Genomic DNA, 55650 nt, shown 5'->3' with positions numbered 1-55650 from the left:
ATGCGCGGCGGCCGCAGCGGCTACGACGCGCTGATCGACTTCGATGCGGTCCTGCGCGATCCGTCCACCCCGGAGAACCTGCCCGAGGACATCACCCGCGATCACCTGCACCCCAACGACGAGGGCTACCGGCGCATGGCTGCCGGCATCGACCTGGGCCTGCTCGGGTGCAAGGCACGATGAGCGCGCAGCAGTTCGCGGTGGCGGCATCGACCGGCCAGCGCTGGGATGCCCTGGCACTGGGCGAGGTGATGCTGCGCTTCGATCCGGGCGAAGGCCGCGTGCGCAACGCGCGCCAGTTCAGCGTGTGGGAAGGCGGCGGCGAGTACAACGTGGCGCGCGGCCTGTGCAGCACCTTCGGCCATCGCAGTGCGGTCCTGACCGCGTTGCCGCGCAACGAGCTGGGCGAACTGGCCCGGCAGTTGATCCAGGCCGGTGGCGTGGATGCCAGCCAGATCCTCTGGCGCGATTACGACGGCATCGGCCGCAACACGCGCATGGGGCTCAACTTCACCGAACGCGGCTTCGGCGTGCGCGCGCCGCTGGGGGTATCCGACCGCGCGGGTTCGGCTGCCGCGCAGCTGCAGCCGCACGAGATCGACTGGGAGACGATGTTCGGTCGCGATGGCGCACGTTGGCTGCATACCGGCGGCATCTTCGCGGCCCTCTCCGAACACAGCGCGCAGACCGCGATCACCGCCGTGCGGGCCGCGCGCCGGCACGGGGTAGCAGTGTCCTACGACCTCAACTACCGCGCCAGCCTGTGGGAAAGCCATCCCGATCCGGACGCGGCGCGCCATGCCAACTGCGCGATCGCCGCCGAGTGCGACCTGCTGGTGGGCGACGAGTATTCCTTTGCCGCGTGCCTGGGCATGGACCTGGACGACCTGGGCAAGCGGACCACACCGATGGACGTGGGCCCGGCCGATGCCGCCGCGCTGCGGGCGCTGACGCGCTTCCCGAATCTGCAGGCGGTGGCGTTCACCCTGCGCGATGCCGCCACGGCCGCGCGCCACGGCTGGGCCGGTGCGCTGCGCACCCGCGAGCGGCTGTTCCTCTCGCGCACGCGCGAGGTGGACCTGTTGGACCGGGTGGGCGGCGGCGATGCATTCGTGGCCGGCGTGGTCCACGCCCTGCTCAGCGGCAAGGGCGAACAGGCCGCCGTGGACCTGGGCGCGGCGCATGGCGCACTGGCCATGTCCACGCCGGGTGACACCGCGTGCGCCAGCCTGCAGGAAGTGGAGGCGGTGGCCCGCGGCGACGGCGCGGCGGCGCGGCGCTGAGCCGCGCCGGGTTCATCAGGCCGTTGGCCGCACCGGCAACGCCTGCATCGCCACGCTCACGGCGGCCAGCAGGCGCGCGCGGCTGGCGCCATCGCGTGCCTGGGTGGAAATGCCGTGCAGTACGGTGGCGTAGTAGTCACCCAGCGCCTGTACGTCGCTGCCGTCGGGCAGTTCGCCGGCGCTGGCCGCCTGCCGCAGGCGCGTGATGATCTGCGCGGTGCGCTGGCGGCGGTGCTCGGCCAGCCAGTCCATCACCGCCTCGTTCTCGGGTGCCGTGCTGGTGGCCGCCGACACCACCAGGCAGCCCTGCGCGCGGCCGCGCCGCGTGTAGGTCAGCACGGCATCGTGCAGCATGCGCTCGATCGCCGGGCGCACCGCCTGCTCGCGCAGTGCCCGGTCGGCAAAGCCGCCATCGCCCGCTTCGTAAAGCGCCACCGCCTCGCGGAACAACTGCTCCTTGCTGCCGAAGGCCGCATAGATACGCGCCGAGGCGATGCCCAGCGCCTCCACCAGCGCCGACATCGAGGTGCCCTCATACCCGCGCTCCCAGAACAGCAGCATCGCCTGCTTGAGGGCGTGGTCCTTGTCGAATTCGCGGGGGCGGCCGGCCATGAGCATCACTACGGATTGAAGCGGTGCGGCGATTCTATCCAAACCGGGCGTTGACCGGAACGAATCTGCGGCCTATTCTTTGTCGCTCGACAAATAATAAGGCAACACCTTCATGCGTACCCTTAAAGGCCCCAGCCTGCATCTGGCCCAGTTCAGCGCCGATCAGGCTCCCTTCAATGACCTGCCTTCCATCGCCGCGTGGGCCGCCGGCCAGGGCTTCAAGGCCCTGCAGATTCCGGCGTGGGACGAACGTCTGTTCGATGTGGAACAGGCCGCGCACAGCCAGCAGTACTGCGACGACCTGATCGCGATGCTGGCCAGCCACGGGCTGGTGATCAGCGAACTCACCACCCACATCTTCGGCCAGCTGATGGCGGTGCACCCTGCCTATGACGCGCTCTGCGACAGCTTCGCGCCGGCCGCCCTGCACGGCGACCCGGCCGCACGCACCGCGTGGGCGGTGGAACGGCTCAAACTGGCCGCGAAAGCCTCGCAGCGGCTGGGCCTGGACCGGATGGGCACCTTCTCCGGCGCCTTCGCCTGGCCGTACCTGTTCCCGTTCCCGCAGCGGCCGGAAGGGCTCATCGATGCCGCGTTCGAGGAACTGGCGCGGCGCTGGTTGCCGATCCTGGATGTCTGCGACGCGCACGGCATCGACCTCTGCTACGAGATCCATCCCAGCGAAGACCTGCACGACGGCACCAGCTTCGAGCGCTTCCATGCCGCCGTGGGCATGCACCGTCGCTGCCGTATCCTGTTCGATCCCAGCCACTTCGTCCTGCAGCAGCTGGACTACCTGAGCTTCCTGGACATCTACCGCGATTTCATCGGCATGGTCCACATCAAGGATGCCGAATTCAATCCGAGCGGGCGCCAGGGCATCTACGGCGGCTACAGCGGCTGGACCGAACGCGCCGGACGTTTCCGCTCCCTCGGCGACGGCCAGGTGGACTTCAAGGGCATCTTCTCCAAGCTGGCCCAGTACGACTACGACGGCTGGGCCACGCTGGAATGGGAGTGCTGCCTGAAAAACCAGGAGGACGGCGCGCGCGAGGGCGTGGCGTTCATCAATGCACACATCATCAAGGTCACCGATCGCATCTTCGACGACTTCGCCGGTGCCCCGGTCAGCCGTGCGCAGATCCACGGCATGCTGGGGATCCACTGATGAAGACCGTACACGACCATTCCACCTCCGCCGCGCTGGACGGCGTGGTGCACCGCCATGTCCGCATCGAGGGGCGCAGCGTGCACTGCGCGATCCTCGGCCAGGGGCGGCCGGTGCTGCTGATCCCCGGCTGGCCGCAGACCTGGTATGCCTGGCGGCACATCATGCAGGCGCTCGCCGCACAAGGGTTCCAGGCGATTGCCGTGGACCCGCCTGGCACCGGCGATTCGGACACGCCGGCGCACGGCTACGACACCGGCGCCACCGCCGCCACCCTGCACGTGCTGATGCAGCAGCTTGGCCACGCGCGCTACCAGGTGGTGGGCCACGATGTCGGCATGTGGGTGGCCTATGCGCTGGCCAGCGACCAGCCCGACGCCGTGCAGCGGCTGGCGATCACCGAAGCGGTGATTCCCGGCCTGGCCGAGGCGCCGCCGGTGTTCGTGGCACCGGAAGACAACATCTTCCTGTGGCACTTCATGTTCAACCAGGTACGCGACCTGCCCGAGGCGCTGATCGCCGGCCGCGAGCGTGCGTACCTGACCTTCATGTTCGACCGCTGGGCGCATCGCCGCGAAGCGGTGGCCTGCGAGGTGTACATCCGCGCGTACTCGGCACCGGGCGGGCTCAGCGGTGGCTTCGGCTACTACCGTGCCATTCCCGAAACGATCCGCCAGAACCGTCAACGTGCGCTCACCCCGCTGGCGATGCCGGTCCTGGCGATCGGGGCCGAACACGCCACCGCCGACATGCCGATGGACACCATGCGCGCCCATGCCAGGGACCTGCGCGGGGCGATGATTGCCGACTGCGGCCACTTCGTCATGGAAGAAGCGCCCGAGGCCTTCCTGGCCCAGCTGCTGCCGTTCCTGCTGCCGGCGTGCCAGGCATGAGCCTGGACCCGGATATCGCGCGCTTCCTGGCTGCACTGCCACCGCCGTCGGCAGTGGCCGAGGCATCGCTGCTGGACCTCCGCGCGGCCAGCGAGACGGCACTGCCGGCACTGCAGGGCCCACTCGAGGACGTCGCGGCAGTCCGCGACGTCCTCGTGGCCGCCACCGATGGCCACGCCATCGGCGTACGGGTGTACTGGCCCGCCGGACACAGGCCTGGCCACGCGCGGCCAGGCCTGGTGTTCGCGCATGGCGGTGGCTGGTTCCAGGGCTCGCTGGCGGTGTACGACAACCCGTGCCGTGCCTTGGCCAATGCGAGCGGCTGCGTGGTGATCGCGATGGCCTACCGGTTGGCACCGGAGCACCCCTTCCCGGTGCCGCTGGAAGACGTGTATGCGGTGCTGGACTGGAGCCACCGCACCGCCGCCGCCCTAGATGTCGATCCTTCCCGCCTGCTGGTCGGCGGTGACAGCGCCGGCGGCAACCTCGCCGCCGGCGTGGCGCTGCTGGCGCGCGACCGCGGCGGCCCGCCCATCCATCACCAGCTGCTGCTGTACCCGGCACTGGATACGGCGGTGGACACCGACAGCCACCGCCGCTACGGCGAAGGCCACTTTCTCACCACCGCACTGATGCAGCGCTGCTGGGAGGCCTATGTGGGCGCCCACAGCCTGGCCAGCCCGTACGCGGTGCCTGCACGCGCGCAGGACCTGACCGGGCTGCCCGCCGCCAGCATCCTGGTCTGCGACCACGACCCGCTGCGCGATGAGGGCGAGCACTACGCGCGCCGCCTGCAGCTGGCCGGGGTACCGGTACGGTGCGAGCGGTTGCCGGGCATGGTGCATGCGTGCCTGCACCTGCTGGGCGCCGCACCGGCATCGCGCATCCTGCTGGACCGCAGTGCGGCCCTGCTGGCCGAGGTGATGTAGGCGGTCCTGCGGCGTGCGCACAGGCGTGGTGGTAGCGCCTACGAAAAAGGCCCGGCAGTGCCGGGCCTTTTCTGCCACACCGGTACGGCGCGTGGCGATGCCGTCAGACAGCGCTTACCAGCTGAAGCGCGGGCCGACCGACCATTCCTTGTCACCGTGGCGATCCATCTTGATATCGCCGTTGATGCCCCAGTTCTGGTTCAGCTTCACCTGGCCACCCAGGCGGCCGTAGAACTGGCCATCCGGATTGATGCCGTGCTTCTTGCTGTAGTCCTCGTAGCCCGCCATTGCGTAGACTTCGGCGTGCTGGCCGAACGCGGTACGGATACCGGCTTCAGCGCTGTAGCCGTTGAAGTCCAGGCCTTCCTTCGGGTCGAACTTGTTGTAGGCCACGCGGCCCACGAAGTCGGTGCTGTTGCCGATTTCCTGGTTGTAGCCCACGCCCACGCGCCACTGATCAACCTTGAAGTTGCCGATGTCGGTCTTCTGCTGGTTGTACTCGCCAAAGGCGTGGAAGTTCGGCAGGAACCCGTAGGAACCCTTCACGCCCCAACCGTCGGCCTTGCCGCCGTCGGCGTCGGTCTTGACGTAATCGCCTTCAGCGTAGTTGTAGGACAGGCCTTCGGCAGCGGACGCGGCGAACGGCAGGGCGGCGGCGAGCGCCAGAGCAATCAGGGAAGTCTTCATGGGGGTACACCTCTGTTCTTGCAGCGGCGCACTGCGTGCCGCCTTGGAAATGTAAATTCTCCGTTATTCGCCCGAACCCGCCCTGAAAGCGGCCGCTGCGCGAACCGTGAATTTTCTGCGGCGGTTCAGGCGCGCTCTGGCATACGCGCGCCTGCGCAGGTGCGTTGCTGGCGCCCTAGAACTGGGTGAAGCCGCTGCCACCTCCACCACCTCACCGCCGATGCCGCGCTTCCCATACACGCATAGAGCGCCATAACCGAATGGATAGTCGCCAAGCACGAACCCCTCCGGAAATCCGTTCTCGTCCACCTGAAGGAGGAACTCGCAGCCATCGCGAATCAAGGCGCGTACGTAGTAATCCTCTTCCTGGATCAGTCGGCGCCCACTGCCAACCTTCACGAACCATGCCCCGTCGATGTCACCGCCCCCGGTTGCGGGAAGTCGGACCCCGCGAGGCACACGAAGAACCGTGCACCGGGACGTGCCTGCCCGGACTTCACCAGCGCATCCGGCGAACATCCGCCTACCCTGGAACTGCCCGCACCCCCGGGAACAAGATCAAAGTATCTGTCGCTTCCCATCATCGGCTCCTGCCGGACTGAGAAGTGCACAGGATAGCGGGCAAGGCGCCGCGCAAGACCCTATCGGTACACGTGCACCAACGTGATCATGAACTCGAGGAAGGACGGAGAGAAAAAGTGAAACACACCTTCATCATGATCAAACCTGACGACAGGGTACTCCCCCTCCTTCAACCCTCCCCTTGTATCAAAATAGAACGCTTCATCTGACCCCGGAATAAAAACTGGGAGAAGACCAAGCGGAGGAAATCCATTTTCCACGGCAAGGCGGGTGTTGTACACCAGATCATCATCGGCGATATCCCGGTCCTCTATGGGCGCAAGTGTGAACACCTGCGTGTCGCCAACACTCAGATTCCCGTACCTGAGCAGCCACGCCTTATACGTATCGGGCAACGGGATGCCGAGCTCACGCTCCGCATCCTCAATCAGGGCGTGGGGCACGCCCTGCCCTGGGAACACGTTCAACCGGGCAGACTTGGCTACCACGTCATCAATGACATCGAACATTGCCACGCTCCCGAACATCAATGGACACGCCACGCGTCAGAACGCAGCACGCACCTTCCTCAATACGCAACGCAACTATGTTGCGAACTGGCATCACTTCACCGCAATCCTGACAGGGATTTTCCCTGCGACAAACCACGCACTCGTGTGGCTGGTCAGATACGCACCATCGCTACCGCTGTAGTTCATGGCATCAAGCCATCGACACGACACTCCATGAGCTCTCCCGATCAAGCCGTCCAATGTTGTCCGGAATCATAGACACGTCACCAGCCGAAAACTTGATCTTCTTCGCCACCTCAGCCGCTGGCATCCAGCGCTAGACGTCGATGCCCGGCAAAAATCACCCATGAATTTAAACAATCACAAGCCTTCAAACGTAGGAAGCAGAGGAGCGTATCCAGGCCCCATCACATCCTTGATGGATCCACTACAAAGCTTCTCAAGCAGTTGGTCCAGTGACTTTGCCGCATACCGAAGACCCGCCATTCGAGCGCCAACACAGTAGATCGGATACTCGTCCGCGCGTTTCTCATTGAGATCCCAAACAAAGTACTCACCGTTCTCGCTGGCTGCAAAGGGATACAGGCGAGCGGCGATTTCATTATCTCCGTCCGGCTCGAACTCGAAGTAGTCATCGGCGACAGCATCATTTATGAACCCTTTGGCGCGTGCGCCCTGAACTAGAATTGAATCTTGGTGTTCGGGCACGCCCGAATAGATGATGGCCAAGCCGCCAAAGCGGCCATAACCGAGCGTCGCTGCAAATTCGCAGTAGGATCCCGGGAGCCTGAAACCTTCCACGCGAATTAGGTCAAGTGAGCTTCTAGCAGCCACTGAACTTGAAGGATCAATTGTTTGAGTATTCTTTCGTCCATCTCAGACCCCAAATCCTGCAGCTTTGCTTGACGTGTCGAGACCCATTCGTAGCAGTCGCATCCACAAGAACATTTTCCCAAGCATCTATGACGTACATAGTTACTGACCTTGGAACTAGTTCATCACCCTAGCAATCAGTGATCACTTCCATCAGCACGGCATTTCCTTTGTTCATGTGTCGACGCACAACGCCCTTTTCCTGGTGAGGTCGCCGGTAGCGCCGTCGAAGTGGCGGGTTCCTTAGAGCCTCTTCATGCGCACTCCAAAGCAAGAAGGAATATGCAAACGAACTCAATCGTCCACTTCTGCAGCCTCCTCCAACCACTGCTTGAAGATTTGCGAGTCAGTGTCGTTCAGCCGCGCCACGCGGTCTACGTTGGAAGGCACTGGAGGCATGATCTCCACTGCGACAAGTAGCTTGCTGCGACGCTGCCCTGTGCCGAATGTACCCTCTTCATCCAACTGGCGTGCGGCCTGCTCTACAGCAGCCATGCGGAACTCAATCTCCCTTTCCCACTCATCGATACTGAGGTCTTGTAGGTTCGGCCTGGCGAGGAAGGGCGCGCGAAGCTCTTCAGTGTGTTCGCTTCCAAAGTCAACGTATGGAGAATCTGCATACGACCATTTCAGTTCCGCAGCTACTTCCGGGCCTTCGCCGCTTTCGTCCACTGCCCTTGCAAGTGCCTCTTCAGACCACGCCGAAAGAAATGGCGCGTGGCCTTCCTCCGTCATGACGAAGGTGCAGTAGTAGAAGTTCTCACCACTTCTAAACAAGTGGAGTAACGCAGGCCGAAATGCCTTGACGACCAAGTTCACCAAAATATTGACATCTTCCATTCTCAAATCTCCGCGAGTCGTCTTGCTAACCTCGGCACGAAGCCGTGAACTCTCTACCAATTTGCCGCAACTCTCTTCGGAGGGCACTCCTCGTCGCACGATGACCATATCCAGCTGCAGACATCCTGTCGACGACCGCAGTCAGTCGCGCCTTCACATCCATGTGGAATTTCCTCGTGTGCATTTTATTGTGCGGCCGCGGATGATCCACTGGAACACCATTAGCGGCATCATTGATCTCAATGTCATATGCCGAAAGGATATCTCTCGAGTCTGCGGCTGCAGCCCAGTGTCCCTTGGATCCTGTTGACGCAACGATGTGACCTGCGGCTTGCCCAGGAGCGACCGCTCTCCCTTCTCGGTTCATGTTTCGGCGAAGGATGTCGGCGTTTTCCCCGGTCGTTCGGCCGCCAGTCAGACCCAAAGGATCTGTCCAATTTATGTAATTGAGTCCGTAAGCGTAAAGATTTGTTCCTCCACTGAGCCCAATCGGATCGGCCGAACAGAACTGACTCGACTCCCGGTCAAAGTAGCGCGCAAGGTTGTAAACCAATCCGGTTTCCACATCGTGATACTGACCGAGCGAACGAACGCAGCTCAGTTCGTCATCGCAACCGTCATCACGCGTGTCTTCAGACGGAGCAACCCAAGCTACCCTGCCTTGAGCTGTAAAAATTCGATTGGGGCACCCATTGGGATCACACTGGTACAGGAAAAATCTATTGCTCGCTCCGTTTAGCGTCTCCGTAGATGCATGGACCGCGTCTAGTAGTCGCCCATCTGATTCGGTATGCACCAACTCATCGGGTGCCGTGCCGCTTTCGGACAATGGACGAGCCGGATTACGGTGCATCGTAGGAGTCTGGTGCCCAAGAGGCTTAACCGCATCTTTGGGGTTCGATGCCACCGTTCTATCGGGTCCAAGACCAGTAGCCCCCAGCCTGGTACCCCAAGCACTCTCGGGCTGCAAACTGGCTTGCCCAGCTCTTTCGACAGGCAAGCCAATCGCCGCGTCTTGATTCGCAAGCGAGAGGTTGCCAAGCGTACCCAATCCGTTTGCGCTGTAGTCCGCTGAGCGTAGTCTTCCAGGCGGAGAGCTGTCACGTTCTGGACGCTGACCGGAGCCGTCGGCTGTCGTTACGACGCTAGAAAGCGAAACAGACGGGGACTGCGCGTCACGCCCAACAGTGTCAACTCGATAGTAAGGTTCTGACTCCAGTTCACTACCAGTGCCGGCAGATGAATCACCTCGCCTCTCCAGCATCGCCAACGGCACAAAGCTTCGCGGGTAGTACACATACTCCCGCACCCCCTCATGCAACTTCTCCAACCGTCGTTGCCGCCGCTTCACTTCGATCAGGCTGGCCACGTTGTCCACCCACACCGGTGCAGCGTCCTCGGCGTCGTTGGCCTGCTTCACCTCGCCCAGCAGTGCATCGCCGTCCCAGAAGAACCACGTGGTCTCCGTCGGGTTGCGCTTGAACACACGGCGGCCCAGCGGGTCGTAGCCGTAGTACGTGCTCTTGCCGTCCCGCCGGCTCTCGGCCAAACGATGGTTGGCATCCCAGATCAGCTCCAGGTCGCTCGCATCCCCGCCCCCCGGGCTGCCCTTGCGTACCATGTCGCCGGCGCGGTCGAACACGTAGTGCACGCCCTGGTAGGTGCCCTCGCGCGTCCACAGCACCTCGGCCTGGTCATCGCCGCCAGCCACCTTGCGCATACGCACTTCGCGGATGTCGGTGCGCAGGCGATCGCCGGCCGGGTCGTTGTAGTACGGGTGCAGCACGCCCTTCGGATCGGTATGCGCGAGCAGTCGCCCTATGGCGTCGTAGCGGTACTCGTCCACGCCTTGCGCACTGTCCTGGCGGCGGGTGAGGTTGCCGGTGCGATCGTAGTCGTAGCGGGTGTCGAACAGCGGGGCGGCGTCACGCAGTACGGTCTGCGCGGTGAGCAGGTTGCGCGCGTCGTAGTCGAAGCGTCGCTCAAGGTGCGGGCTCAGCTGCTCGCGCGTGGTGCGTCCCAGCGCGTCGCGCTCGAGGGTGATCGGCACTTCGTCGTTGATGCCGATCTCGCTGACCTGGTCGCACAGATCGTAGGCGAACGCGATGGCATTGCCGGCGCTGGTCTGTCGCTGGGTGCGGTTGCCGGCCTCGTCGTAGGCGTAGCCGACACGGAAGCCATCCTGGATCTCCTCCAGCAACTGGCCCAGCGGGTCGAAGCGGCGGGTGACGTGGCGGTGCGCGTTGCGCAGGTCGACAAGCTGGCCGCGCGCGTCGTACTGGAAGGTTTCCTTGACCTGGCGACCCGGCTGGCGGATGTCCGGCAGGGTCTTGGCGGTGATGCGCCCGAGCTTGTCGGTGGCGAAGACGATGCGTTGGCCAAGCGGGTCCACGGTGGTGGTGAGGCGTCCAGCGGCATCGTAGCTGTAATGGCGCGACTGGCCCCAGTAGTCGATTTCCTCGACGATCCGGCCGAGCGGATCGCGGTTGAGCAGGTAGTGCTCGCCGCGCTGGTTGACCACGCCGATCAGCTGCTCTTCGGTGTCGTAGCGGTACTCGACCACGTGCCCATCGGCCTGCACGCGCTTGCCGATCTGGCCGATGCCCACGTACTGCAGGCGGGTGCGCGCGCCCGCTTCGTCCAGGTAGGTGATGAGCTGGTCTTCGGCGTCGTACTCACAGCGCACGCCGCTGCTGTCGGGCGCCTGCACGCCCAGCAGGCGGCCCTTGGCGTCGTACTCGTAGGCCGTGGTCCGGCCAAGCGGGTCGGTCTGGTACAGCAGACGCCCCAGCGGGTCGTGCTGGTACCGGCTTTGGTGGCCAAGCGGGTCCAGCACACTGGTCACCAGGCCGTGGCGGTCGTAGCCGACGGCGGTGACGGCGCCGCGGGGGCTGGTCTGGGCCTGCAGCAGGCCGTAGGCATCGTACGTGTAGCGGGTGGCGGCCTGCAGTGGGTCGGTCTGCTCGATGAGCAGGCCGCGGGTGTCGTAGTGCTGCTGCCAGGTGTTGCCCTCCGGATCGGTGACGGCGAGCAGCTGGTCCTGGTCATCGAACTGCTGCTGCAGTGTGGTTCCATCCGCCCGCACCAGCACCACCAGGTTCCCGCGTTCGTCGTACTCGAAGCCGGTGCGCAGTCCCTCCGGGTCGGTCACCGCCACGGTGCGGCCAACATCGTCGTACTCGAAGATGGTCACCCCATCCAGCGGGTCGATCTCGCACAGCGGCAGACGGTTTTCATCGAACTTGACCAGCGACACGTTGCCCAGCGAGTCGGTGATGCGGGTTTCGCGCAGAAGCGCGTCGTAGTCGAAGTGGTAGTCGTACAGACCGCCGTCGCCCCAGGAGTGCACCACGCGCCACTGTGCGTCGAACGCGTAGTAGAAGGACAGGCCGACGCGGTCGGTGTGGCGCACCATGTGGTGCTGGGTGTAGCCGAAGGTACGCGGGGCGCCGAGCGGGTCCACGGCGGCGATCAGGTCGCCGTCGGTGTAGCGGTAGCTCGCAAGCGGGTGGTTCAGGCCGGTGGCGGGATCGTGCAGCTGCAGGTCGTCGATCCGTCCCTGGCGCGCGGTGACGGCGATGTAGCGGCCCTGCTGGTCGTCCACGCCGCGTTCGACGATGCGCACCAGATGGCCGTCGCGGCGCTCGAAGCGCCAGAAGTTGCCGCAGCTGTCTTCGATGCGCTCGATCGGCAGGTGCTGCTCCTGCGGCAGCTGGGCCACGCCGGGCGCGGCAGCGCCGTCGAAGCGGTAGTGCAGGCCGCCCTTGAACCGCACGATCCACTGGCCCTGCTGCCGCCACAGGCGCGCGCCATCGACGAAGTCCAGGACCGCCACGTCGGCGCCGTCGCGGCGCGGCAGCTCGGGGAAGAAGGCCACCTGGTCCGGGCCGGACAGCCAGGCGCTGCCATCCGGGGCCAGTGCCAGCGCGATGTCGGCCGGGGTCTGCCAGCCGAAGCCGCAGGCGCCTTGGCGCTGTGCGTGGCGCGAGGCGTACACGCGGCGCCAGGCCAGCGGCAGGCGGCCGGGGATGCTGAAGTCTTCGTGGGTGACCGAGACGCTGCCGTCGCGGATGTCCACCGGCTCGGCGCGCAGCACCTTGCACTTGAGCGTGCCCGAGGGCAGGTGCCCCCAACGGGCACGGCGCCATTGCGCGAAGGCATCCATCTTCTTGCGGAAGAAATCGCTTTTGCGCAGCTTGCCGAGGCCGGCAAAAGCGGCGCGGAAGGCCAGCGCGGTCCACGATACGGTGGGCGGGCCACCGATCTTGACGCTGGTGGGAATGGCCACGTTCAAGCCGGTGGGCAGCGACATCGCGCGCAGCGGCTTTTTCGGCTTCTTGACCCGGAACGGGTTGATCATGCCGGCCAGGTTGCAGTCCAGCACGGGCATGGCCAGGCGCGAGAACGGCTCGCCATCGGCCGACACGGTGCGGCTGCCCATGAAGATCTCCTCGCCGTCGAACTGCGGGCCCATCGGCGCGGCCAGCGGCGGGCCCCACACGCCCAGCGGGATGTGGATGTCCAGGCCACCGGTCCCGGCGGTGCCGCGGTGAACGCCGTTGACCTTGACCGTGGAGCCGATGAAGGGGATGTAGTCGAACGGGTCCAGCACCAGGCCGATGTGCGGGGTGGGCAGCGGGCACGGCGGCACCGCGTACATATGGATGTCGATGCCCAGCTGCGGATCGAAATGTTTGGCGGCGATGCTCATGGCGGCCCTCCGTGGCCTTTACAGCGCGCGCAGCAGCGCGCGCAGGAACGCCTTGACCTCGTCGCGGTACTCCACGCCGAGCCAGACCACGATGGCCATGCCCAGCAGCACAGCGACGGTCATCAGCAGGGTCTTGTTGGCATTCATGCGGCGACAACTCCGTTGGGTGCCGCAGCGGAAGCCACGGTGGGAGCATGCTGGGGATCCAGCAGCGGGGCGGGATCGGGCAGAGGCTGCATGGCCGGCGGTTCGCTCCATACCGGGATGTCGTGGTCCAGCGGGTGCTGGATCGCCGGCAGACCGTTCCAGCCCGGGTCGAGGAAGTCGCGGCCGACCGCGACGATGCGGCGGAAGAACTCGTCGCCGCCCTGGATCAGGCGCTCGCGCTCACGCTGCACGCGGTGGAAGGTCTGCTCCAGCGCGCTGTGCAGCTGGGCCTGGATGACGTCCAGCGGCGGTCGCGCCGGCTGCGTGCCGAGGCGGGCGGCGGCATCCTCGGCCTGCCCGTGCAGCGCGGTGGTCTGTTCCAGGTAGGTGCGCGCGGTGTCCTGCAGCCGCTCGCAGCGGCGTGGGTCCTGCAGCTGCAGCAGGTCCCACAGGGCCTGCGGCAGGGTGGTGGCGTGGCGGTCCTGCGGCGAGAGCGGCGTGGCAATGCGGATGGCCTCCAGCAGCTGGGTGCGGGCTTCCTCGCGCTTGCCCTGCTGGAGCAGGCAGTAGCCGGCCATGCGCTGGCCTTCAAGCTGGAACATGGGGTGCGGAATGCTGGCCGCGGCCGTGGCGGCCTGCAGGTAGCCCTGCGTGGCCTGGCCCGGATTGTTGGCGGCGAGCCAGCAGCCGGCTTCGCCGAACCAGCTCTGCATCACCAGCTCCGGTGCGGCCGCGTGGCCCTGGCTGCGCGCGGTCTGGGCGGCGCTGCGTGCCTGGCGGTACGCGTTGATCGCCTGCCCGTGGTCGCCGCCTTTGAGCCAGGCTCCAGCCACCATCATCTGCACGACCGCCTGCTGGTCCTGCCAGCCGTGGCGGTGGGCCAGCCCCAGCGCGCGCTCGGCACGGGCGGCCACCTGCTGCGGGCTGCCGCGCTCGAGCAGCAGCATCAGGTCGGCAAGCAGTTGGCGGTACAGCACCTCCGGGCCGGTGCCGGCGGACTGGGCTGCGGTGTCGCGGGCGATGGCGAACAGGTCCACCGGTGCCTCGATGCGCGCCGCCACGTGGGCATGGCGTTCCAGCAGGGGCTGCCAGCGCGGGTCTTCGTCGGTGTCCAGCAGCACCAGCCGCAGGCACTCGCCCGGCGCGGCGGCCAAGGCGGCGTCGATCCAGCGCGCGAGACCATCGCCGGGCACGCAGCGCTCCGGGTCGATCACCACGGCCAGCAGGCGCAGATGGCGTTGATGATGGGTGGCGAAGCTGTCCAGGACCTGCACCACGCCGTGCGCACTGTCCGGGTGCGCGTCGTGCGGGCCGCGCCAGCCCAGCGCGACACCCTGCGCGCGCAGTTCGTCCTGGCTGCCGAGGTAGCGTTCAAGCAGGCTCTGCTTCACCTCGCGGCTGTAGGCGAAGCCGGTTTCAAACGCGGTATCCAGGCGCAGGAAATAGTCCGGCGTGTCGCGGCCTTCGTCGTGGCGCTGGGTCTCGAAGAACGCGGCGAGCAGGCGGCTGGCGTTGGCCGGCACGCGCCACACCAGCAGGCGCCGAGTCGGATCGGCGCTGGCGTTGAGCCAGGCCTCGCCCAGGCGTTGGATGGCGCGCAGCATGGGAGTGTCGTGCATGGAAGTCCCTCCGTTGGACCGGTCAGCAGTTGAGCTTGATCTCGCTGCCGTTGACCGACACGCCGCCGCTGTTGATGACCACCTCCGAGCCGCCGGCGGAGATCCGGATCTCACCGTCGGTGACCTCGATGAAGGCACCGCCCACCGCTGCGGTCAGCTTGCTGGCCGAGCCGAGGGTCATGTCGCCGTTGGACAGCTGGCTGTGGGTACCGGTGACTTCATGATCGAAGGTGCCGTCCACTCCCACGGTGCGTGCGCCGATGTTGGTGTCCTCCACCGCGCCCTGCACACCGCGCTTGTCCAGGCCGGTGATGGTGGTCTCGCGCCCGGCCGCGTACTCCTGGGTGACCTTGCCGAGCACCTGGCGCAGCGAGGTGGCGGTGACGGTCTCCTTCCAGGTGCCGGTGCGCTGGCTGGTGTAGTTGCCGGTGAGGGTGGTACCGAAGTCGCCGGTGATGGTCTCGGTATAGCCGGCGGCGGCAATCGTCTTGGTCTGCCCGGCCTGGTAGGCCTCGGTGACTGCGCCGGTCACGTTGGTGGTGCGCGTGCCGGTCACGCCGAGGGTGTCGGTGCCGGTCACGGTGATGCCGCGGTTGGCGCCGACGCTGATGTCCTGGTTGGCGCCCACGCTCATGCTGTGGTTGACCGCCACGGCGGTGGACTTGTTGTTCTGGATGCTGGCGTTCTGGTCGTTGAGCACGGTGGTGACCATGTCGCGCTGCGCGCGCATGTTCAGCAGCTCGCCACCGGCGCTGTCGTGCATGGTGATCTCGTTCCAGCCGGCGCCCTTGACCGTCTTGGACTTGAGGCCGCTCACTTCCAGCCCGAACGGCGGCATGTTCTCTTCGTTGTAGACGCGGCCGGTGATGATCGGCCGGTCCGGGTCGCCGTCGAGAAAGTCCACCACCACCTCCTGGCCCACGCGCGGCGGCGACACGCCGCCCATGTCGGCACCTGCCCAGGGGCTGGCGCTGCGGATCCAGCAGGAGCTGTTCTCCGCGCCGTTGTCGCGGCGGTCTTCCTTGCGGTCCCAGTGGAACTGCACCTTTACCCTCCCGTAGGCATCGGCATGCAGCTCTTCGCCGGGCGGGCCGACCACGGTGGCGGTCTGCGGGCCCGGCATGCGCGGCCACGGAGTCTGGCGCAGCGGGCGGTACGGAATCCGGCGGCGGAGCACCTCGGCCTCGACCGCGTGGCTGGGCGCTTCGGCGCTGCCGAAATCGCTGGCGAAGTTGTTGCGTCCCTCACGCTGCAGGCGCACCACGAAGAACTGGCGGTCCTCGGCGCCACGGCCGATGAAGTCCGGCTGCTGCTCCAGGGAGAAGCAGCCACCGGCCTGCAGGCCGGCCACGTTGCCGGCGCACTCGAACAGCTTGGTCGGCCAGGCGGCCTCTTCGTTGCGCACGGCCGCCAGCGCCTCGCCGATGCGGCTGTCGGCAAAACGCGCGGCACCGTCGTAGCGGTACTGGGTGAATTCGGGCAGCGCGCCGCGGGGTGCCTCGTTGCCGCGCACCACCCGCAGCGGCGTGCTGGGCTGCTTGAAATCAAAACTGCTCAGCGACTGCGCCCCCGGGCCCACGCGGCGGCGCGCGCCCCAGCGATGCAGCCCGGTCTGCAGCTGCACGCCCTGGTCGGCACGGAAGTACACCGGCGCCGGTTCGCCCAGCGCCACGCTCAGGGTGGAGTCGTCGCTGAGCACCAGGCTGTGGCCGTCGGCATCGTGGCGGACGCTGTAGTAGATGCCGGCGTCTTCAAGCAGGCGCGAGACGAAAGCGAAGTCCGATTCGTTGTACTGCACGCAGTACGCGAGCCTGGTCAGCCGCCCGGCATCGAGATCCAGATCGAAACGCGCCAGGTCCGGGTAGTCGGCGAACACCGCCTCCACGATCTGCAGTGCGGTCATGTCCTGGAAGATCCTGCAGTTGCTGGTGTAGTCCAGGAAGGCGAACCAGGGCGCGATCTCGGCGCGGTAGCAGGTGAACTGCGCTTCGCGGCCGACGCTGGCAAACTCGCGTACATAGCCATGCACGCTCTGGCCGTCGAACTCATCACCCAACTGCAGGCGCAGTGGCTGGCCCACCAGTTGCTTGAGCTCGAGGCGCGGCTCGGTGGAGAGCAGCTCGATCTGGTAGGCGAACGGCTGGGAGACCTGTTCGCTGCCCTGGAAGCGTTTGACCAGGAACGTCTGCGGGTCCAGCACGGTGTCCACACGGATCAGGCGGTGGTCCTGCTGCAACCGCGTCAGGGCATGGAGGGGCGCGAGTGATTCGGCATGCATCGGGCGTTCCTTCGTCCCATGATCGTCGAGACCCCGACTGTGCCATCGCACCATGACAGGTGCCAACTTTCTGACGCGAAGATGCGATTCATCCGATAAATGGCTTCAGCTTTGTGGAAGAAAATGCGGTTTTCATCACATTCTCCACGCGCCAATGGGCGCAGCGTGTCGACTTTCTGTGCCGTGGTTCGTCATATCACCGAGGCGCCCATTTCCGGTGCGCCCCTTCCGGAGGTGTTCCATGTCTTACATCGATGGTTTCGTCATTGCCGTCCCCACCGCAAACAAGGAAGCGTTCCTGGCCCATGCCCGCATGGGCGATGCGATCTGCATCGAGCATGGCGCCACCCGCGTGGTGGAGTGCTGGGGCGACGACGTGCCCCACGGCAAGCAGACCGACTTCTATCGCGCGGTGGAGGCCAAGGCCGATGAGACGGTGCTGTTCTCGTGGATCGAGTGGCCGGACAAGGCCACCCGCGATGCGGGCATGCAGAAGATGATGGAAGACCCGCGCATGGACCCGGCACACAATCCGATGCCGTTCGACGGCAAGCGGATGATCTACGGCGGTTTCGTGCCGGTGGTGGAACTGGGCAAGTAGGCGGCCCGGCGCAGGGCGTCGGGATCAGCGTGGGGGGTCGGGCGCGTCGTCGAGGGCCTGCCCGCCGCCCATGCCACCCATGCCGCCACCACCGCCTTTCGCACCGCCCTTGTCGGCCCCGTCGGCCTTGCCTTTGGCAGCGGCCGACGGACGCGCCGGTCCCTGCCGCGGGATCGCGACGCTGGCGGGAATCGGCGCCAGGTCGAGCGCACCACGGATGAAATCGCGCAGCGACACGACCAGTGCCGCCGTCGGCACTGCGCGCCCCTGCGCCAGTTCGGTGGCCGCGTGCGCGGCCAGGCGCACCTGTTCGTCGGTGCCGAGCAGAATGATGTCCGACAGTGCGGCCTCGACGGCATCGCGGATTCGCCGGGCGCGGTCGCTGCCGGCGGTAGCCACGGCGTCGGCCAGACGCAGCGCCGCATCGTCGGGGTGGTCCTCGTGCGGGGCATGGCGCAGGTCGCGCAGGTGGCGTGGGTCCACGTCCAGCGCGCCGGTAAAGGAGCCGCCCAAGGTCTTGTAGGCCGCGATCAGGGTGCGCAGACGTTCGTTGATCTGTCGGTTTTCGCGCTCGCGGCGCTGTTGCAGGGTCTGCATCACCAGCAGGCGGATACCCACGCCAATCAGAGTGATGACCGCCAGCCCGATCAGGGTGGACAGCATGGCCTGCCAGGAACTGAAGTCGAGACCGCGCATGAACACTCCCTCGCTTGGGAGCCTCACCGTAGCAGGCGCCAGGTGAGTGCGGCATCGGCGGCGGGCGGCTGCCTGGCCGCCGCCATGCCGCTCCCGCCCTCGGGCGGGAACGGCACGCAGGTCTTACTTGCGCGCGCGCTTGGCCGGGGCCTTGCGGGCCACGGTCTTGGCAGCGCCGGCACGCTTGGCCGGGGCGGCCTTGCGGGCAGCGGTCTTCTTGGTCACGGCCTTCTTGGCGGTGGCGACCTTCTTGCCGACAACCTTCTTGGCGGCGGCGGTCTTCCTGCCGACAACCTTCTTGGCAGCGACGGTCTTCTTGCCGACGACCTTCTTGGCAGCCGCGGTCTTCTTGCCGACAACCTTCTTGGCAGCCGCGGTCTTCTTGCCGACAACCTTCTTGGCGGCCGCGGTCTTCCTGCCGACAACCTTCTTGGCAGCCGTGGTCTTCTTGCCGACAACCTTCTTGGCAGCCGTGGTCTTCTTGGCGACGGCCTTCTTGGCGGTGGCGACCTTCCTGGTCACGGCCTTCTTGGCGGCGACAGTCTTCTTGCCAGCCACCTTCTTGGCGGTCGCGGACTTCTTGGCGACAGCCTTCTTGGCGGTGGCGACCTTCTTGGTCACGGTCTTCTTGGCAGCGGCGGCCTTCTTGGTCACAGCCTTCTTGGCGGTGGTGGCCTTCTTGCCGGCAGCCTTGGTGGTCTTGGTCACGGCCTTTTCAGCGGCGACCTTCTTCTTGGCGACCTGCTTCTTCAGCGCGGCGGCCTCGGCCTTGGCGTTGCTCTTGGCGGTTTCCAGCTTCTTCTTGGCGGAGGCCAGGGTCTTGCCGACCGACTTGGCCGCCTTGTCGGCCTTCTTGGCGACGGTCTTCTCGGCCTTCTTGACGGCCTTCTTGACCTTGGCGACCTGGGTGGTCGCGGCCTTGCGGGCGCGCTTGACGGTCTTCTTCACCGACGCCACAGCATCTTCAGCGGTGGTGGCGATGGTCTCGCCCACTTTGCCGGCCACTTCTTTCACTTCTTCGACGCCCTGCGACAGGGTCGCGGTCACACCATTACCGTTGCTCATGATTGCCTCCTAAGGGGCCTGGTCAGTTAAATCGCTGGCGATGCTATACCGGCGCGGTCCATCGTGGAACGGTCTTGTCGCAGCCCGTGAGCCGCATCTGTGCTTGGCGCGCGGCCGACGCGGCAGCCCCTGCACCAGGTGGTGCACGGCAAACTGCTTGAAAACAGCTTCCGTGCTTGTGTCGACCGGTGCGGCAACCGTCGTTCCGTCGTCTGTCGAACGGGGTGGAGGCGGCGTGCATTTCCGCGTCGCGCATGATCGGTTCGTTGCCCCTTGCCTCCACAACTGCGCCGATTGCGAACACGAAACCGACCACGATGGGCGTGTCGGCAACCGGCGGCGGAGCCTCGGGAGGGTGGGGTGGAAGCATGCCGAGCGCGATCGACCGGCCGCCGATGCGACGGCGACGACACGGCCTCCGCGCGGGCCATCGCCACGGGGGGAGACGGGCTGTTGAAGGCAGCCTCCCCCGCTCCAGAACAGATCAACCGGCGTCGGGTGCGCGTTTTTTCATGGCGCGTTTAGCCGCGAGCGGACACACTCATTCAGCTTGCACTACCGTATAGCCGCCTTCCCGCCCTGCACCCTCGTTACGGAACCGCCGGACCATGCGACCGATCCCGACCCTGCTGACCCTTGCCCTCGCCGCCGCATTCGGTGGATTCGTCGCCACCGCCATCACCGCGCAGCTGGACAACCGCGCTGCCGCATCGCCTGCATCGCTGGCCATTCCGGCCACCGCCGCCCTGCCCGCAGCGGTAGCCGGCCAGCCGGTGCCCTCGCTGGCGCCGATGCTGGAGCGGGCGATGCCGGCGGTGGTGAGCGTCAACACCAAGCAGGTGGTCCGGGTGCGCAACCCGTACTTCAACGATCCGTTCTTCCGCCGCCTGTTCCCGGAAGTGCCGCAGGAACGCATCAACGAATCGCTCGGTTCGGGCGTGATCATCGATGCCGCCGAAGGCCTGGTGCTGACCAATCACCACGTCATCGACAACGCCGACGACGTGCAGGTCACCCTCGCCGACGGGCGCACGGTCAAAGCCGAGTTCATCGGTTCGGACCGGGATACCGACGTGGCACTGATCCGCATTCCGGCCGACAAGCTCACCGCCCTGCCGCTGGGCAACAGCGACCAGCTGCGCGTAGGCGACTTCGTGGTGGCCATCGGCAACCCGTTTGGCTTCAGCCAGACCGTCACTTCCGGCATCGTCTCGGCGGTGGGCCGCAGCGGCATTCGCGGGCTGGGCTACCAGAACTTCATCCAGACCGACGCATCGATCAACCCGGGCAACTCCGGCGGCGCGCTGGTCAACCTGCAGGGCCAGCTGGTGGGCATCAACACCGCCAGCTTCAACCCGCAGGGCAGCATGGCCGGCAACATCGGCCTGGGCCTGGCCATTCCCTCCAACCTGGCGCGCGACGTGGTGGACCAGTTGGTCAAGCACGGCGTAGTGGTGCGCGGCACCCTCGGCATCGAGGCACAGAACCTGACCCCGCAGATCGCCCAGGGCCTGGGCTTGACCGAAGTCCGCGGCGCGCTGGTGACCCGCGTGCTGGCCGGGTCCGGTGCGGCTGCCGCCGGCCTCAAGCCGGGCGATGTGGTGGTCGCCGCCAACGGCCAGCGCGTGGACAGCGCGCAGGCGCTGCACAACGTGGAAGGCCTGCAGCCGGTGGGCAGCACGCTCACGCTGGATCTGCGCCGCGACGGCAAAGCCCTGCAGCTCAAGGTGGCGCTGAAGGAACAGGCGCGCGCGGTCACGGGCGACACCCTCGACCCGCGGCTGGGCGGTGCCACCTTCGTCGACCTTCCCGAAACGCTGCGCCAGGCCGGCGTCAGCGGCGTGCTGGTCAGCGAGGTGAAGCGCGGCAGCCGCGCCGCCGCCTCCGGCCTGCAGCAGGGCGATGTGGTCACCGAGGCCACGGTGGGCGAGTTTGCCGACCTGGCCAGCTGGCGCGCCAACTTCCAGAACCGACCGCAGCAGCTGGTGCTGCGCATCGTGCGCGGCAACGTGCGCGGCGAGCTGGTGATGCGCTGAACGGGTCAGGATGCCGTAACGCCCCTTACACCCGCGCGGTGCTATTACCTTGTGTTCCTCGCCGTCCGGTTTCGTCCGCGGTCACCATCCCCCATCGCATACAGGAGATACACGATGAGCCCCACCAATACCGAGAACCTGAAGGAACACCTGGGTGAAGCCGGTTCGCACCTGAAGTCGGCGGCCACCGCCGCAGGCGGCGCGATCAAGGGCGCCACCGGTGCCGCCACCGACGAACTGCGCATCGGCAAGGCCAACGTCAAGGCCGAGCTGTCCGACACCGCGCTGTCGGGCCTGGCCGCCGCCGAGTTCGGCGGTGCCGCGGCCAAGGAGCAGGTCGATGCGCTGATGGACAAGGGCAAGGACCTGGTCGACAGCGCGGCCGAACTGATCCGTGAGCGTCCGCTGGCCTCCTTCGGCGTGGCCTTCGCGGCCGGCTGGATCATCGCCAAGCTGGCCCGCAGCGGCGGCGACAAGTAAGCGTCGGCGTGAGCGATCAAGCCCACACGGCCGCCAACGGTGGTGCGGATTCCCCGCCACCGGATGGCGGCGACACCGCACCCCGGCTCGATGAGAGCATCCGCCAGGTCGGCCAGGCCGGGCGCGCCACCGTGGACTCGGCCAAGCACACGCTGCGCTCGCTGCGGCGCTTGGCATCGGCCGATTTCGCCCTGGCGCGCAGTGCGTTCGGGCGGGCGTTGGCATGGAGCGGCGTGGCGATCGTGTTCGGTGCGTCGGCGTGGTTGCTGCTGGCCGGCACGCTGATCGCGCTGATGCAGCATTGGGGCCTGTCCTGGTTCCAGTCGCTGCTGATCACCTCGATCCTCAGCCTGGCCGTTACCGGCTATGCGATCTGGCGCGTGTCGTTCTTCTTCCGCCACACCGGCATGCATGCCACCCGCCGCCAGCTGTCGCGGCTGGGCCTGTACGACGAACCCACCGACGACGATCCCGATGCCCATGTGGGCAGGGCGGAGGGCACACCATGAATTTCGAAGCCCTGCGCCGCCGCGTCAAGCGCGCCGAACAGGTGGTGTCGATCCGGGTCGATGAGACCCAGTGCAACTGGTTCACCCTGAGCCAGGTCTGGCGCGCCGGGTGGACACCGTTGCGCATCATCACCGTGGGCCTCGCCGGCGGTTTCCTGGCCGGCAAGCTGGAGCCGGGCACCGCGAAGTTCCACGGCGCCCGGTGGCTGCAGATGATCGGCTCGGTGTCCAATCTGATGGCCAGCGCACAGGCGGCCTTCGCCTCGATGCAGGCCAGCGAAGCGGCCGATACCGCCGAGCAGGCAGCCGACAAGGTCGACGAGGCCGCCGACGACGTGGCCGCGCCTGCCGCCGCCACGCGCCCCACGTCGCCTCCACCGGCGCCACCGCGCCCGGCAGCCGCACCGTCCCAGCAACCGCAGCCCGCAGAAGCGGCCACGGATCTGTCCGAACGTTGAACCCGGCACGCCCTGCCGCACCGTGCGGCGGGGCCTCGCCTGGTCTGCACGGCCACAACACGCCGCGCGCACCCGCCCTGCCCAATAATGACGCTCCCTTCCTGCCTGCGACCTGCATGAGCGTCCCTGCCCCCCCTTCGCCCGATGCAGTCGCCGCGCTGCCACCGCCCCGTCCACGCGCCCCGATGTCGCTGGTGGTGCTGGCCACGCTGGCCGTCGGTTTCACCTTGTGGGCGGCGCAGGAGGTGATCCTGCCGGTGCTCCTGGCCATGTTCTTCGCGCTGGTCGGCAACCCGATCCTGCGCCTGCTGCAGAGGATCTGGATCCCGCGCTTTCTTGGCGCGGTCCTGGTGTTGGGGGTGGGCCTGAGCGGTGCGGCCGCGTTGGGCGTGCAGCTGGTGGGGCCGGCGATGGAATGGGCCGAGGAAGCCCCGCAACAGCTGCGCAAGGTGGCTCGACAGGTGCAGAACCTGACCAAGCCGGTGCAGCAGGCCAACCAGGCGGCGGAGAACTTCGCGCGCGTGGCCGGCGGTGAAGGCAACCGCCGCGTGCAGGTGGTGCGTACCCAGCTCGACGATCCCTACAAGGTACTGACCCTGGCGCCACGCCTGGCGGCCTCGGTGCTGGCGGTAGTGCTGCTGACACTGTTCTTCATGATCTACGGGCAAAGCCTGCAGAAGCACGCCATCGCCCTGTTTCCCAGCCGTCAGCAGCAACGGTTCACCACCGACATCCTGCGCTCGATCGAACGTGAGGTTTCGCGCTATGTGCTGACCATCACCGTGATCAATACGCTGGTCGGCCTGGTGTTCTCCGGCGTTCTGCTGCTGCTCGGGATCAGTCTGCAGGAAGCCCTGCTGTGGGGCACGGTGGCGGCGCTGCTCAACTTCGCGCCCTACGTGGGCCCGTTGATCGGCGTGGCACTGATGCTGCTGATGGGCTTTGTGGAGTTCAGCGATCCGTTCCAGGCGCTGCTGCCGGCGGCCGCCTATCTGGCCCTGCACACGGTCGAGGGCCAGGTGGTCACGCCGATCGTGCTGGGCCGGCGCATGGCGATTTCGCCGCTGATCCTGATCCTCGCGCTGATGGTGTTCGGCTGGCTCTGGGGCATGGTCGGATTGCTGTTGGCAGTACCGCTGCTGGTGTGCATCAAGCTGGTGCTGGCGCGGCTGGACGGCATGCAGGGCTGGGCGCGGCTGCTGGAATGAGCGTGTCATGCCACTGGCCACTCCCCCTGGACGCGGGTCGGCGTGACCTCAGCGTGCAGCCGGACGATGGCCACGCATCCGTTACCCGCGCCTGCCACCTGCGCTGAACGGCCGTTGCCCGCGCCTGCCCGGGTGCGCCATGAAAGCCCGCGCGGGCAGGCGTAGAATGGCGGGGTGAAATTCCCTGTCCTTGCCATCACCCTCGACCTCGACGATACGCTGTGGCCGTTCGCCCCGATCGGCGCCCGCATCGACCAGGTCCTGTACGACTGGATGCGTGAACACAGCCCCGCCACCGCCGCGATGTATCCGGTAGCGGCCATGCGGGAGCTGCGCGAGCGTTCTTTCCATGACAACCCACAGCTGCACCATGACCTGAGCGCGCTGCGCCGGCTGACCCTGCGCGAAGCGCTGGAGAACAGCGGTGCCGACCTTGCTCTGCTGGAGCCGGCCTATGAGGCCTTCTACGCCGCGCGCAACCAGGTGGAGTTCTACCCGGATGCCCTGGACGCGCTGGCCCGGATTGCCGCCAAGGTGCCGGTGGCCGCGCTCAGCAACGGCAATGCCGACCTGCAGCGCATCGGCCTGGCCCACCACTTCAGTTTCCAGCTCGGTTCACGCGAACATGGCGCGGCCAAGCCCGCGGCCAGCATCTTCCATGCCGCCTGCGACCGCCTGGGTGTGCCGCCGGCCCATGTGCTGCACGTGGGCGACCATGTGGACATGGACGTGGTCGGCGCGATGCAGGCCGGCCTGCGTGGCTGCTGGATCAACCGCGTCGAACACACCTGGAACCACCCTTCGCTGCAGCCCGACCTGCAGTTCGACACCCTGACCGGGCTGGCCGACTGGCTGGATGCAGACGCATCCGTCCCACACGCCTGACCCCGCCGCGAACGGAGCCCTCTTCCGCATGACCCCGATCAACGCTTTCACCCCCGATACCGCCCAGGCGCTGCCGCTGCATGTGATGAACCGCGAGCAGTTCGCCGCGTGGCGGGGGCAGCAGTCCCCGGCGCTGGTCGCCTGGCTCGACGCGCAGCACTTCAACGGCAGTGGCGGCAGCGTGGTGCTGCTGCCCGGCGAGCACGGTCTCGCCGGCGCGATCATCGGCGTCGGCGACGCGGGCGATGCCTACGCCTACGCGCACGCCCCCTTCGCCCTGCCCGAAGGCAGCGTGTGGCAACTGGCCGACGCGCTGCCGGCGGAGATCGAAACCCTGCTGCACCTTGGCTGGGGCCTGGGCAGTTACCGCTTCGCGCGCTACCGCACGCCGAACCGCGCACCGGCGCAGCTGGCCGCCACGCCCTCGGCCGAGGTGCGCGATGTGATCGCCGCCAGCCTGCGCGTGCGCGACTGGGTCAACACCCCCACCGAAGACATGGGCCCGCAGCAGCTGGAAGACGCCGCGCGCGAACTGGCCAGCGCACACGGTGCGCAGATCGAGGTGATCGCCGGCGATGCGCTGCTGGAGCAGAATTTCCCGTCCATCCACGCGGTCGGCCGCGCCTCGCACCGCGCGCCGCGCCTGATCGTGCTGCGCTGGGGCAACGCGGGCCAGCCGCACGTGGCGCTGGTCGGCAAGGGCGTGTGCTTCGACACTGGCGGGCTGGACATCAAGCCGGCCGACGGCATGCGCAACATGAAGAAGGACATGGGCGGCGCCGCGCACGCGCTGGGCCTGGCCGGGCTGATCATGGCGCAGGCATTGCCGGTGCAGCTGACCCTGCTGATCCCGGCGGTGGAAAACGCGATCGGCCCGGACGCGTTCCGCCCCGGCGAAGTGATCGCCACCCGCAAGGGGCTGAGCATCGAGATCGACAACACCGACGCCGAAGGCCGGGTGATCCTGGCCGATGCGCTGACCTACGCCAGCGAACAGCAGCCGGAGATCGTGCTCGATTTCGCCACCCTCACCGGTGCGGCACGCATCGCGCTGGGCCCGGACCTGCCGGCGCTCTTCAGCAACGATGACACCCTGGCCCAGCAATGGCTGCAGGCCGGTGAAAGCACCCGCGATCCGGTCTGGCGCATGCCGTTGTGGCGCCCGTACCTGCGCTACCTGCACAGCAACATCGCCGACCTGGCCAACGCCGGCTCGCGCATGGCCGGCTCGGTCACCGCCGCGCTGTACCTGGAGCGGTTCATCGCGGACGGGCAGAAATGGGCGCATCTGGATGTCTACGCCTGGAACGACGGCGAGCGCCCGGGCCGCCCGGCCGGTGGCGAAGCACTGGCGCTGCGCTCGGCATGGGCCATGCTCAAGGCCCGCTACGCGTAACCCGCGTAGAGCCGGGTTCTACCCGGCGGCCATTCGATGGGCATCGCGGGCGCTGATGCAAGCCGCGTAGAGCCGGGTTCCACCCGGCTGCCTTTCGTTGGGTATCGCGAGCACTGACGCAAGCCGCGTAGAGCCGGGTTCTACCCGGCTGCCTTTCGTTGGGTATCGCGGGGGCTGACGCAAGCCGCGTAGAGCCGGGTTCTACCCGGCTGCCTTTCGTTGGGTATCGCGAGCGCTGACGCAAGCCGGGTAGAACCCGGCTCTACGGGGTTGCCTTTCGTTGGGTATCACGGAGGCTGACGCAAGCCGCGTAGAGCCGGGTTCTACCCGGCTGCCTTTCGTTGGGTATCACGGGGGCTGACGCAAGCCGGGTAGAACCCGGCTCTACGGGGTTGCCTTTCGTTGGGTATCGCGGGGGCTGACGCAAGCCGGGTAGAACCCGGCTCTACGGGGTTGCCTTTCGTTGGGCATCGCGCGGACTGACGCAAGCCGGGTAGAACCCGGCTCTACGGGGCTGCCTTTCGTTGGGCATCGCGCGGACTGACGCAAGCCGGGTAGAACCCGGCTCTACGGGGCTGCCTTTCGTTGGATATCACGGGAGCTGACGCAAGCCGGGTAGAACCCGGCTCTACGGGGTTGCCGTTGGTTCGGCTTTATCTGGCTTGGCTATCTGCCGACGGATTCTTGTCGAAAATGTGAATATCGGCCGCGCGGCGGTTCTGACACCATGCAGGGGTCGCCACCCACACGTATCGTGAAGGCAGGAACCCGGACATGTCGCTATTCGGCTATACCCGCGCCGGCCAGGAGCCAGGCGCCCCCCGCCCGCCTTCGCCGCTGCTGTGGCTGGCACTGATCGCCCTGATCGCCGGTGTGCTGGTACTGGCGTTCGCCTGGCTGGCCGGCTGGATCGGGCGTGATCGCGCCACCGCGCAGGTCTTCACCGACAGCATCGAAGCCACCGGCCCACCGCATCCCGGCTTCCGCCGTGCGCATACCAAGGGCGTGTGCGTCAGCGGCAGTTTCCAGGGCACGCCGGAGGGTGCCGCGCTGAGTTCGGCACGGGTCTTCCGCCAGTCCCAGGTGCCGGTGCTGGGCCGCCTGTCGATCGGGGGCGGTGACCCGCATGGCGCCGACGCCAACGCGCGCGTGCGCAGCATGGCATTGCAGCTGGTCAGCGACGATGGTCAGGAATGGCGCACGGCAATGAACAGCTTCCCGTTCTTCGCCGTGCCAACCGCCGCCGCCTTCCTTGAACAGACCCGCGCGGGCATTCCCGATCCGGCCACCGGCAAACCTGACCCGGCGAAGATGGCCGCGGTGCTGGAAAAGTACCCGACGGCGCGCGCGTTCCAGCAGTGGGCCAAGACTGCCCCGTGGTCCAACAGCTGGGCCAATACCGACTACAACGGCGTCAACAGCTTCCGCTTCACCGCCGCCGATGGCAGCCACCGTTACGTGCGCTGGAGCATGCGCCCGCAGGCTCCGTTCGTGGCGATGACCGCCGAACAGCGCGCGCAGGCCGGTCTGGACTATCTGGCTGAGGAGTTCGGGCAGCGGCTGGCGCAGGGTCCGGTACGCTGGGACATGTGGGTGACAATCGCCGAGGACGGCGACCCGATCGATGATTCCTCGCAGGTGTGGCCCGCGCAGCGTCGCCAGGTGAAGGTGGGCACGCTCAGCCTGGTGGCGATGCAGCCGCAGGCCGAGGGCGCCTGCCGCGACCTCAATTACGATCCGTTGATCCTGCCCAGCGGCATTGCCGGATCGGACGACCCGATCCTGGCCGCACGGTCGGCGGTGTACTCGCAGTCCTTCAACCGCCGCGAGCGCGAAATCGCCAACGGCAAGGGTGCTGCCGCCACCGGCAGGGAGCGTGGGCAATGAAGCACGGCAACGGACACTTCAATCTCACCGCCCGCGTCCTGCACTGGCTGATGGCGGCGATGATCCTGACCATGCTGTTCGTCGGGGTGACGATGGTGGCCTCGCTGCAGTGGCGGCCGGCACTGATCGATCTGCACCGCCCGCTTGGCATCGCGATCCTCCTGCTGGCGGTGGTGCGCCTGGTCAACCGCCTGCGCCACCGTCCGCCACCGCTGCCGGCAGACCTGCCGGCGTGGCAGGCGGCCGCCGCCCATGCCTCGCACTGGGTGCTGTACGCGCTGATGCTGGCCATGCCGCTGATCGGCTGGGCGATGCTGTCGGCCGGCGGCTACCCGATCGTGATGTGGTCCGGGGTCCACCTGCCGGCAATCGTGCCGCACGACCCGGCGCTGTACGCCGCGCTGCGCAACGCGCACAGCCTGCTTGCGTACGTATTGTTCGCCACAGTGGTGGCGCATCTGTCAGCCGCGTTGTTCCACTTGTGGGTGCGCCGCGACGGCGTGTTCCAGGCAATGTCGAAGGGCCGGTAGTGCCGGCCGGGTGCCGGTCGGCCCTGCCTACAGCCAGCCTTTCTGGCGTGCCAGCCGATAGGCCTCGATGCGGTTGGCCACGCCCAGCTTGCCGATGCACTCGGAGAGGTAGTTGCGCACGGTACCGTGCGACAGCCCCAGCTGCGTGGCGATCTCGCTGGCCGAGCGGCCGTCGCCGGACAGGCGCAGCACCTGGCGCTCGCGGTCGTTGAGCGGGTCGGCCTGCGACCACGCATCCAGGGCCAGCTGCGGGTCGATCGCGCGGCCGCCGCGCTGGACCTGGCGCAGTGCATCGGCCAGGTGGTCGGCAGGTGCATCCTTGAGCAGGTAGCCGTACACACCGGCATCCAGCGCGCGGCGCAGGAAGCCCGAGCGGGCGAAGGTAGTGACGATCACCACCTTGACCGGCAGCGCATGGCGGGCGATGCGCTGGGCCAGTTCCAGGCCGGACAGGCCCGGCATCTCGATGTCGGTGACCAGCACGTCCGGGGTGAACCGCTGCACCATCCGCCACGCTTCCTCGCCATCAGCCGCGCTGCCCAGCACCTCGATGTCGGCTTCCAGCCCGAGCAGCGCCGACAGCGCGCCCCGCACCATCGCCTGGTCTTCGGCCAGTACGATGCGGATCATGGCGCACCTCCCGCCGACAGCGGCGTCGGCCCGGCAGGCGTGGCCGGCAGCGCGGCGACGGCGGTGGTGGCCGCCGGCAGCGCGATCCGGACCGAGAGGCAAGTCCCCTCACCGCGTACCGACTGCAGGTGCAGCGTGCCACGCAGCGCCGCCACGCGTTCGCGCATGCCACTGAGGCCGTTGCCATCGGACTGCACGCCGCCGCGGCCATCGTCTCTGATCTGCATCAGCAAGCTGCGGCCGTCCTCCTCGAAGTGCACCCAGGCCTGATGCGCCTGCGCATGCCGGGCGATGTTGGTGGCCGCCTCGCGCAGCACCAGCGACAGCGCGCGCTCGATTTCCACCGGCATCGGCGGCGGCGGTGTGTAGTGCAGGTGCACGTGCTGGCACTCCAGCAGCAGCCGTGCCGAGGCGAGCTCGGCGGCCAGGTCACTGGCACGGATGCCGGTGACCGCGCTGCGCACTTCGGCCAATGCCTGGCGGGCAATCGCCTCGGCTTCGGCGACCTCGCGGCGCGATGCGTCCGGATCGCGGTCGAACAGCTTGCGCGAGAGTTCCAGCTTCAGGGTAATCAACGACAGCGTGTGGCCAAGCAGGTCGTGCAGATCGCGACCGATCCGCTCGCGCTCGGCGGTGGCGGCCAGCCGCCGCACTTCCTCCTGCGACAGCTGCAGGGCCGCGTCACGTTCCTTGTTGAGGCTCTCGACGTTGATGATGATGCCGATGATCAACGCCATCGACGGAATCCACACCACCAGTTGCCATTGATACCCCACCCACAGCGCAATGCCGACGAACAGCGCGTTGAGTGCCAGCAGCTGCAGCAGATAGCGCCACAGGCCGCCGTCCCGGCAGGTGCGCAACATCACGCAACCAAAGATGAAATAACTGATGCCGGACGGGTACCACGGCAGCAGCGCCAGCCCCATCGTCACCATCGCCAGCGCATAGCGCGGGCCGTGGTGGCGCGGAGCGAGCAGCAACCGGCCGTACAACGCCAGGAACACCGGATAGGTCAGCAGCGTCAGCCAGAACCACCGCCAGGAGTAGCCGCTGCCGAAGATCGGGGTGAAGAACACCCAGCCGGTCCACAGCAGATGCACCGCGTCGGCCCAGGCCGGTTTGCCGCGGCGCAGGTTGTCGGCCACCGACGAGTCCGGCGCAGGCCGCAGCAGCGTAGCGATCCAGCGCGATGTCACGGGCGGTTCCAGGAGACGAGGGTCAGGCGCGATCATGCCATTTCAGCCCATGCGCCGCAGGCGGCGCCGTGCCAGAGCCAGGGCCACGGCGGTCACGCCCAGCAGCACCCCGACGTGCACCCATGCGCTGCCCTGCGCCGGCTGGCCCACCGCCGGCAGCGCCAGCTGCGCCAGGTGCCAGGTCGGCCACAGTGGCGCCAGGGCGCTGAACAGCGGCGGCAGCATCGACAGCGGCAGCCATAGCCCGGACAGCAACGCCAGCGGCAGGTAGACCAGATTGACCACCGCCGGCGCTGCGCCGGCACCGACATGGCTGCCGATCAGCAGGCCAATCGCCCCCAGGGGCAACGCCGCGAGCCCGGCCACTGCCAACAGATGCAGCGTTGCCACGGGCGTCACCACCACACCGGCAGCGCTCGCCACCGCAATCAGAAGGGCCGCCACCACGATCGCAAACAGTACCGTCATCAACAGCCGCGCCAGCAGCGGTGCAAGAGGCGGCATCGGCAGCGCACGCTTGAGCGTGAGCAGGCCGCCTTCGCGGTCCAGCGCCAGCTGCACGCCGAAGCCGAACAGCGCCGGCGCCATCGCACCGAACACGCAGTAGGTGGCCAGCAGATACACCGGTGCGTGGCCGCGACCGAGCAGGACCCCGAACAGCGAATAGAACAGCACCGGGAACAGCAGCGACGGCAGGACGAAGCCCGGATAGCGCCAGGCACGGCGCAGCTCGCACAGGATTTCGGCCCGGTAGATCGGCCACGCGGGAGGGAGGTGGGAGGTGGTGGATGTGGCGTGGACGTCGGTGTTCATGCGGCCTCCCGGGTCAGTTCGACGAAGGCGTCGGCCAGGCCGCCGCCATGCACGTCCAGCTCCTGCAGCTGCGGGTCTTCGGCGAGCAGCCGCGCGACCACCGGCTCGGCCGGCTCGGCCAGCAGGTGCAACCGCAGGCCATCGCGCCGCACCTCGCGTACGCCCGGCCACTGCCGCACTGCCGCCTCGTCGAGCGCGCTGCGGCAGCGGATACGGCGCGGCGCACGCTGCGGGCGGAACTGCGCCAGCGGGCCATCGGCCAGCACCCGACCCTGCTCGATGACCACCACGCGCTGCGCCAGCGCCTCGGCTTCCTCCAGGTAATGGGTGGTCAGCAGCACCCCGCAGCCCTCGCCGGCCAGCTGCCGGATCGCCTGCCACAGGGCCTGCCGGGCCTGGATGTCCAGGCCGGTGGTGGGTTCATCGAGAAACAGCAGGCGCGGCCGCCCGCAGATGGCGATGGCGAACTGCACCCGCCGTTGCTGCCCGCCGGACAGCCGGCCGTAGCGGCGCGATGCCAGGTCGGTTAGGCCGGCCAGCGCCAGACACTCGTCCAGCGGACGGGGATCGGCGTAACAGACGCGCGCCAGGTCGATCAGCTCGGCCACCTGCAGCACCGGCGGCAGCGCGGTGCTCTGCAGCATCACGCCGATGCCCGCGCGGCTGGCGCGGTCCTGTGGATCGCCCCCGAGCAGCTCGGCACTGCCGGCATCCAGGCGGCGCAGACCCAGCAGGACGGAAATCGCCGTGCTCTTGCCTGCCCCGTTGCGGCCCAGCAGCGCGAGGATCTCGCCGCGCTGCAGGGAGAATCCCACGCCCTGCAGCGCGGCCACGGCACCATAGTGAACCTGCGCCTGGTGCAGCCGGGCCAGGGGAGACGCAACGGGATCGGACATGGGACACGCTCCGGGACGGGATGGGATGGGATGGGAACAGCCTCCGCTGTCGCCTTTGCCCCGGACAGTGGCCGTCGTCAGCGCATGCGGGTGACAGCTGTCACTGCCGCTGCGCCAGTCGTACGCGCATGCTGTGCACCACCCGGCGCCCCTGCCGGATTGCCCGAGGACCGCCGTTCCGGTCACACTCGGCCCGATTCCCCGTCCAGGCTCACGATGAACGCATCTGCTGAACTGCTCAAGGAACTCCGCATCGACCGCAAGACCCCGCCGCCGCCCTCGTCCGGGCGCGGCCGCTGGATCGTGCTGGCAGTGGTGGCGGTGCTGCTGCTCGGCGTGATCGGCTGGTTTGTCGCCGGCCGCGAGCGCCCGATCGAGGTGACCACCGCGCCGGTGGTGGCGATGGGCCAGGGCGGCGGCAGCAGCACCGTGCTGGATGCCAGCGGCTACGTGGTGGCCCGGCGCATGGCCACGGTCTCGGCCAAGATCACCGGCAAGGTCCGCGAAGTGATGATCGAAGAAGGCATGCGCGTGGAGGAAGGCCAGGTCATGGCGACGCTGGATCCGATCGACGCCAACGCCCAGCGCAGCCTGTCGGCGTCGCAGCTGGAGGCCGCGCGCAGCCAGCTGGCCGGGCTGCAGGCCCAGGTGGCCCAGGCCGAGGCCGAGGCCGGACGCCTGCAGTCACTGGTCGGCCAGCAACTGGTGTCGCGCTCGCAATACGACCTGGCCATCGCCCAGCGCGAGAGCCTGCGCGCACAGCTGCGCACCGCCCAGCGCAACACCAGCGTGGCCAGCGACGCGTTGGCCATCGCCGACCTGGGTGTGGACAACAATATCGTGCGCGCGCCGTTCTCCGGCGTGGTCACTGCCAAGTCCGCGCAACCCGGCGAGATCGTGTCGCCGCTGTCGGCCGGCGGCGGGTTCACCCGCACCGGCATCGGCACCATCGTGGACATGGACTCCCTGGAGATCGAGGTCGAGGTCGGTGAGGCCTTCATCGGCCGCGTGCAGCCGAAGATGCCGGTCGAAGCCACCCTCAATGCGTACCCGGACTGGAAGATTCCCGGCGAGGTGATCGCGATCATTCCCACCGCCGATCGTGGCAAGGCGACCGTCAAGGTGCGCGTGGCGCTGAAGACCAAGGACCCGCGCATCGTGCCGGAGATGGGCGTGCGGGTGAGCTTCCTGGAAGCGGCCAAGCCCCGGTCGGCCGCGCCCAAGGGCGTGCGTGCGCCGGCCTCGGCGCTGGTCGAGCGCGGCGAGCAGACCGTGGCCTTCGTGGTGGGCGACGACCAGCGCGTGCAGCAGCGTACGGTCACCCTCGGCACGGTGTTGAACAACGACCGCCAGGTCACCGCCGGCCTGCGCGCGGGTGAGGTGGTGGTCACCGACCCGCCACCCGCGCTGCGCGACGGCAGCGCGGTCGTGGAAAAGCAATGACGGCCTGAGGCCCGCGGCAGGCGCCTGTCCTGCCGCTCGCCCGCCGATGCGTGTACGCGGCCCCGGCGTGGTTCCGGTGGCGGCGCGATGTGCGATTCCCGCGTGTCGCCCCGGCGCGCGCCTGTCCTCTTTTCACCGATCTCCGGAGAACCGTCCATGTCCACCCTGGTTTCGCTCCGCAACATCACCAAGACCTACCAGCGCGGCCCCGAGAAGGTGCAGGTGCTGCACGGCATCCACCTGGACATCCAGCGCGGCGATTTCGTCGCCCTGATGGGCCCGTCCGGTTCGGGCAAGACCACACTGCTGAACCTGATCGGGGGGCTGGACACGCCCAGCGGCGGCGAGATCGAAATCGAGGGCGAGCGCATCGACCAGATGAGTGGCGGCCAGCTGTCGACGTGGCGCAGCCACCATGTCGGCTTCGTGTTCCAGTTCTACAACCTGATGCCGATGCTGACCGCACAGAAGAACGTGGAACTGCCGCTGCTGCTGACCCACCTCGGTGCGGCCCAGCGCAGGCGCAATGCCGAGATCGCGCTGACCCTGGTCGGCCTTGCCGATCGCCGCAGCCACCGGCCCAACGAACTCTCCGGTGGCCAGCAGCAGCGCGTGGCGATCGCCCGGGCCATCGTCTCCGATCCCACCTTCCTGATCTGCGACGAGCCCACCGGCGACCTGGACCGGCAGTCGGCCGAGGAGATCCTGCACCTGCTGCAGCAGCTCAACCGCGAGCATGGCAAGACCATCATCATGGTCACCCACGATCCCAAGGCCGCCGAGTACGCCACCCACACCGTGCACCTGGACAAGGGCGAACTGGCCGACGCGCCAGCGGCCCACTGACGGAGGATGCCGCGATGAAATACCTCTCGCTGGTGTGGGCCCAGCTGTTCCGCAGCAAGACCCGCACCCTGCTGACGCTGCTGTCGGTCGTGGCCGCTTTCCTGCTGTTCGGCATGCTCGACTCGGTACGCGTGGCGTTCACCTCCGGCGGCAGCGTCGAAGGCGTCAACCGCCTGGTGGTGACCTCGCGCCTGTCGATCACCCAATCGCTGCCGATCCGGCTGGACCCGCAGATCCGGCAGGTCGACGGCGTGCGCGACGTGACCTCGGCCATGTGGTTCGGCGGCATCTACCGGGACCCGAAGAACTTCTTCGCCAATTTCTCGGTGGCGCCCAACTACTTCGACGTCTACCGGGAACTGCAGTTGCCGCCGGCCCAGCTCAAGGCCTTCCAGGACACCCGCACCGGCGCGGTGGTGGGTGAGAGCCTGGCCAAGGAGTTCGGCTGGAAGATCGGCGACACCATTCCGCTGCAGGCCACGATCTTCCCGCGGGGGGGCAGCAACGACTGGCCGCTGCAGCTGGTCGGCATCTACCGCTCCAAGGACCGGGCGCTGGCGGCCAACGAGGAACGCCAGTTGATGATGAACTGGAAATACTTCGACGAATCCAACGACTACATCAAGAACCAGGTGAGCTGGTACACGGTGACGCTGGACAACCCCGACCACGCCTCACGGGTGGCACAGGCCATCGACGCGATCTCGGCCAACTCCGACCACGAAACCAAGTCGCAGACCGAATCGGCATTCCAGCAGGCCTTCGTCAAGCAGTTTGCCGACATCGGCATGATCGTCACCTCGATCATGGGCGCGGTGTTCTTCACCCTGCTGCTGCTCACCGGCAACACGATGGCGCAGGCGGTGCGCGAGCGCATCCCCGAACTGGCCACGCTCAAGACCCTGGGCTTCCAGGATGCGACCGTGCTGGTGCTGGTGATGGTCGAGGCGGTCCTGCTGATCGGACTGGGCGGTGCGATCGGGATGGGACTGGCCGCCCTCGTGCTGCCGATCCTCGCACCGATGACGATGGGCCTGCTGCCACCGCAGGTACCGCTGCAGACCTGGCTCATGGGCATCGGCCTGATCCTGGTCATCGGCGTGGTGGTGGGCCTGCTGCCGGCGCTGCGCGCCAAGCGGCTGAAGATCGTCGACGCATTGGCCGGGCGCTGAGCCCAGGAGAACGACATGAAGAAGCATTGGATGGGAAACGCACTGTCGATTCTGCTGCTGGGCGTGGGCCTGGCGGTCTGGGTCGCGCTGCCGTGGTTCGGCGTGCTTGTCGTCGCCGTGGCGATCGCGCTGTGGCTGGCGGTCACCCGCAGCGGGCGGCTGGCCCTGGCGGCCACCCGCATCGGCATCGCCAGCCTGCCGCAGCGGTGGGGCGCCTCCTCGGTGATCGTGGTCGGCATCGCCGGCGTGGTCGGCGTGCTGGTGGCCATGCTGGCGATGGGCGAAGGTTTCCAGGCCACGCTCAACAGCACCGGCGATGACAGCACCGCCATCGTGCTGCGAGGCGGCTCGCAGGCCGAGACCAACTCGGTCATCACCCGCGACCAGGTGCCGTTGCTGTCCACGCTGCCGGGCGTGGCCAAGGACGCGCAGGGACGCGCGCTGATCTCGCCGGAGCTGTCGCAGGTGGTCAACGTAGCCTCCCGGGCCGACGGCACCGACGTGAACGCGCAGTTCCGTGGTGTCGGCGAGATGGCGTGGGCGGTACACGACAAGATGAAGATCATCGAAGGTCGCCGTTTCAACACCGGTCTGCGCGAGATCGTGGTCGGCAAGGGCGCACAGGCGCAGTTCCAGGGGCTGGAGATTGGCAGGACGCTGACGCTGGGCAACCAGGCCTGGACGGTGGTGGGCGTGTTCGCCTCCGGCGACGCGCACGAGTCGGAACTGTGGACCGACGCGGAGACCCTGGCCGCGACCTACCAGCGCAGCGCCTGGCAGTCGATCAGCGTACGCACCGAGGGCAAGGCCGGTTTCGAGCAGTTCAAGGCGGCGGTCGCCGGCGACCCCCGCCTCAAGCTCGATGTTGAAACCACCCGCGCTTACTACGCCAAGCAGGGCGGTGGCCTCAGCACGTTGATCAGCGTGCTCGGCACCGTGATCGGCGCGATCATGGCGATCGGCGCGGTGTTCGGCGCGCTCAACACCATGTATGCCGCCGTGGCTACCCGGGCCCGCGAGATCGCCACGATGCGCGCGATCGGCTTCCGCGGCCTGCCGGTGGTCACCGCCGTGATGCTGGAGACCATGCTGCTCGCCCTGCTCGGCGGTCTGCTGGGCGGCGCGGTGGCCTGGGCGATCTTCAACGGCTACAGCGTGTCCACTATCGGCAGCAACTTCAGCCAGGTGGTGTTCCAGTTCAAGGTCTCGCCGGAGCTGCTGTGGAGCGGTTTGAAGTGGGCGCTCGGCATCGGCCTGGTCGGTGGACTGTTCCCGGCACTGCGTGCCGCACGCCTGCCGATCACCACCGCCCTGCGCGACGGTTGACGCACTGGCAATGAACACGCGTGCGCAGGCGCGCGCACGGGATAGCAATGAGGGAACCGCATGCGCAAGCGTGCGGTTCTTTTTTTTTGGCGTGTGTTCATTGCGCGTTTAGTTGCGCCGCACAGTGCGCGATACCGCTTGTTTTTCGAGGTGCGGCGCAGTGTCGCAGGCATTCAAGATGCGCACGCCGTCGCCGCTATGGATGCGTCCACGTGTCGTGGCGGCGTGCGTGCGCATGCGCGATGCGTGCAGATGAAAAAGGTTTCGTCTGAATGCGCGCATTTGTCAGCGCGTGTTCATTTAAGGCCTTTTTCATGCTTTCAGATGAAAGTAAAAATTTTGAAAAGTCATTAGAATCCCGCCCCCCACGTCGTGGTGTTGTCCCCACGCCGCCCCCAGGGCGAACGATTTTTTTGAGAAAGAGAACGCACGGATGTATTTGAAGACCAATCCGCTGCGCAACGCGATCGCCATCGCGCTTGTCGCCAGCTGCAGTGCCCCCGCCTTCGCACAGAATGCCGCGGACGGCACCACCAACCTCGACCGCATTGAAATCACCGGTTCGCGCATCCGCCAGGCCAGCGTCGAAACCGCGCAGCCGGTCGTGGCGCTGAACCGCGCCGAGATCGAGAAGAAGGGCTACGTCAACGTTGCCGACATCCTGCAGGACGTCACCGCCGCCGGTTCGCCGAGCATGAGCCGTGCGTCTTCGCTGACCTCCTCGCGCGACTTCGGCGGCATGTACGTCAGCCTGCGCAACCTGGGGCCGGAACGCAGCCTGGTGCTGATCGATGGCCGCCGCATGGGCGTCAGCGCCGGCGGTTACTCCGACCTGGCCTCCATCCCGTCCTCGATCGTGGACCGTGTTGAAGTGCTGACCGACGGCGCCTCGGCGCTGTACGGCTCGGATGCCATCGCCGGTGTGGTCAACATCATCACCCGCAGGAACTTCGACGGCGCTGAAGTCAATGCCTACGTCGGCCAGTACGGCCAGGGCGACGGTCAGAAGACCTCCTACAGCGCGACCTTCGGCAAGACCTTCGATCGCGGCTGGTTCACCGTGGGCGGCGAGTACACCGACGAAGATCCGGTGCTGGGCAGCGCGCGTGAGTTCACTGCCTACCCGAACGGCCCGGCACACCCGACCGACGGCCTGAGCGGCATCACCGAGTGGGGCTACGCCACCGTCGGCGGCACCAACATCAGCGTCGGCCCGGGCGGCGATCCGTCGCAGCCGGGCAACTTCAAGCCGGTCGACAAGGCCAACGACAGCAACGCCAAGAGCAACATGAGCCTGCTCACCGGCCTGCAGCGCAAGTCGGTGTTTGCCAACGGCGGTTTCTCCATCACCGACAACCTGCGCCTCGTCGCCGATGCGCTGTACAGCGAGCGTGAGTCGACCAAGCAGCTGGCCGGCTACCCGTACTCGGTCTCGGCCGCACAGGCCCGCAACGGCACCCGTGCCGCCCTGTCCAAGGACAGCGCGTTCAACCATTGGGGCCAGGACGTGCTGTTCGCGCACCGCACCGAGGAAATGCCGCGCGGCACCGAGAACAACCTGACCACCAAGCGTGCCAGCCTGGGTCTGGAAGGCAGCTTCGAAACCGGTTCGCGTTACTGGGACTGGAACGTCAGCTACATGTACAACCGCAATGAAGGCGAGCGCATCGGCACGGGCAGCATGTACCAGCCGAACGTGAACCTGGCCGTCGGCCCGTCGTTCATCGACAGCCAGGGCGTGGCGCACTGCGGCACCGTCGGCAATGTGATCGCCGGCTGCACCCCGTGGAACCCGTTGGCGCCGATGGGCTCCAACAGCGCCGGTTCGCTGAGCCGCCAGGAAGTGCAGGATTTCCTGTTCACCCGTTTCGTCGACAAGATGCAGAGCACCACCAAGGTGGCCAGCGCGAACATCTCCGGTTCGCTGTTCTCGCTGCCGGCCGGTGACATCATGGGTGCGATGGGCGTCGAGCACCGCAGCGAAGAGGCCAGCTACACCCCGGACCAGATGGTGCAGAACGGCCGGATTGCCGGTACCAGTGGCAAGCCGACCCGCGGCGACTACTCGCTCAACGAGGTGTACCTGGAGTTCCAGGTGCCGCTGCTGGCCGACATGGCCTTTGCCCGCGAACTGTCGCTGGACCTGGCCGGTCGCTACTCGGACTACAACAACTTCGGTGCCACCACCAACAGCAAGTTCGGCCTGAAGTGGAAGCCGATCGACAGCCTGCTGGTACGCGCCACCTACGGCACCGGGTTCCGCGCGCCGACCGTGGATGACCTCTACGGCGGCACCGTCACCACGCGCGATTCGTTCACCGATCCGTGCGACACGCTGTTCGGTGCGGCCGCCAAGAGCCCCGACGTCGCTGCGCGCTGCGCGGTCAACGTGCCGGCGAACTTCCGCCAGCAGAGCGCCGACGGCAGCAATGCGATGGTGCCGGGCCAGCAGGCGACCACCGATTTCAACTCGGGTTCCAACCCGGCGCTGAAGCCGGAAACCGCCAAGACCTGGACCGTTGGCGTTGTGTACAGCCCGGAATTCGTCTCCGGCCTGGACCTGAGCCTGGACTGGTGGAAGATCCGCATCAACGACGTGATCGTGGGTGAGTCGGCAACGGACATCCTCAACCAGTGCTACATCCAGGGCAACCAGTCCGCATGCGGCCGCTTCACCCGCTCCACCTCTGGCAAGAACATCGGCCAGGTGACCGCACTGGACCGCACTCTGAACAACGCCGGTTTCCAGGAAACCGCCGGCTATGACCTCAGCGTGCGCTACCGCCTGCCGGAACTGGCGATCGGCAAGTTCGCGATCTCCTGGAACACCACCTATGTGGATTACCTGGAGCGCAAGAGCGACAACATCGACACCACGCCGGTCGAGCAGTTCACCGGCTGGGGCGGCAACTTCCGCGTCCGTTCCAACCTCAACGTGGACTGGACCTACGGCAACCTGGGCATCGGCTGGACCGCGCGCTACTACTCCAGCATGAAGGAGAAGTGCTCGTACGACCTGACCGGCGGCCCCGAATGCAACCTGCCGGACTTCAACTCGGTCTATACCGACGCGCAGCCGAGCAACAAGGTGGGCTCCAACACCTTCCACGACCTGCAGGTGCGTTACGTGCTGCCGTGGAACGGCACCGTGTCGATGGGCGTGAACAATGTGTTCAACCACCAGGGTCCGATCATGTACAGCCAGCCGAACAGCAGCTTCACCTACTACGGTGGCTTCGACATCGGCCGCTTCATGTACATGAAGTACCAGCAGCGTTTCTGATCCAGCGTTTCTGATCCACGGCTTACTCTCTCCAAGCCGTTGATGGAAGTAAGGCGGCGCCTTCGGGCGCCGTCTTTTTTTTGCGCATCGCCTGGTAGAGCCGACCGTTGGTCGGCTGGCCGCGCGCGGCGCGGCAATGGTCGTTGCCGGCATTGCGCCGACGGCAGCCGGGTAGAACCCGGCTCTACGGGGGTGCGGCGCGGCATTCTGGCGTCAGGCGGCCCTGCGTGACCGCCACACGCTGTCGCCGATGAACAGCGCCAGCCCCGTCCAGATCGCGGCGAAGCCGATCGCCTTGGCGGTGTCGAACGGTTCGCGGAAGAAAAACACGCCCAGCAGCAGGCCCAGGCTCGGTGCGATGTACTGCAGGATGCCGACCAGCGACAACGGAATGCGTTTGACTCCGTAGGCGAAACCGATCAGCGGCAGGGCCGTGACCGCGCCGCCCAGGATCAGCAGCGCATCGTTCTGCCAGCCCCATCCCCCGAAGAAGCCGCCGCCGTGCCCGTTCTCGCTCCACAGCGCGAAGCCGATGGCCGGCAGGAACAGGTACAGGCTTTCCACGCCCAGGCCCGCCACCGGGTCGACCGAGATCAGCTTGCGCAGCAGGCCGTACAGCCCGAACGAACAGGCCAGCCCCAGCGCGATCCACGGCGGCGTTCCCGCGTCGAGGGTCAGCCAGGCCACGCCCAGCCCGGCGCAGCCCACTGCCAGCCACTGAAGCCGGCGCAGGCGCTCCTTGAGCACCACCACGCCCAGCAGCACGCTGACCAGGGGATTGATGAAGTAGCCGAGACTGGTTTCGATCACATGCCCGGCGTTGATCGCCCAGATGTACAGGCCCCAGTTGAACGCGATCGCCAGGCTGCTCAGCGCCAGTGTCGGCAATGCCCGCTTCTGCGCGGCGATCGCCTTCCACCAGCCGGTGCCCCCGCTCAGCAGCAGCCAGGCCACCACCAGCACCGTGCTCCAGATGATGCGGTGGGCGATGATCTGCTGCGACGGCACCGCCTTGAGCAGGTGCCAGTAGACCGGTACCAGCCCCCACAGGGTGAAGGTGAACGCGGTGATTGCCAGCCCGCGACGTTGTTCCTGCAGGCTGTGCTGCGGCGACAGGCTCATTTCGCACGCGTCCGGGCGAGGGTCAGCACCACCACGCCGGCCAGGATCACCGCCATCGCCAGCAGGTCGTGGCTGCCGAAATGCTCATTGCCGATGATCACGCCCAGGATCACCGCGATCACCGGATTGACGTAGGCATAGCTGGCCACCAGGGCCGGGCGCACGTTGTGCAGCAGCCACACGTACGCGGTGAACGCCACGATCGAGCCGAACACGCACAGGTAGGCCACCGCCGCCAGACCACTGAGGGAGGGCCAGATGGTGGGACGCTCACCGGTTGCCAGGCCCAGCGCCACCAGCATCACGCCACCGCAGAGCATCTGCCCGGCGGCGGTCATGAACGGGCTGGGCAGGTCCAGCCCGCGCGCCCAGATCGATCCGAATGCCCAGCCGATCGGGGCAACCAGCAGCAGGATCAGTCCCTGCGGCGAGGCGGTCAGGCTGCTGCCCGCGTTGAGCCAGACCACGCCGAGAAAGCCGATCGCGATGCCCAGCCATTCGCCGCGGCTGGCATGCTGGCCGCGCATGGCGGCGAACAGCGCCATCCACAACGGCACCGATGCCACCGCAGTGGCGGCCAGACCCGAGGACACCGTGCGCTCGGCGAGCACCACCATGCCGTTGCCCAGCACCAGCATGGTCAGCCCCATGATCCCGAGATTGCGCCACTGCCGCCGGGTCGGTGCCGGCATGCCGCGCCAGCGCAGCACCGCGTACATCAGCGAGCCGGCGATGATGAAGCGCGCGCCGGACACCGTCGTCAGCGGCAGCGCGCCGCCCTCCAGCGCCAGCCGGATACCAAGATAGGTGGACCCCCAGACCACGTAAACCAGCAACAAGGCGAGTACGACAAGGCCGCTCCGGGGAGCAGCCGCTGCAGGTTCAGGTGAAGACATGGCACACCACCATCCGGGGGAGTGGGAATTCTAGGGCACCGCGCTGCCGGCAATCACCCCGGGAAACGGCATGCTGTATCCGTTGCAGGGCATCTGCCGCTGCCGCGCGGGCACCTGTCGTTGACGTGCGATAAGGTAACAAGGAGCTGCCGCCCGGTCAGTTCGACCGTTTTCCAGCCAGGACCCCTACCCTGCATGAGCACGACCATCCCTCCAGCGATTCCGCACGCCGCCTCCCGCGCCGCCCTGCGCCGCTCCATTTCCAACACCCTGAAAGGCTCGGCCGGCAATCTGGTCGAGTGGTATGACGTCTACGTCTACTCGGTGTTCGCGGTGTACTTCGAATCGCAGTTCTTCTCGGCCGCCGACAAGAACTCCACGCTCTACGTCTGGGCGATCTTCGCCGCCACCTTCCTGATGCGCCCGATCGGGGCGTGGTACTTCGGCCGCTTCGCCGACCGCTACGGCCGCCGCCTGGCGCTGACCGTCTCGGTGACGGTCATGGCCGCCTGTTCGTTCCTGATCGCCATCACCCCCACCGCGTCGCAGATCGGCATCTGGGCGGCGGTGATCCTGCTGTTCGCACGCCTGCTGCAGGGCTTTGCCACCGGCGGCGAGTACGGCACCAGCGCCACCTACATGTCCGAAGCGGCCATCCCGGGCCGGCGCGGCTTCCTGTCCTCGTTCCACTACGTCACCCTGGTCGGCGGCCATGTGCTGGCACAGCTCACGCTGCTGGCCATGCTCATGTTCTGGGACAAGCCGCAGATCTCCGAATGGGGCTGGCGCATCGCCTTCGGCATCGGCGGGATCGCTGCGATCGTGGTGTTCTGGCTGCGCCGCACGATGGACGAGTCACTGGGCGAGGACTCCATCGAGGCGGCCAGGACGGGCAAGGCCAAGGCCTCCGGCTCGATGTACGAGTTGTTCGTGCACCAGTGGCGTCCGCTGCTGCTGTGCTTCCTGATCACCGCCGGCGGCACCGTGGCGTTCTACACCTACTCGGTCAACGGGCCGAAGATGATCCAGAGCGCCTTCGCCGGCGACGACGTGATGACCGGCACCCTGATCAACCTCGGCGTGCTGACCTTCCTGATGGTGCTGCAGCCGATCGGCGGCTGGCTGTCGGACATCGTCGGACGCAAGAGCCTGCTGGTGTTCTTCGGCGTCGGCGGCGTGCTGTACACCTGGTACCTGATCACCGAACTGCCCAACCAGCACGACCCGCTGATGGCCTTCCTGGTGCTGGCGATCGGCTTTGTCATCCTTACCGGCTATACCTCGATCAACGCCGTGGTGAAGGCCGAACTGTTCCCCACCCACGTGCGTGCGCTGGGCGTGGGCTTCGGCTACGCGGTGGCCAACTCGCTGTTCGGCGGCACTGCCCCGCTGCTGTACCAGGGCGCGCTGAAGACCGGCCATGTCACCTCGTTCGCGATCTATGTCACCGCCGTGATCGCGGTGTCGCTGGTGGTCTATGTGTTCTTCCTGAAGAACAAGGGCCCGAACTGGCTGGATGGCACCCGCACGCACCCGTAAGCGCGGCGACGCGACACGACAGGCATCGGGCGGTGCGGCGGCGGACGCGCCGCAGCGCCCTCGGGCGCTGCGGCTGTCGCAGGGGCGGGTCGGGGCGGCGGGAGTGGCAGCGCGGTTCCGGCGCCGGCGCTGAGGGTCAGCGGCGCGCCGACTCACTCTGCTCGCGCACCGCGCGGAACTCCGACCCCTCTTCCCAGTGCGGCCAGCGCCGGCTGTTGGCCAGTTCCGCGCCCAGGTCGTAGACCAGCAGGGTGTCGGCGGCATGGCCGCTGGCGTCCCAGCTCGGGGTCCAGGCGTCGCAGGCCTGGTGGTAGCAGGCGGCGAAGTACGCATCGCGCAGCGCGCGGCCCTTCTCCACCCCGCCGTCGGTCATGTCCAGCCCCGGGCCGATGGTGATGGCGGGCACGCCCAGACGCGCGAACGCGAAATGGTCCGCGCGGTAGAAGAAGCCGGCTTCCAGATTCGGATCCGGCGAATAAGTGCGGCCACGGGCCTTGGCCACGCGCGCCAGGTCGCCTTCCAGCGACACCCGGCCCTTGCCCCACGACGCGATGTCGCGGGTCGGGCCATCCGGGCTGAACATCTCGATGTTGAGCACGGCGGCGGTCTTGTCCAGCGGCGCCAGCGGGTGCGCCGCGTAGTAGCTGGCCCCGAGCAGGCCCTTCTCTTCGGCGGTCAGCGCCACGAAGTACAGCGTGCGCTGCGGCTGCGGGCCGGCGGCGAACACCCGGCCCAGCTCCAGCACGGTGGCCACGCCGGTGGCGTTGTCGATCGCGCCACGGCGGATGCGGTCGCCCTTCGCGTCCGGCTGGCCGATGCCGAACGCATCCCAGTGTGCGGAGAAGATCACCGCCTCATCGGCGTGCGCACCACCGGGCAGCTTGGCCACCACGTTGCGGGTGATCACCTGCTCACGCTTGAGCTTGAAGTTCACCGACAGGCGCGCGTCGCCGAGTGCGACCGGGGTGAACGCCGGCGTCATCGCCCGGCGCTTCTCGGCTTCGAAATCCAGTCCGGCATCGCGGAACAGCTGCTCGGCCAGCGCGCGCTGCATCCAGCCGCGGACCGGCACGTGCTGGGCCAGCGCCTGCTCGGGGGTGCGCTCGATGTCGAACAGCGGCGAGGTACCGGAGCTCTTCACCGTGGCCCAGCCGTACGCGGCCGGCGCGGTTTCATGCACGATCAGCACGCCCTGCGCGCCGCGCCGCGCGGCTTCCTCGAACTTGTAGGTCCAGCGGCCGTAGTAGGTCACCGCCTTGCCATCGAATGCGCCGGGCGCATCGGCCTCGAAATCGGCATCGTTGATCAGCATCACGGCGATCTTGCCGTGCAGGTCGACGTCCTTGTAGTCGTCCCACTGCCGCTCCGGCGCGTCGATGCCATAGCCGACGAACACCAGCGGCGCGTCCTGGATGTCCACCGCCGCCTGCGGCCGCAGGCTCTGCAGCGTCACGTCCTCGCCATTGACAAGCGGATGCGCTCTGCCGTTCTGGCGCAGCTGCGCGCGCACCGGGCCATCGACCTGCGCACGCACCATCGGCACCGGCTGTACCCAGGTGCCGTCCACGCCGCCGGGCTGCAGGCCGTACCTGCGGAACTCCTCGGTCAGGTACTGGACAGTCCGTTCTTCGCCCGCCGACGCCGGCGCGCGGCCTTCGAACGCGTCAGACGCAAGGATGCGCACGTGCCGCGACAGCGCGTCCGGGTCGATGCCGCCACCGGGCAGGTCGTTGGCCGCGTGGGCCAGACCGCCGACGAACAGACAGGACGACAACAGCAGCATGCGCATCGGATTCACGGCAGACACCAGGCGGAAAACGGAAGGCCCGAGTGTAACGTGACACCTGCATGACCGCTGCCCCGGCCGCCCTCAACGGCGGTCGCGATCCAGCCAACAGGCCAGGCCCTGCGCGTTGAGCTCGATGTCCATCGCCAGCACCTGCGTCACCGCCGCATCATCCAGGGGGCAGCCGTGGGCCTGCGCGCGCTCCAGGTACAGCGCGGTCAACGCGGCCACCAGACAGCGGTGGCGGTCCGGCCGTGCATCGCACTGGCGCGCGATGTCGGTCATCGCATCGATCTGCTCGACCAGGTCGGCGGCCAGGCGCGGTACGTCGTCCACGCGGCCGTAGTGGGTCAGGTACATCGCCTGCGGGGAGCGGTCGAGCATGCGCGCGATCGACTGTTTCAGCGGCTCCGGCTCGAACTGCACCGGCGAAGAGGTGGGCAGGATGAACGGCCCGCGCGCGCTGTCCAGCTCGCGGTAGGACAGGCCGAAGGTATCGCCGGTGAACCAGCTCGCGCTGCGCGCATCCCACACGCACAGATGGTGGCGTGCATGGCCAGGCGTGTGCACGCAGTCCAGCACGCGCCCGGCGAGATCGACGCGATGGCCATCCTCGGCAATCACCACGCGTTCGGCCGGCACCGCCAGGATTGGACCGTAGCTGCGCTTGATTTCCGCTTCGCCATACACCTCGGTGGCGCCGGCGATCAGCCGGGTCGGATCGACCATGTGCGGAGCACCGCGCGGGTGTACCACCAGCCTTGCGTTGGGCAATTGCTGCATCAGCAGGCCTGCGCCGCCGGCATGGTCCAGATGCACATGGGTCAGCACCAGCCAGTCGACCGCATCGGCGGGTACCCCCGCGCGTGCCAGCGCCTTGAGCATGGCCGGCACGGCCAGCCCGGTACCGCAGTCGATGAACGCAGCGCGCCCGTTTTCGACCACCAGATAGGCGGCGTCGAAGTCGTCGCGCTGGAACGCGGTATCGATGGTGTGGATGCTGGGGTCGGAGGTCATCGGCTCATCCCTGGCGGAAAATCGGCACATTACGCCACGCCCAGTCTAGGGCGAACCCGCCGCCGGCTTCGATGCGGCTTTGGTCGAACGCCGCGCCAGCACCGGCCCGCGCAGCAGGATCGCGGCCACCATCACCGCCAGGAACGCACCGTAGGCATACAGCACGGCCAGCACCTGCCGCCAGATCGGGCCAGCATCGGACTGCACCACACCGATGTGATGGCCCCACAGCATCGCCAGGATGCTCAGGGCGAAGGCCAGTGCCAGCGCGACGCCGTCGAACAGGCGGCGCGATGGGCCACGTGGATGCCGCGGAAACAGCCAGTACAGCGTACCCAACAGCACGAACCAGGGCAGGAACAATACCAACGACAACCAGGCCATTGCAGTCTCCCGTGCAGGATGCCCGCATCATGCCATGCGTCGGTGCCGCCGGCGGCAGGGTACCGGCACCGGCCGGTACCGCTGCGATCAGGCCTGCTCGCGCAACACCTGCAGGGCATCGAGCACGACCGCCACATCGACCTCGACCTTGAACAGCTCGCTCTGCAGGCCATCGCCGTGCGTGGTCTGCTTGAGCACGCCGATCAGCTGGCCGGCATCACGCGGCGAATCGAAGGCCTCGCTCTGGATCAGCAGGCTGCCGTCACCGGCCAGCAGCTTGAAGTAGAACCGGCCGTCCTTTTCGCGGTACTGCTTGAACATCGGCGGCGCCGCGCGTGCTTCGCCGCTGTCTTCGCTGGCCACGCCACCGGCGCTGGACAGATCGCGCAGGCCCACCGCATGGCGCAGTTCGGCCAGCAGCGGCACCGCGTACTGCTCGCGCAACTGCTGGCCGCGGCGACGCAGCAGCGCCTCGATCTTCTCCGGCTCGGCCATCAGCGCTTCGTAGCGCTCGCGCAGCGGGGTCAGCTCGGCGTCGATACGCTCGAACAACTGCTGCTTGGCATCGCCCCAGCCGATGCCGTCGGCGAATGCCTGGGCGAACGCAGCCGTCTGCTCGGCAGTGGCGAAGGCCTGGTACATCTGGAACAGCGCCGAGCCCTCGGTGCTCTTGGGCTCGCCGGGTGCGCGCGAGTCGGTGAGGATCGAGAACACCAGCTTCTTCAGCTCCGCGCGCGGCGCGAACAGCGGAATGGTGTTGTGGTAGCTCTTGCTCATCTTGCGGCCGTCCAGGCCGGCCAGCGTGGCCACCTGTTCGTCGATCACCACCTCCGGCAACGGGAAGTATTCCTTGCCGTAGACATGATTGAAGCGCTGGGCGAAATCGCGCGCCATCTCGATGTGCTGGATCTGGTCACGGCCGACCGGTACGCGGTCGGCCTTGAAGATGAGGATGTCGGCCGCCATCAGCACCGGGTACATGAACAGGCCCGCGCTGATGCCGGCATCGTCGTCGAGCTGCTCCTCGCGGTTCTTGTCCACGGCCGCCTTGTAGGCATGGGCACGGTTGAGGATGCCTTTGCTGGCGATGACGGTCAGGAACCACATCAGCTCGGTGGTTTCGGGGATGTCGCTCTGCCGGTAGAACCACACCTTGTCCGGATCGAGCCCGCACGCCAGCCAGCTCGCGGCGATTTCCAGGGTCGAGCGCTGGGTCCGCGCCGGCTCCTGCGCCTTGATCAGGCTGTGCAGGTCGGCCAGAAAGAAGAAGCTCTCGATGCCGGAGGCCTGGCTGGCCGCGATGGCCGGACGGATGGCCCCCACGTAGTTGCCCAGGTGGGGGGTGCCGGAGGGGGTGATGCCGGTAAGAACGCGGGTGGTCATGAGGGAATCATTACGGACAGTTGAACGCCCCCAGTTTACCTGCCCGCGCGCAACCCCGTTGGACCGGCTGGGGCGTTCAACCCCGTACCCCAACCCGGATGCCTGCCATGAAACGCCTGATTCTGCCCCTGCTGGCCATGTGGATGCTGTGCGGTTTCACGCCCGTGGCCCCGTTCCCCGATGATGCCGGGCCGGTATCGCTGCAGGTGGTGGACCGCGACAGCGGCCGCACGCTTCGCCAGTATCCGGACGGCTCCCAGCGCTGGATCGCCGGTCAGCAGGGCCACCGCTACAGCGTGGCATTGCGCAACGACAGCAACGAACGCGTGCTCGTGGTGCTGTCGGTGGACGGCCTGAACGCCATCACCGGCGAGGTCGCCGCTCCCGGACAGACCGGCTATGTGCTCGACCCGTGGCAGCGGGCGGAGATCAGCGGCTGGCGCAAGTCGTCGCGCGAGGTCGCCCAGTTCGTGTTCACCGACCCTGGCCGCAGCTACGCGGCACGCACCGGCCGCCCCGACAACATCGGCGTGATCGGCATCGCTGTCTTCCGCGAAGCGGCGCGCTACGCCCCGGCGCCACCGATCGCCCGCCCCTCGCGCCCGATCCTGCGCGAGGCCCCGCAGGCCGAGGCGGCGGCCGACGTGGCTTCTGCCCGCGGTGCAGCGGCGCCCGCCCCGCAGCTCGGCACCGGGCACGGTGCGCGCGAGTATTCGCGCGCGGACAACACCACCTTCGACCGCGCCACGCGCATGCCAACCCAGCGGCTGGACGTGCGCTACGACAGCGAGCGCAACCTGATCGCGCGCGGGGTCATGCCGCGCCGTGCGCTGCGCCGCGACGATGCCCCGCAGTCCTTCCCGCAGGGCTATGTCCCGGACCCGCCGTCCTACCGCGGGCGCTGAAAAAGAAAAAGCGGGCCGCGCGATGCGGCCCGCCTGGTTTCATACCCTGGCGGCCGTGCCGCCTCACTGCACGCGGCGTACCGCGTCAGTGGAAATCCGGATAATCCTTGCGCATGGCTTTCTCGAAGTCGCGCACTTCGTTCTCAGCGCGGTCGCGCGCCCAGCCATAGCGCTCCTGCAGCCGGCCTGCCAGGTACTCGGCATTGCCCTCGGCCACCTTGAAATCGTCGTCGGTCAGATCGCCCCACTTGGCCTGCGCCTTGCCCTTGAGCTGCGTCCACTTGCCGGAAATGATGTCTTTGTTCATGGGTTGGCATCCTTGTTTGAAACGGCATCGTCGCCGCACGTACAGAGTGCGCGGGTGCGCGTTTGGTGGCGGTCAAGCGACGATGAAACGGATGCTCACGAGCTTGAATGGTTCACTACTGCACGCAACGAAAAAGGCCGGGAAATCCCGGCCTTTTTCTGGGTGTCCGATCCGGGGATCAGTTGCCCTTGGCAGCGTCTTCCACCGTCTCGCCCGCCTTCTGTACATCCTTGCCGGCACCGGCAACGGTGTTGCAGCCGGCGAGCATCGCCACCGAGAACATCGACAACAGCATCAGTGCAATAACACGCTTCATGGGGTTCTCCTGTTTGATCAACTTCATCACCGGTATCCGGTCCACCTGTCAGACGAGCGATGCTCCTCTTCCCGATCGCGGGGCGGGGGTCGAATCGACACTGCCGCCGCGTGATGTGCAATCTGGCGGCAGCGGCGTGCAGCGAATGTGAACGCGCCCTGCCACCATTCAGCCACGCGGCGCACGGCACGCCGCCACGGTGTCAATCGCGCATCAATGTCGATTTGCCAAACAGGCTTTCCACCAGGTCCACCGCCAGCTCGGCGGTGGTGTTGCGGTTGTCCAGCAGGGGATTGAGCTCCACGATGTCCAGCGAGCCCATGCGCCCGTTGTCGGCGATCATTTCCATCACCAGCTGGGCTTCGCGGTAGTTCACGCCACCCGGCACGGTGGTGCCTACGCCCGGGGCGATGCTCGGGTCCAGGAAGTCCACGTCGAAGCTGACATGCAGGTGGGTGGTGGCGTCGATCCCCTTCAGCGCCGCTTCCATCGTGCGCTTCATGCCGGCCTCGTCGATGTAGCGCATGTCGTACACATCCACCTGATGCTGCTTGATCAGGCGCTTCTCATCCTGGTCCACCGACCGGATGCCGATCTGATGCACCTGCTGCGGGCGGATCGCCGGCGCATCGCCGCCAAGCCGGGTCAGCGCATCCGGGCCCAGCCCGCACAGGCAGGCCACTGGCATGCCATGCACGTTGCCCGACGGGGTGACGTCGCTGGTATTGAAGTCCGAGTGCGCATCCAGCCACAGCACGCGCAGGGTCTTGCCCTGCTCGCGGCACCATCGCGCCACCGCCGTGATCGAGCCGATGCCCAGGCAATGGTCGCCGCCGAGCATGATCGGCATGCGGCCTGCCTGCAGTTCGGCGTAGGTGGCGTCCATCAGCGCACGGTTCCACGCCACCACTTCATCCAGGTGGCGGTAGCCGTGCACCGGCGCGGTCCACGGGTTGCGCGGGCCATCCAGGTTGCCGATGTCGCGCACGTCCACGCCGCGCGCGGCCAGGGCATCGCCGAGGCCGGCAATACGCAGTGCGTCCGGCCCCAGACCTGCGCCGCGATGGCCTGCTCCGATGTCGGTGGGAACGCCGATCAGGGAAACCGGGGGATACATCGCCATCGCTGCTGCTCCATTGCAAAGAAGCACAGTCTAGCCAGCGCGACGGCGCGGGACTCGCGGCGCTGCAGCAGGTAACGAGGGGAAGCAGCGGACAATCAGTAGCCACCGACCGTTGGTCGGTGGTGCCGGCACCCGGATTCGAACTGGGGACCTACCGCTTACAAGGCGGTTGCTCTACCAACTGAGCTATGCCGGCATCGGCACGGCGAACGGCGCTGCCGTCGCGGAGCGTGGATTCTAGCGCAAGCGCGCACAGTCCAGCGAGCGTTGCTGCGCCGCGCCGCTGCGCTGGCGCACCGTGGCGGCGTCGGCCGGGGTGGCCAGCGTCGCATCCACCCACCACTGCGCGCTGCCATCCCCGCCACTGGGCACCAGGCGGGCGTTGAAACCTGCCGCACTGAGGGCAGCCATGCGCCGTTCGGCCCCTTCGCGGTTGCGGTACTGGCCCAGCGCGATGGCGTTGGCTTCCTCGCCCTGGCCGATGATGTAGTAGTCGCTCAGGCCCGCCGCGACGATGCGCTTGACCGTGGCCTGGGCTTCCTCACGGCTGGCGGCCGGCGGCAGCAGCACCCGGTAGCGCGTGGCGCCGGCATCGGTGACCTCACGCAGGCGCGCGCCGCGCAGCCCGGCGCCAGCCTTGGCCTGCGCGGCCTGCGCGCTGGCACGGTCGGCAAACGGACCCAGGCTGAGGCACTGGGCGGGCACGGCAGCGGCAGGCGGCGGGGTCACCGCGACCGGTGCCGGCGCCGTGACAGCGGGTGCTGCGGGCGTGGGCACAGGCACGGGCGTGGGCGCCGCCGGCGCGGTTGCAGGCGCCGGTGCCGCCGCGGCCGGGGTGGCATCGGCCAGCGCGGGCGTGGCCACGGCCGGCGCCACAGGCGCGGCCGCCGGTACGACGGCATCCCCGGGCAACAGCTGGAGCTGCGCCACACCGCTGGGCGCCGCAGACGGCGCAACGGCGGGCTCGCCGCGCAGCATCCACCACAGTGCGACACCCCCATTGAGGATGACCAGGACAACGATCAGGGCACGGGTAAGCATGCAGGGATTCTAGGGCCAAGCGCGGGGATTGCGCGCGGCCTGGCCCGGGTCAGCGTGGCGCGTGGTGCACGGCCCAGCGGGCCAGGCCATCAAGCACCAGCGCCGGCTGGAACTGCGCATCGCCGAGCAGCGGCATCAGCGCCGGTGCGCCGCCACCGTGAACCAGCAGCGCGGGCAGGCGGCCGAGCAGCGCGGCCGCGTCGGTGCGGCTGCGCTCGATCAGTGCCACGGCTGCACCATCGCAGCCGGAGGCCAGCGCGTCGGCGGTATCGGTGGCGAACGCATGGTATGCGCCCCCGCTGGCGGGCAACTGCACCGCACGCGCATGCAGCGCCTCGCGCATCGTGGTCGGCGACGCCGCGATACGCCCGCCGTGGTGCAGGCCATCGGCGTCGAGCAGGTCGATCGTCAACGCGGTACCCACCCCGGCGACCACCACGGCCTCGCCACGCCCGGCCACGGCCAGCAGCGCCAGGAAGCGATCCACGCCGAATTTTGTCGGATCGGCATACGCAACGCGCACACCGGCGCACTGCGCCTCGGTACGCACGACCCGCACCTGGGCGAAGCGGGCCTGCAACACCTCGAGCATGCTGCGGGTCAAGGCGGGTGCGGCAACGCTGGCCACATAGGCCACGTCGCCCTGCGGCAGCGCCTGCAACGCATCGGCCGGCATCGCCTCGGCGCCATGCGGCCAGGCCTGCACATCACCGGCACGCACGCCCTGCAGCGGGGCGAACTTGAAACGGGAATTGCCCAGGTCGAACAACCAGTCGCTCATTGCATCCTCACGCTGACTTCGCCGGCATGGAACACGCGCTCGCCCTGCGCGGTGCGCACCCGCAGTGCACCATCGTCGGCCAGGCCCAGTGCGTGGCCCTCGATCCACTGGCCGCCCTCCTCGACCCGCACTGCGCGCCCGGCCAGCCCGTCCAGGGCGGCATAGCGCGGCAGGAACGGGGCCAGGCCATCGGCATCGAACGCCTCCAGCGCCGGCAGGAGCGACGCCAGGATCGCCGCGACCAGCGCGTTGCGCGCCACGCCCTGCGCGCCGGCCAGTGTCGCCAGGTCGGTCCACGGCTGGGTGATCTGCGCCCCGTGGTCCGCCGGCATGCGCACGTTGACGCCCAGGCCGATCACCGCCCGCGCCGGGCCGGCGAATTCACCGCCACCTTCCACCAGCAGACCGCCGAGCTTGCGGCCCTCGACAACCAGATCATTGGGCCACTTCAGCGTGACCCCGGCGATGCCCTGCGCGCGCAGCGCCTCGGCCACTGCCACGCCGGCCACCAGGCTCAGGCCCCCCAGCCGCGACAGGCCGCCGGCAAAGCCGCGCAGTACCGACAGGTACACATGCGCGGCCAGGGGCGAGGTCCATTCGCGGCCACGCCGCCCACGGCCGCCGGTCTGGCGCTCGGCCAAGAGCACGGCCGTGCCGCGCGCCGGCGCGTTGCAGCGCAGCAATTCGGTGTTGGTGGAGCCCACGCTCCAGGCGATGTCCAGGGAGGCAAGCAGCGGAAGGACCGCCGCCGGCAGCGCCGCACGGAGGGTGTCCGCGTCGAGCAGATCCAGCGGCTGCTGCAACTGGTATCCGTCGCCGGCGCGCCCTTCAATCGCGATCCCGGCCGACCTAAGTCCTTGAATCCGCTTCCAAATGGCGGCACGCGTCTGACCCAGCTCACGCGCCAGGGCGTCCCCGGACAGGCGCCCGGCTCCCAGTTTGGCCAGCAGTTGGCGGTCGTCCACGGCAGCTTCCATCGGATTACTGGACAAAATTATGCGGGAAACCCGCCCCCAGCGCCCGCGGGGGCCTTTCAATACCGGCGCTGAATCGGGCTAGAATCGGGAACTGACCTGTTCACCCGTTCTGGATGTTGACGATGCGCCCGTTCGCCCATTGCCTGATCCTGCTGATGGCCCCCTTGGCCGCGCACGCTTCCGAAGCGATCGCCGGCCAGGCGCGGGGTGGCTGCGTCTATTCCGCCAGCGATGCCGAACGTGCGCCGCCGTCCACCCCGACCAGCGCCAGCGCACCGGCGGCGGTCAAGCCCAGCGCCAGTGGCACCGGCAGCACCGGCGGGGGTGGCGATGACGATGTGCTGCCACGCCTGCGCGCACCGAAGTGGCACAGCTTCCTGCCGGGCATGTTCCGCTGATCGAACGTATGTGGGGTTGGCTGCGGCGTACGCCGCGCGAGATCGATCCGTCTTTGTGGCAGCAGAGCTGCCAGCGTGGCCCGTGGCTGCGTGGCCTGGACCCGGCGCGCTGCGAGCGCCTGCGCGTGCTCAGCGCGCGCTTCCTGCACGAGAAGACGATCAGCCCGGTGGCGGGCCTGCAGCTGGACGAAGGCGATGGTGTGCTGCTGGCCGCGCTGTGCTGCCTGCCGCTGCTGGAGTTGGGCGAGGTCGGGTTGCGCGGCTGGTCGCAGCTGATCATTTACCCGGACGCGTTCCGCGTGCAGCGCAGCCATGTCGATGCGGCCGGGGTACTGCACGAATGGGATGACGAACTGATCGGCGAATCCTGGGACAGCGGTCCGCTGATTCTGTCGTGGGCCGACATCCAGGCCGATATCGCCGACCCGCACGCCGGCTACTGCGTGGCGGTGCACGAAATGGCGCACAAGATCGACGCGCTGGATGGTGCGATCGACGGCACGCCGCCGTTGCCGCGCGCCTGGCAGAAACAGTGGGCCGCCGACTTCCAGCGGGCGTACGACGGCTTCTGCGAGCAGGTGGACCGGGGCCGGCATACCGCGATCGACCCGTATGCCTCGGAGGCGCCCGAAGAATTCTTCGCGGTGGCCACCGAATACCACTTCTCCGCACCCGCCCTGCTGGACAGGGAGATGCCGGAGGTGGCCGCGCATCTGCGGCGCTTCTACGGTGCGCCGCCGGCGATGTGACAGCGCATCCCTGCCTCAGGGGCCGGGCGGCAGCTTCACTTCGAATCGTGCGCCACCCAGTTCCGGCGAGCGCAGAACCTGCAGTTCGCCGCGATAGTCCTTGATCAGGTCCTGCACGATCGACAGGCCGATACCGTGGCCCTGCACGCGCTCGTCGCCGCGTACGCCCCGCTGGAGCACCTTGGCGATGTCTTCCGGGGCGATGCCCGGGCCGTCGTCGTCCACCGACAGCACCAGGCCTGCGCGGCGGGCACCCGGTGCCGGCAGCGGATGGGCGCTGAGCAGCACGCGCCGCTTGGCCCACTTGAAGGCATTCTCCAGCAGGTTGCCGAGCAGTTCCTGCAGGTCGCCGGGTTCACCGTGGAAACGCGCGGCCGCATCGATGTCGAACTCGCACAGCACGCCCTTGGCGGCGTAGACCTTTTCCAGGCCA

The 55650-nt window shown here is 67.6% G+C and carries 53 protein-coding genes and 1 tRNA gene (2 of these 54 only partly in view); 25 read left to right on the top strand and 29 right to left on the bottom strand.

Annotation, left to right across the window (positions count from 1 at the left end; all coding sequences use genetic code 11):
* Both ACPEH8_RS17835 and ACPEH8_RS17830 read left to right on the top strand, forming a co-directional pair.
* Window positions 1-183 carry the final stretch of a GDSL-type esterase/lipase family protein gene (locus ACPEH8_RS17835; RefSeq protein ID WP_017356894.1) on the top strand. The gene continues 999 nt to the left of window position 1, outside the view, so only the last 183 of its 1182 coding nucleotides appear in the window; its start codon lies off the left edge, out of view; its stop codon occupies window positions 181-183.
* On the top strand, window positions 180-1283 hold the full coding sequence (locus ACPEH8_RS17830; protein ID WP_423667690.1) for a sugar kinase: 1104 nt from the start codon (window positions 180-182) through the stop codon (window positions 1281-1283). The genes ACPEH8_RS17835 and ACPEH8_RS17830 overlap by 4 nt, the downstream gene beginning before the upstream one ends.
* A 15-nt stretch (window positions 1284-1298) precedes the next feature.
* Here the strand turns inward: ACPEH8_RS17830 and ACPEH8_RS17825 are convergent, their stop codons facing one another.
* Entirely contained in the window at window positions 1299-1895 is a 597-nt protein-coding gene (locus tag ACPEH8_RS17825) for a TetR/AcrR family transcriptional regulator (protein ID WP_136006780.1), read from the bottom strand.
* Between the two features lie 112 nt (window positions 1896-2007).
* Between ACPEH8_RS17825 and ACPEH8_RS17820 the strand changes: the two genes are divergently transcribed.
* From ACPEH8_RS17820 to ACPEH8_RS17810, 3 genes are read left to right on the top strand one after another with little or no spacing between them, the layout of a single operon-like run.
* Window positions 2008-3063 carry a sugar phosphate isomerase/epimerase family protein gene (locus ACPEH8_RS17820; protein ID WP_313159743.1) on the top strand — a complete coding sequence of 352 codons (1056 nt, stop codon included), beginning with the start codon at window positions 2008-2010 and terminating at the stop codon, window positions 3061-3063.
* Window positions 3063-3956: an alpha/beta fold hydrolase gene (locus tag ACPEH8_RS17815; protein ID WP_017355197.1), complete on the top strand. Its 894-nt coding sequence runs from the start codon at window positions 3063-3065 to the stop codon at window positions 3954-3956. The genes ACPEH8_RS17820 and ACPEH8_RS17815 overlap by 1 nt, the downstream gene beginning before the upstream one ends.
* On the top strand, window positions 3953-4885 hold the full coding sequence (locus ACPEH8_RS17810) for an alpha/beta hydrolase (protein WP_017355198.1): 933 nt from the start codon (window positions 3953-3955) through the stop codon (window positions 4883-4885). The genes ACPEH8_RS17815 and ACPEH8_RS17810 overlap by 4 nt, the downstream gene beginning before the upstream one ends.
* Before the next feature lie 114 nt (window positions 4886-4999).
* On the opposite strand, the gene ACPEH8_RS17805 is transcribed toward ACPEH8_RS17810, so the two are convergent.
* The 8 genes from ACPEH8_RS17805 to ACPEH8_RS17770 form a co-directional block, all read right to left on the bottom strand.
* Window positions 5000-5572, bottom strand: coding sequence for an Ax21 family protein (locus tag ACPEH8_RS17805; protein WP_017355199.1), 573 nt, complete (start codon window positions 5570-5572; stop codon window positions 5000-5002).
* Window positions 5573-6213: 641 nt separating this feature from the next.
* Entirely contained in the window at window positions 6214-6663 is a 450-nt protein-coding gene (locus tag ACPEH8_RS17800) for an SMI1/KNR4 family protein (RefSeq protein ID WP_165699840.1), read from the bottom strand.
* A gap of 363 nt (window positions 6664-7026) precedes the next feature.
* A complete protein-coding gene (locus tag ACPEH8_RS17795; protein ID WP_168355661.1) occupies window positions 7027-7467 on the bottom strand; it encodes an SMI1/KNR4 family protein in 441 nt (146 codons plus the stop codon).
* Window positions 7468-7833: 366 nt separating this feature from the next.
* A complete protein-coding gene (locus ACPEH8_RS17790) occupies window positions 7834-8379 on the bottom strand; it encodes a DUF4303 domain-containing protein (protein WP_165699842.1) in 546 nt (181 codons plus the stop codon).
* Between the two features lie 25 nt (window positions 8380-8404).
* Window positions 8405-13090, bottom strand: coding sequence for an RHS repeat-associated core domain-containing protein (locus tag ACPEH8_RS17785; protein WP_423667687.1), 4686 nt, complete (start codon window positions 13088-13090; stop codon window positions 8405-8407).
* A gap of 18 nt (window positions 13091-13108) precedes the next feature.
* Complete coding sequence (locus tag ACPEH8_RS17780; RefSeq protein WP_017355205.1) at window positions 13109-13237, bottom strand: hypothetical protein; 129 nt, start codon at window positions 13235-13237, stop codon at window positions 13109-13111.
* Entirely contained in the window at window positions 13234-14856 is a 1623-nt protein-coding gene (locus ACPEH8_RS17775; RefSeq protein ID WP_165699843.1) for a hypothetical protein, read from the bottom strand. Before ACPEH8_RS17775 ends, ACPEH8_RS17780 begins: the two co-directional genes overlap by 4 nt.
* A gap of 22 nt (window positions 14857-14878) precedes the next feature.
* Window positions 14879-17134: a type VI secretion system Vgr family protein gene (locus ACPEH8_RS17770; RefSeq protein ID WP_136006768.1), complete on the bottom strand. Its 2256-nt coding sequence runs from the start codon at window positions 17132-17134 to the stop codon at window positions 14879-14881.
* Between the two features lie 241 nt (window positions 17135-17375).
* Here ACPEH8_RS17770 and ACPEH8_RS17765 point away from each other — a divergent pair, with 241 nt between their 5' ends.
* Entirely contained in the window at window positions 17376-17735 is a 360-nt protein-coding gene (locus ACPEH8_RS17765) for a DUF1428 domain-containing protein (RefSeq protein ID WP_017355208.1), read from the top strand.
* A 24-nt stretch (window positions 17736-17759) separates the two neighbouring features.
* Here the strand turns inward: ACPEH8_RS17765 and ACPEH8_RS17760 are convergent, their stop codons facing one another.
* Together ACPEH8_RS17760 and ACPEH8_RS17755 are read right to left on the bottom strand one after the other, a co-directional pair.
* Entirely contained in the window at window positions 17760-18431 is a 672-nt protein-coding gene (locus tag ACPEH8_RS17760) for a hypothetical protein (RefSeq protein WP_136006765.1), read from the bottom strand.
* Window positions 18432-18554: 123 nt separating this feature from the next.
* Window positions 18555-19496 (bottom strand): histone, encoded by a 942-nt coding sequence (locus tag ACPEH8_RS17755; protein ID WP_017355210.1) that lies wholly within the window; start codon window positions 19494-19496, stop codon window positions 18555-18557.
* A 608-nt stretch (window positions 19497-20104) separates the two neighbouring features.
* Between ACPEH8_RS17755 and ACPEH8_RS17750 the strand changes: the two genes are divergently transcribed.
* From ACPEH8_RS17750 to ACPEH8_RS17710, 9 genes are all read left to right on the top strand, one after another.
* The gene (locus ACPEH8_RS17750; protein ID WP_017355211.1) at window positions 20105-21532 is read left to right on the top strand and encodes a Do family serine endopeptidase; all 1428 of its coding nucleotides are present in this window, start codon (window positions 20105-20107) and stop codon (window positions 21530-21532) included.
* A gap of 114 nt (window positions 21533-21646) precedes the next feature.
* Window positions 21647-22012 carry a hypothetical protein gene (locus ACPEH8_RS17745; protein WP_017355212.1) on the top strand — a complete coding sequence of 122 codons (366 nt, stop codon included), beginning with the start codon at window positions 21647-21649 and terminating at the stop codon, window positions 22010-22012.
* A gap of 8 nt (window positions 22013-22020) precedes the next feature.
* Complete coding sequence (locus ACPEH8_RS17740) at window positions 22021-22521, top strand: phage holin family protein (protein WP_017355213.1); 501 nt, start codon at window positions 22021-22023, stop codon at window positions 22519-22521.
* Window positions 22518-22979: a hypothetical protein gene (locus ACPEH8_RS17735; RefSeq protein ID WP_017355214.1), complete on the top strand. Its 462-nt coding sequence runs from the start codon at window positions 22518-22520 to the stop codon at window positions 22977-22979. The genes ACPEH8_RS17740 and ACPEH8_RS17735 overlap by 4 nt, the downstream gene beginning before the upstream one ends.
* Before the next feature lie 116 nt (window positions 22980-23095).
* Window positions 23096-24187: an AI-2E family transporter gene (locus ACPEH8_RS17730; RefSeq protein WP_017355215.1), complete on the top strand. Its 1092-nt coding sequence runs from the start codon at window positions 23096-23098 to the stop codon at window positions 24185-24187.
* 174 nt (window positions 24188-24361) lie between these two features.
* The gene (locus ACPEH8_RS17725) at window positions 24362-25072 is read left to right on the top strand and encodes an HAD family hydrolase (protein WP_017355216.1); all 711 of its coding nucleotides are present in this window, start codon (window positions 24362-24364) and stop codon (window positions 25070-25072) included.
* Window positions 25073-25100: 28 nt separating this feature from the next.
* Entirely contained in the window at window positions 25101-26468 is a 1368-nt protein-coding gene (locus ACPEH8_RS17720; protein ID WP_017355217.1) for a leucyl aminopeptidase family protein, read from the top strand.
* Between the two features lie 774 nt (window positions 26469-27242).
* The gene (locus ACPEH8_RS17715; RefSeq protein ID WP_423667684.1) at window positions 27243-28355 is read left to right on the top strand and encodes a catalase family peroxidase; all 1113 of its coding nucleotides are present in this window, start codon (window positions 27243-27245) and stop codon (window positions 28353-28355) included.
* Complete coding sequence (locus ACPEH8_RS17710) at window positions 28352-28885, top strand: cytochrome b (RefSeq protein ID WP_262071723.1); 534 nt, start codon at window positions 28352-28354, stop codon at window positions 28883-28885. Before ACPEH8_RS17715 ends, ACPEH8_RS17710 begins: the two co-directional genes overlap by 4 nt.
* Before the next feature lie 27 nt (window positions 28886-28912).
* Here the strand turns inward: ACPEH8_RS17710 and ACPEH8_RS17705 are convergent, their stop codons facing one another.
* Genes ACPEH8_RS17705 through ACPEH8_RS17690 form a run of 4 tightly spaced genes read right to left on the bottom strand, consistent with a single transcriptional unit; the run spans window position 28913 to window position 32423 of the window.
* Window positions 28913-29515 (bottom strand): response regulator transcription factor, encoded by a 603-nt coding sequence (locus ACPEH8_RS17705; protein ID WP_017357033.1) that lies wholly within the window; start codon window positions 29513-29515, stop codon window positions 28913-28915.
* Entirely contained in the window at window positions 29512-30750 is a 1239-nt protein-coding gene (locus ACPEH8_RS17700) for a sensor histidine kinase (protein WP_153165433.1), read from the bottom strand. The genes ACPEH8_RS17705 and ACPEH8_RS17700 overlap by 4 nt, the downstream gene beginning before the upstream one ends.
* A 6-nt stretch (window positions 30751-30756) precedes the next feature.
* Entirely contained in the window at window positions 30757-31527 is a 771-nt protein-coding gene (locus ACPEH8_RS17695; RefSeq protein ID WP_287248495.1) for an ABC transporter permease, read from the bottom strand.
* On the bottom strand, window positions 31524-32423 hold the full coding sequence (locus tag ACPEH8_RS17690) for an ABC transporter ATP-binding protein (protein WP_017354751.1): 900 nt from the start codon (window positions 32421-32423) through the stop codon (window positions 31524-31526). The genes ACPEH8_RS17695 and ACPEH8_RS17690 overlap by 4 nt, the downstream gene beginning before the upstream one ends.
* Window positions 32424-32639: 216 nt before the next feature.
* Between ACPEH8_RS17690 and ACPEH8_RS17685 the strand changes: the two genes are divergently transcribed.
* The 6 genes from ACPEH8_RS17685 to ACPEH8_RS17660 all read left to right on the top strand — a co-directional run bounded on the left by ACPEH8_RS17685 (window position 32640) and on the right by ACPEH8_RS17660 (window position 40493).
* Window positions 32640-33866, top strand: coding sequence for an efflux RND transporter periplasmic adaptor subunit (locus ACPEH8_RS17685; RefSeq protein ID WP_136006668.1), 1227 nt, complete (start codon window positions 32640-32642; stop codon window positions 33864-33866).
* 156 nt (window positions 33867-34022) lie between these two features.
* Window positions 34023-34712 carry an ABC transporter ATP-binding protein gene (locus ACPEH8_RS17680; RefSeq protein ID WP_017354749.1) on the top strand — a complete coding sequence of 230 codons (690 nt, stop codon included), beginning with the start codon at window positions 34023-34025 and terminating at the stop codon, window positions 34710-34712.
* 14 nt (window positions 34713-34726) lie between these two features.
* Window positions 34727-35884, top strand: a complete 1158-nt coding sequence (locus ACPEH8_RS17675; RefSeq protein ID WP_017354748.1) for an ABC transporter permease — start codon at window positions 34727-34729, stop codon at window positions 35882-35884.
* 15 nt (window positions 35885-35899) lie between these two features.
* Window positions 35900-37210: an ABC transporter permease gene (locus tag ACPEH8_RS17670; protein WP_136006666.1), complete on the top strand. Its 1311-nt coding sequence runs from the start codon at window positions 35900-35902 to the stop codon at window positions 37208-37210.
* Between the two features lie 60 nt (window positions 37211-37270).
* Window positions 37271-37564: a hypothetical protein gene (locus tag ACPEH8_RS17665; RefSeq protein ID WP_262071726.1), complete on the top strand. Its 294-nt coding sequence runs from the start codon at window positions 37271-37273 to the stop codon at window positions 37562-37564.
* Window positions 37565-37643: 79 nt separating this feature from the next.
* Complete coding sequence (locus ACPEH8_RS17660; protein WP_423667681.1) at window positions 37644-40493, top strand: TonB-dependent receptor plug domain-containing protein; 2850 nt, start codon at window positions 37644-37646, stop codon at window positions 40491-40493.
* A 213-nt stretch (window positions 40494-40706) separates the two neighbouring features.
* Here the strand turns inward: ACPEH8_RS17660 and rarD are convergent, their stop codons facing one another.
* Complete coding sequence (rarD, locus tag ACPEH8_RS17655) at window positions 40707-41615, bottom strand: EamA family transporter RarD (protein ID WP_017354745.1); 909 nt, start codon at window positions 41613-41615, stop codon at window positions 40707-40709.
* Window positions 41612-42511, bottom strand: a complete 900-nt coding sequence (gene yedA / locus ACPEH8_RS17650) for a drug/metabolite exporter YedA (RefSeq protein ID WP_136006660.1) — start codon at window positions 42509-42511, stop codon at window positions 41612-41614. Before yedA ends, rarD begins: the two co-directional genes overlap by 4 nt.
* A gap of 195 nt (window positions 42512-42706) precedes the next feature.
* Between yedA and ACPEH8_RS17645 the strand changes: the two genes are divergently transcribed.
* Complete coding sequence (locus ACPEH8_RS17645; protein ID WP_017354743.1) at window positions 42707-44050, top strand: MFS transporter; 1344 nt, start codon at window positions 42707-42709, stop codon at window positions 44048-44050.
* A gap of 136 nt (window positions 44051-44186) precedes the next feature.
* Here the strand turns inward: ACPEH8_RS17645 and ACPEH8_RS17640 are convergent, their stop codons facing one another.
* The 4 genes from ACPEH8_RS17640 to ACPEH8_RS17625 all read right to left on the bottom strand — a co-directional run bounded on the left by ACPEH8_RS17640 (window position 44187) and on the right by ACPEH8_RS17625 (window position 48620).
* On the bottom strand, window positions 44187-45839 hold the full coding sequence (locus tag ACPEH8_RS17640) for a M28 family metallopeptidase (protein WP_313274844.1): 1653 nt from the start codon (window positions 45837-45839) through the stop codon (window positions 44187-44189).
* 81 nt (window positions 45840-45920) lie between these two features.
* Complete coding sequence (locus ACPEH8_RS17635) at window positions 45921-46853, bottom strand: MBL fold metallo-hydrolase (protein ID WP_017355372.1); 933 nt, start codon at window positions 46851-46853, stop codon at window positions 45921-45923.
* A gap of 45 nt (window positions 46854-46898) precedes the next feature.
* A complete protein-coding gene (locus ACPEH8_RS17630; RefSeq protein ID WP_017355371.1) occupies window positions 46899-47237 on the bottom strand; it encodes a hypothetical protein in 339 nt (112 codons plus the stop codon).
* An 87-nt stretch (window positions 47238-47324) separates the two neighbouring features.
* Window positions 47325-48620 (bottom strand): tryptophan--tRNA ligase, encoded by a 1296-nt coding sequence (locus ACPEH8_RS17625; protein WP_017355370.1) that lies wholly within the window; start codon window positions 48618-48620, stop codon window positions 47325-47327.
* A gap of 107 nt (window positions 48621-48727) precedes the next feature.
* Between ACPEH8_RS17625 and ACPEH8_RS17620 the strand changes: the two genes are divergently transcribed.
* Complete coding sequence (locus ACPEH8_RS17620) at window positions 48728-49525, top strand: hypothetical protein (RefSeq protein ID WP_017355369.1); 798 nt, start codon at window positions 48728-48730, stop codon at window positions 49523-49525.
* Between the two features lie 85 nt (window positions 49526-49610).
* Here ACPEH8_RS17620 and ACPEH8_RS17615 read toward each other — a convergent pair whose 3' ends face one another.
* From ACPEH8_RS17615 to birA, 7 genes are all read right to left on the bottom strand, one after another.
* Window positions 49611-49832, bottom strand: coding sequence for a CsbD family protein (locus ACPEH8_RS17615; RefSeq protein WP_017355368.1), 222 nt, complete (start codon window positions 49830-49832; stop codon window positions 49611-49613).
* Between the two features lie 178 nt (window positions 49833-50010).
* Window positions 50011-50148 (bottom strand): entericidin A/B family lipoprotein, encoded by a 138-nt coding sequence (locus ACPEH8_RS17610; RefSeq protein WP_026070664.1) that lies wholly within the window; start codon window positions 50146-50148, stop codon window positions 50011-50013.
* A 202-nt stretch (window positions 50149-50350) separates the two neighbouring features.
* Window positions 50351-51271 carry an arginase gene (gene rocF, locus ACPEH8_RS17605; protein ID WP_423667678.1) on the bottom strand — a complete coding sequence of 307 codons (921 nt, stop codon included), beginning with the start codon at window positions 51269-51271 and terminating at the stop codon, window positions 50351-50353.
* A 120-nt stretch (window positions 51272-51391) separates the two neighbouring features.
* A tRNA-Thr gene (locus tag ACPEH8_RS17600) sits at window positions 51392-51467 on the bottom strand.
* A gap of 41 nt (window positions 51468-51508) precedes the next feature.
* Window positions 51509-52312: an SPOR domain-containing protein gene (locus ACPEH8_RS17595; RefSeq protein WP_136006658.1), complete on the bottom strand. Its 804-nt coding sequence runs from the start codon at window positions 52310-52312 to the stop codon at window positions 51509-51511.
* Window positions 52313-52361: 49 nt separating this feature from the next.
* Window positions 52362-53093 carry a type III pantothenate kinase gene (locus ACPEH8_RS17590; RefSeq protein ID WP_136006657.1) on the bottom strand — a complete coding sequence of 244 codons (732 nt, stop codon included), beginning with the start codon at window positions 53091-53093 and terminating at the stop codon, window positions 52362-52364.
* Window positions 53090-54070 carry a bifunctional biotin--[acetyl-CoA-carboxylase] ligase/biotin operon repressor BirA gene (birA, locus tag ACPEH8_RS17585; protein WP_423667675.1) on the bottom strand — a complete coding sequence of 327 codons (981 nt, stop codon included), beginning with the start codon at window positions 54068-54070 and terminating at the stop codon, window positions 53090-53092. The genes ACPEH8_RS17590 and birA overlap by 4 nt, the downstream gene beginning before the upstream one ends.
* A gap of 122 nt (window positions 54071-54192) precedes the next feature.
* Between birA and ACPEH8_RS17580 the strand changes: the two genes are divergently transcribed.
* Window positions 54193-54468, top strand: coding sequence for a hypothetical protein (locus tag ACPEH8_RS17580; protein ID WP_136006653.1), 276 nt, complete (start codon window positions 54193-54195; stop codon window positions 54466-54468).
* A complete protein-coding gene (locus tag ACPEH8_RS17575) occupies window positions 54435-55217 on the top strand; it encodes a zinc-dependent peptidase (RefSeq protein WP_287248463.1) in 783 nt (260 codons plus the stop codon). Before ACPEH8_RS17580 ends, ACPEH8_RS17575 begins: the two co-directional genes overlap by 34 nt.
* A 15-nt stretch (window positions 55218-55232) precedes the next feature.
* On the opposite strand, the gene ACPEH8_RS17570 is transcribed toward ACPEH8_RS17575, so the two are convergent.
* A protein-coding gene (locus ACPEH8_RS17570) for a sensor histidine kinase (protein ID WP_037590856.1) crosses the window boundary here: on the bottom strand, window positions 55233-55650 show its final stretch. The gene runs 1007 nt beyond the window's last position; only the last 418 of its 1425 coding nucleotides appear in the window; the start codon falls outside the window, past its right edge — the gene reads right to left on this strand; it ends in the stop codon at window positions 55233-55235.

The sequence above is a fragment of the Stenotrophomonas sp. NPDC077461 genome, assembly GCF_049545475.1.
GTDB lineage: Bacteria > Pseudomonadota > Gammaproteobacteria > Xanthomonadales > Xanthomonadaceae > Stenotrophomonas > Stenotrophomonas nematodicola.
Note: the sequence above shows the minus strand (reverse complement) of the source record. Positions and strands in the feature narration are given on the sequence as shown.

Bases quoted from the DNA above. Each gene is read 5' to 3' on its own strand.
- ACPEH8_RS17830 (WP_423667690.1), top strand. From the start codon at position 180: ATGAGCGCGCAGCAGTTCGCGGTGGCGGCATCGACCGGCCAGCGCTGG.
- ACPEH8_RS17825 (WP_136006780.1), bottom strand. From the start codon at position 1,895: ATGGCCGGCCGCCCCCGCGAATTCGACAAGGACCACGCCCTCAAGCAG.
- ACPEH8_RS17820 (WP_313159743.1), top strand. From the start codon at position 2,008: ATGCGTACCCTTAAAGGCCCCAGCCTGCATCTGGCCCAGTTCAGCGCC.
- ACPEH8_RS17815 (WP_017355197.1), top strand. From the start codon at position 3,063: ATGAAGACCGTACACGACCATTCCACCTCCGCCGCGCTGGACGGCGTG.
- ACPEH8_RS17810 (WP_017355198.1), top strand. From the start codon at position 3,953: ATGAGCCTGGACCCGGATATCGCGCGCTTCCTGGCTGCACTGCCACCG.
- ACPEH8_RS17805 (WP_017355199.1), bottom strand. From the start codon at position 5,572: ATGAAGACTTCCCTGATTGCTCTGGCGCTCGCCGCCGCCCTGCCGTTC.
- ACPEH8_RS17800 (WP_165699840.1), bottom strand. From the start codon at position 6,663: ATGTTCGATGTCATTGATGACGTGGTAGCCAAGTCTGCCCGGTTGAAC.
- ACPEH8_RS17790 (WP_165699842.1), bottom strand. From the start codon at position 8,379: ATGGAAGATGTCAATATTTTGGTGAACTTGGTCGTCAAGGCATTTCGG.
- ACPEH8_RS17785 (WP_423667687.1), bottom strand. From the start codon at position 13,090: ATGAGCATCGCCGCCAAACATTTCGATCCGCAGCTGGGCATCGACATC.
- ACPEH8_RS17780 (WP_017355205.1), bottom strand. From the start codon at position 13,237: ATGAATGCCAACAAGACCCTGCTGATGACCGTCGCTGTGCTGCTGGGC.
- ACPEH8_RS17775 (WP_165699843.1), bottom strand. From the start codon at position 14,856: ATGCACGACACTCCCATGCTGCGCGCCATCCAACGCCTGGGCGAGGCC.
- ACPEH8_RS17770 (WP_136006768.1), bottom strand. From the start codon at position 17,134: ATGCATGCCGAATCACTCGCGCCCCTCCATGCCCTGACGCGGTTGCAG.
- ACPEH8_RS17765 (WP_017355208.1), top strand. From the start codon at position 17,376: ATGTCTTACATCGATGGTTTCGTCATTGCCGTCCCCACCGCAAACAAG.
- ACPEH8_RS17760 (WP_136006765.1), bottom strand. From the start codon at position 18,431: ATGCGCGGTCTCGACTTCAGTTCCTGGCAGGCCATGCTGTCCACCCTG.
- ACPEH8_RS17755 (WP_017355210.1), bottom strand. From the start codon at position 19,496: ATGAGCAACGGTAATGGTGTGACCGCGACCCTGTCGCAGGGCGTCGAA.
- ACPEH8_RS17750 (WP_017355211.1), top strand. From the start codon at position 20,105: ATGCGACCGATCCCGACCCTGCTGACCCTTGCCCTCGCCGCCGCATTC.
- ACPEH8_RS17745 (WP_017355212.1), top strand. From the start codon at position 21,647: ATGAGCCCCACCAATACCGAGAACCTGAAGGAACACCTGGGTGAAGCC.
- ACPEH8_RS17735 (WP_017355214.1), top strand. From the start codon at position 22,518: ATGAATTTCGAAGCCCTGCGCCGCCGCGTCAAGCGCGCCGAACAGGTG.
- ACPEH8_RS17730 (WP_017355215.1), top strand. From the start codon at position 23,096: ATGAGCGTCCCTGCCCCCCCTTCGCCCGATGCAGTCGCCGCGCTGCCA.
- ACPEH8_RS17720 (WP_017355217.1), top strand. From the start codon at position 25,101: ATGACCCCGATCAACGCTTTCACCCCCGATACCGCCCAGGCGCTGCCG.
- ACPEH8_RS17715 (WP_423667684.1), top strand. From the start codon at position 27,243: ATGTCGCTATTCGGCTATACCCGCGCCGGCCAGGAGCCAGGCGCCCCC.
- ACPEH8_RS17710 (WP_262071723.1), top strand. From the start codon at position 28,352: ATGAAGCACGGCAACGGACACTTCAATCTCACCGCCCGCGTCCTGCAC.
- ACPEH8_RS17705 (WP_017357033.1), bottom strand. From the start codon at position 29,515: ATGATCCGCATCGTACTGGCCGAAGACCAGGCGATGGTGCGGGGCGCG.
- ACPEH8_RS17700 (WP_153165433.1), bottom strand. From the start codon at position 30,750: ATGATCGCGCCTGACCCTCGTCTCCTGGAACCGCCCGTGACATCGCGC.
- ACPEH8_RS17695 (WP_287248495.1), bottom strand. From the start codon at position 31,527: ATGAACACCGACGTCCACGCCACATCCACCACCTCCCACCTCCCTCCC.
- ACPEH8_RS17690 (WP_017354751.1), bottom strand. From the start codon at position 32,423: ATGTCCGATCCCGTTGCGTCTCCCCTGGCCCGGCTGCACCAGGCGCAG.
- ACPEH8_RS17685 (WP_136006668.1), top strand. From the start codon at position 32,640: ATGAACGCATCTGCTGAACTGCTCAAGGAACTCCGCATCGACCGCAAG.
- ACPEH8_RS17680 (WP_017354749.1), top strand. From the start codon at position 34,023: ATGTCCACCCTGGTTTCGCTCCGCAACATCACCAAGACCTACCAGCGC.
- ACPEH8_RS17675 (WP_017354748.1), top strand. From the start codon at position 34,727: ATGAAATACCTCTCGCTGGTGTGGGCCCAGCTGTTCCGCAGCAAGACC.
- ACPEH8_RS17670 (WP_136006666.1), top strand. From the start codon at position 35,900: ATGAAGAAGCATTGGATGGGAAACGCACTGTCGATTCTGCTGCTGGGC.
- ACPEH8_RS17665 (WP_262071726.1), top strand. From the start codon at position 37,271: ATGCGCAAGCGTGCGGTTCTTTTTTTTTGGCGTGTGTTCATTGCGCGT.
- ACPEH8_RS17660 (WP_423667681.1), top strand. From the start codon at position 37,644: ATGTATTTGAAGACCAATCCGCTGCGCAACGCGATCGCCATCGCGCTT.
- rarD (WP_017354745.1), bottom strand. From the start codon at position 41,615: ATGAGCCTGTCGCCGCAGCACAGCCTGCAGGAACAACGTCGCGGGCTG.
- yedA (WP_136006660.1), bottom strand. From the start codon at position 42,511: ATGTCTTCACCTGAACCTGCAGCGGCTGCTCCCCGGAGCGGCCTTGTC.
- ACPEH8_RS17645 (WP_017354743.1), top strand. From the start codon at position 42,707: ATGAGCACGACCATCCCTCCAGCGATTCCGCACGCCGCCTCCCGCGCC.
- ACPEH8_RS17640 (WP_313274844.1), bottom strand. From the start codon at position 45,839: ATGCGCATGCTGCTGTTGTCGTCCTGTCTGTTCGTCGGCGGTCTGGCC.
- ACPEH8_RS17635 (WP_017355372.1), bottom strand. From the start codon at position 46,853: ATGACCTCCGACCCCAGCATCCACACCATCGATACCGCGTTCCAGCGC.
- ACPEH8_RS17630 (WP_017355371.1), bottom strand. From the start codon at position 47,237: ATGGCCTGGTTGTCGTTGGTATTGTTCCTGCCCTGGTTCGTGCTGTTG.
- ACPEH8_RS17625 (WP_017355370.1), bottom strand. From the start codon at position 48,620: ATGACCACCCGCGTTCTTACCGGCATCACCCCCTCCGGCACCCCCCAC.
- ACPEH8_RS17620 (WP_017355369.1), top strand. From the start codon at position 48,728: ATGAAACGCCTGATTCTGCCCCTGCTGGCCATGTGGATGCTGTGCGGT.
- ACPEH8_RS17615 (WP_017355368.1), bottom strand. From the start codon at position 49,832: ATGAACAAAGACATCATTTCCGGCAAGTGGACGCAGCTCAAGGGCAAG.
- ACPEH8_RS17610 (WP_026070664.1), bottom strand. From the start codon at position 50,148: ATGAAGCGTGTTATTGCACTGATGCTGTTGTCGATGTTCTCGGTGGCG.
- rocF (WP_423667678.1), bottom strand. From the start codon at position 51,271: ATGGCGATGTATCCCCCGGTTTCCCTGATCGGCGTTCCCACCGACATC.
- ACPEH8_RS17595 (WP_136006658.1), bottom strand. From the start codon at position 52,312: ATGCTTACCCGTGCCCTGATCGTTGTCCTGGTCATCCTCAATGGGGGT.
- ACPEH8_RS17590 (WP_136006657.1), bottom strand. From the start codon at position 53,093: ATGAGCGACTGGTTGTTCGACCTGGGCAATTCCCGTTTCAAGTTCGCC.
- birA (WP_423667675.1), bottom strand. From the start codon at position 54,070: ATGGAAGCTGCCGTGGACGACCGCCAACTGCTGGCCAAACTGGGAGCC.
- ACPEH8_RS17580 (WP_136006653.1), top strand. From the start codon at position 54,193: ATGCGCCCGTTCGCCCATTGCCTGATCCTGCTGATGGCCCCCTTGGCC.